39 protein-coding genes (2 of these 39 running past the window's edge) are annotated in these 57671 nt (G+C 71.3%); 29 read left to right on the top strand and 10 right to left on the bottom strand.

Annotation, left to right across the window (positions count from 1 at the left end):
- Window positions 1-4503, bottom strand: the 5' portion of a protein-coding gene (locus ACIQRL_RS37380; protein ID WP_401340130.1) for a LamG-like jellyroll fold domain-containing protein. It extends 1626 nt beyond the left edge of the window; the window shows 4503 of its 6129 coding nt (coding positions 1-4503); it begins with the start codon at window positions 4501-4503; its stop codon lies off the left edge, out of view.
- A gap of 598 nt (window positions 4504-5101) precedes the next feature.
- Between ACIQRL_RS37380 and ACIQRL_RS37375 the strand changes: the two genes are divergently transcribed.
- The 3 genes from ACIQRL_RS37375 to ACIQRL_RS37365 all read left to right on the top strand — a co-directional run bounded on the left by ACIQRL_RS37375 (window position 5102) and on the right by ACIQRL_RS37365 (window position 7993).
- On the top strand, window positions 5102-5263 hold the full coding sequence (locus ACIQRL_RS37375) for a hypothetical protein (protein WP_401340127.1): 162 nt from the start codon (window positions 5102-5104) through the stop codon (window positions 5261-5263).
- A 143-nt stretch (window positions 5264-5406) separates the two neighbouring features.
- A complete protein-coding gene (gene miaB / locus ACIQRL_RS37370) occupies window positions 5407-6930 on the top strand; it encodes a tRNA (N6-isopentenyl adenosine(37)-C2)-methylthiotransferase MiaB (RefSeq protein ID WP_401340125.1) in 1524 nt (507 codons plus the stop codon).
- Window positions 6931-7222: 292 nt separating this feature from the next.
- A complete protein-coding gene (locus ACIQRL_RS37365; RefSeq protein WP_401340123.1) occupies window positions 7223-7993 on the top strand; it encodes a class III extradiol dioxygenase subunit B-like domain-containing protein in 771 nt (256 codons plus the stop codon).
- A 178-nt stretch (window positions 7994-8171) separates the two neighbouring features.
- Here the strand turns inward: ACIQRL_RS37365 and ACIQRL_RS37360 are convergent, their stop codons facing one another.
- Window positions 8172-8432, bottom strand: coding sequence for an antitoxin (locus tag ACIQRL_RS37360; RefSeq protein ID WP_401340121.1), 261 nt, complete (start codon window positions 8430-8432; stop codon window positions 8172-8174).
- Between the two features lie 24 nt (window positions 8433-8456).
- Window positions 8457-8681 carry a gliding motility protein gene (locus ACIQRL_RS37355; RefSeq protein WP_401340118.1) on the bottom strand — a complete coding sequence of 75 codons (225 nt, stop codon included), beginning with the start codon at window positions 8679-8681 and terminating at the stop codon, window positions 8457-8459.
- 320 nt (window positions 8682-9001) lie between these two features.
- Here ACIQRL_RS37355 and miaA point away from each other — a divergent pair, with 320 nt between their 5' ends.
- The 6 genes from miaA to hflX all read left to right on the top strand — a co-directional run bounded on the left by miaA (window position 9002) and on the right by hflX (window position 18056).
- Entirely contained in the window at window positions 9002-9940 is a 939-nt protein-coding gene (miaA, locus tag ACIQRL_RS37350; protein WP_401340116.1) for a tRNA (adenosine(37)-N6)-dimethylallyltransferase MiaA, read from the top strand.
- Between the two features lie 107 nt (window positions 9941-10047).
- Window positions 10048-10587 (top strand): hypothetical protein, encoded by a 540-nt coding sequence (locus ACIQRL_RS37345; protein WP_401340219.1) that lies wholly within the window; start codon window positions 10048-10050, stop codon window positions 10585-10587.
- Between the two features lie 208 nt (window positions 10588-10795).
- Window positions 10796-11665: a diaminopimelate epimerase gene (gene dapF / locus ACIQRL_RS37340; protein ID WP_401340114.1), complete on the top strand. Its 870-nt coding sequence runs from the start codon at window positions 10796-10798 to the stop codon at window positions 11663-11665.
- Window positions 11666-11998: 333 nt separating this feature from the next.
- The gene (locus ACIQRL_RS37335) at window positions 11999-14194 is read left to right on the top strand and encodes a RelA/SpoT family protein (RefSeq protein WP_401340112.1); all 2196 of its coding nucleotides are present in this window, start codon (window positions 11999-12001) and stop codon (window positions 14192-14194) included.
- Window positions 14195-14795: 601 nt separating this feature from the next.
- Window positions 14796-16292: a M1 family metallopeptidase gene (locus ACIQRL_RS37330; RefSeq protein ID WP_401340110.1), complete on the top strand. Its 1497-nt coding sequence runs from the start codon at window positions 14796-14798 to the stop codon at window positions 16290-16292.
- 267 nt (window positions 16293-16559) lie between these two features.
- The gene (gene hflX / locus ACIQRL_RS37325) at window positions 16560-18056 is read left to right on the top strand and encodes a GTPase HflX (RefSeq protein WP_401340108.1); all 1497 of its coding nucleotides are present in this window, start codon (window positions 16560-16562) and stop codon (window positions 18054-18056) included.
- A gap of 139 nt (window positions 18057-18195) precedes the next feature.
- Here hflX and ACIQRL_RS37320 read toward each other — a convergent pair whose 3' ends face one another.
- Window positions 18196-19380, bottom strand: coding sequence for a trypsin-like serine peptidase (locus ACIQRL_RS37320; RefSeq protein ID WP_401340106.1), 1185 nt, complete (start codon window positions 19378-19380; stop codon window positions 18196-18198).
- Between the two features lie 273 nt (window positions 19381-19653).
- Complete coding sequence (locus tag ACIQRL_RS37315; protein ID WP_401340104.1) at window positions 19654-20883, bottom strand: trypsin-like serine peptidase; 1230 nt, start codon at window positions 20881-20883, stop codon at window positions 19654-19656.
- 355 nt (window positions 20884-21238) lie between these two features.
- Here ACIQRL_RS37315 and ACIQRL_RS37310 point away from each other — a divergent pair, with 355 nt between their 5' ends.
- From ACIQRL_RS37310 to ACIQRL_RS37290, 5 genes are all read left to right on the top strand, one after another.
- A complete protein-coding gene (locus ACIQRL_RS37310) occupies window positions 21239-22711 on the top strand; it encodes a diaminobutyrate--2-oxoglutarate transaminase family protein (protein WP_401340102.1) in 1473 nt (490 codons plus the stop codon).
- A gap of 175 nt (window positions 22712-22886) precedes the next feature.
- Complete coding sequence (locus ACIQRL_RS37305; RefSeq protein WP_401340100.1) at window positions 22887-24908, top strand: IucA/IucC family protein; 2022 nt, start codon at window positions 22887-22889, stop codon at window positions 24906-24908.
- Between the two features lie 39 nt (window positions 24909-24947).
- Complete coding sequence (locus ACIQRL_RS37300; protein WP_401340098.1) at window positions 24948-25775, top strand: GNAT family N-acetyltransferase; 828 nt, start codon at window positions 24948-24950, stop codon at window positions 25773-25775.
- Between the two features lie 57 nt (window positions 25776-25832).
- Window positions 25833-28121, top strand: coding sequence for an IucA/IucC family protein (locus tag ACIQRL_RS37295; RefSeq protein WP_401340095.1), 2289 nt, complete (start codon window positions 25833-25835; stop codon window positions 28119-28121).
- A gap of 88 nt (window positions 28122-28209) precedes the next feature.
- On the top strand, window positions 28210-30228 hold the full coding sequence (locus ACIQRL_RS37290) for an ATP-dependent DNA helicase (RefSeq protein WP_401340093.1): 2019 nt from the start codon (window positions 28210-28212) through the stop codon (window positions 30226-30228).
- A gap of 701 nt (window positions 30229-30929) precedes the next feature.
- Here ACIQRL_RS37290 and lexA read toward each other — a convergent pair.
- Entirely contained in the window at window positions 30930-31706 is a 777-nt protein-coding gene (lexA, locus tag ACIQRL_RS37285; protein ID WP_103549644.1) for a transcriptional repressor LexA, read from the bottom strand.
- A gap of 518 nt (window positions 31707-32224) precedes the next feature.
- Between lexA and nrdR the strand changes: the two genes are divergently transcribed.
- From nrdR to ACIQRL_RS37270, 3 genes are all read left to right on the top strand, one after another.
- Entirely contained in the window at window positions 32225-32779 is a 555-nt protein-coding gene (nrdR, locus tag ACIQRL_RS37280) for a transcriptional regulator NrdR (protein ID WP_401340091.1), read from the top strand.
- A gap of 162 nt (window positions 32780-32941) precedes the next feature.
- A complete protein-coding gene (locus ACIQRL_RS37275; RefSeq protein ID WP_401340089.1) occupies window positions 32942-35839 on the top strand; it encodes a vitamin B12-dependent ribonucleotide reductase in 2898 nt (965 codons plus the stop codon).
- A gap of 249 nt (window positions 35840-36088) precedes the next feature.
- A complete protein-coding gene (locus tag ACIQRL_RS37270) occupies window positions 36089-36766 on the top strand; it encodes a DUF6215 domain-containing protein (RefSeq protein ID WP_401340087.1) in 678 nt (225 codons plus the stop codon).
- Window positions 36767-36833: 67 nt separating this feature from the next.
- Here the strand turns inward: ACIQRL_RS37270 and ACIQRL_RS37265 are convergent, their stop codons facing one another.
- Window positions 36834-37367 (bottom strand): TerD family protein, encoded by a 534-nt coding sequence (locus ACIQRL_RS37265; RefSeq protein WP_401340086.1) that lies wholly within the window; start codon window positions 37365-37367, stop codon window positions 36834-36836.
- A gap of 154 nt (window positions 37368-37521) precedes the next feature.
- Between ACIQRL_RS37265 and ACIQRL_RS37260 the strand changes: the two genes are divergently transcribed.
- From ACIQRL_RS37260 to ACIQRL_RS37245, 4 genes are all read left to right on the top strand, one after another.
- Complete coding sequence (locus tag ACIQRL_RS37260) at window positions 37522-38127, top strand: YdbC family protein (RefSeq protein WP_401340083.1); 606 nt, start codon at window positions 37522-37524, stop codon at window positions 38125-38127.
- A 106-nt stretch (window positions 38128-38233) separates the two neighbouring features.
- The gene (locus ACIQRL_RS37255; protein WP_401340081.1) at window positions 38234-38893 is read left to right on the top strand and encodes a histidine phosphatase family protein; all 660 of its coding nucleotides are present in this window, start codon (window positions 38234-38236) and stop codon (window positions 38891-38893) included.
- Between the two features lie 12 nt (window positions 38894-38905).
- Window positions 38906-39835 (top strand): ADP-ribosylglycohydrolase family protein, encoded by a 930-nt coding sequence (locus ACIQRL_RS37250; protein ID WP_401340079.1) that lies wholly within the window; start codon window positions 38906-38908, stop codon window positions 39833-39835.
- A gap of 417 nt (window positions 39836-40252) precedes the next feature.
- Window positions 40253-42154, top strand: coding sequence for a DUF4153 domain-containing protein (locus ACIQRL_RS37245; protein ID WP_401340217.1), 1902 nt, complete (start codon window positions 40253-40255; stop codon window positions 42152-42154).
- A gap of 330 nt (window positions 42155-42484) precedes the next feature.
- Here ACIQRL_RS37245 and ACIQRL_RS37240 read toward each other — a convergent pair whose 3' ends face one another.
- Window positions 42485-44032 (bottom strand): MFS transporter, encoded by a 1548-nt coding sequence (locus tag ACIQRL_RS37240; protein WP_401340077.1) that lies wholly within the window; start codon window positions 44030-44032, stop codon window positions 42485-42487.
- Between the two features lie 188 nt (window positions 44033-44220).
- Here ACIQRL_RS37240 and ACIQRL_RS37235 point away from each other — a divergent pair, with 188 nt between their 5' ends.
- The 3 genes from ACIQRL_RS37235 (at window position 44221) to ACIQRL_RS37225 (ending at window position 46455) form a co-directional block, all read left to right on the top strand.
- The gene (locus tag ACIQRL_RS37235) at window positions 44221-44844 is read left to right on the top strand and encodes a TetR/AcrR family transcriptional regulator (protein WP_401340074.1); all 624 of its coding nucleotides are present in this window, start codon (window positions 44221-44223) and stop codon (window positions 44842-44844) included.
- Between the two features lie 214 nt (window positions 44845-45058).
- Window positions 45059-45760, top strand: a complete 702-nt coding sequence (locus tag ACIQRL_RS37230) for a ribonuclease HII (protein WP_401340073.1) — start codon at window positions 45059-45061, stop codon at window positions 45758-45760.
- A gap of 68 nt (window positions 45761-45828) precedes the next feature.
- Window positions 45829-46455: a hypothetical protein gene (locus tag ACIQRL_RS37225; RefSeq protein ID WP_401340072.1), complete on the top strand. Its 627-nt coding sequence runs from the start codon at window positions 45829-45831 to the stop codon at window positions 46453-46455.
- Window positions 46456-46997: 542 nt separating this feature from the next.
- Here ACIQRL_RS37225 and ACIQRL_RS37220 read toward each other — a convergent pair.
- Window positions 46998-47630, bottom strand: coding sequence for a hypothetical protein (locus ACIQRL_RS37220; RefSeq protein ID WP_401340070.1), 633 nt, complete (start codon window positions 47628-47630; stop codon window positions 46998-47000).
- A 222-nt stretch (window positions 47631-47852) separates the two neighbouring features.
- Window positions 47853-50057, bottom strand: coding sequence for a RecQ family ATP-dependent DNA helicase (locus ACIQRL_RS37215; protein ID WP_401340068.1), 2205 nt, complete (start codon window positions 50055-50057; stop codon window positions 47853-47855).
- 132 nt (window positions 50058-50189) lie between these two features.
- Between ACIQRL_RS37215 and ACIQRL_RS37210 the strand changes: the two genes are divergently transcribed.
- From ACIQRL_RS37210 to ACIQRL_RS37190, 5 genes are all read left to right on the top strand, one after another.
- Window positions 50190-51932 carry a DUF4192 domain-containing protein gene (locus ACIQRL_RS37210; RefSeq protein ID WP_401340066.1) on the top strand — a complete coding sequence of 581 codons (1743 nt, stop codon included), beginning with the start codon at window positions 50190-50192 and terminating at the stop codon, window positions 51930-51932.
- Window positions 51933-52315: 383 nt separating this feature from the next.
- The gene (locus ACIQRL_RS37205) at window positions 52316-54451 is read left to right on the top strand and encodes a glycogen debranching N-terminal domain-containing protein (protein ID WP_401340064.1); all 2136 of its coding nucleotides are present in this window, start codon (window positions 52316-52318) and stop codon (window positions 54449-54451) included.
- 128 nt (window positions 54452-54579) lie between these two features.
- Window positions 54580-55338 (top strand): NUDIX domain-containing protein, encoded by a 759-nt coding sequence (locus ACIQRL_RS37200; RefSeq protein ID WP_401340062.1) that lies wholly within the window; start codon window positions 54580-54582, stop codon window positions 55336-55338.
- Between the two features lie 124 nt (window positions 55339-55462).
- A complete protein-coding gene (locus ACIQRL_RS37195; protein WP_401340060.1) occupies window positions 55463-57223 on the top strand; it encodes an ATP-binding cassette domain-containing protein in 1761 nt (586 codons plus the stop codon).
- 162 nt (window positions 57224-57385) lie between these two features.
- Window positions 57386-57671, top strand: partial view of a FadR/GntR family transcriptional regulator gene (locus ACIQRL_RS37190; protein ID WP_401340057.1) — the 5' portion only. Its footprint extends 602 nt past the window's final position; only the first 286 of its 888 coding nucleotides appear in the window; its start codon is at window positions 57386-57388; the stop codon falls past the right edge of the window.

Genomic DNA, 57671 nt, shown 5'->3' with positions numbered 1-57671 from the left:
CGGGATGGTGGTGAGGTAGACGGTGATGTTGGAGTTCTGCGTGACCGGCTGCCCGTTGATGTAGGCCTGTCCGTCGTCGGTGTAGTACGAACTCAGCTGGCTGTTGAGCGAGGCCAGTCCGTTCTCGACGCCGGTGGCGCAGGTGTTGGCGTCACCCGTGCAGTTGAGCAGGTCGGTGGCGCCGGTCGAGACGAGAACGGTGCGCACGTTGCCCTGGGCCAGCACATTGCGGTCCAGCGGGTTCAGCGCGTTCGTGGGGGTGTCGCTGTTGGTGGGCTGCGGCAGCAGGTTGTTGTTCGGACCGCTGCTGTTGGTGCCGGCGTTCAGTACGCCGTATTCCACGGTGTTGTCGCCGTTGGGGTCGTCGACGACGGCGCCGGTGATGGCGTCGCTGAGGTGGTGCCGGCCGTCGCCGCTCGCGGTGTCCCCGTTGACGCTCTGGTCGCCGTAGAGGACCAGGGAGCCGGTGGGCGCGGTGGTGGGCGTGGTGACGTCGAGGCCGGCCAGGTAAGGCAGGCCGGTGTACGTGGTCTGCGTGTACTTGGTGGCAGCGGTGTCACCGGTGCGGTTGGCCGCGTCGCTCACCCATACGGGGGTCTGGGCCGCCGCGTGGCCGGCCATGGCCGTCATCGAGCCGTGCACCTGCAGGCTGACCAGCAGGGTCGACTGCTGCGGGACGGCGAGGGACACCGGGTCGCTGACGACGTCGCCTCCCGCCGGGACGGTGACGGAGGTGACGCCGTTGAAGGTCACCGCCGTCGGCGCCGAGGCTGCCGTGGCGCCGCCCGCGGTGCCGTCCTGCGGAGCCACGGAGGCCGCGTCGAAGGTCACGGGCGCGGTGCCCATCGCGTTGGACAGGTGGACGCGGACTCCGTTGCCGTCGTCGGTTCCGATGCTGACGTGTGCCGGGATGCGGAGGGTCTGCCCGTTGACGGTCGCGGTGCTGCCGCCGGACTGCTGCACCTTGGCGGTGTCCTGGACGGAGGACCAGGTGCCCACCCAGTGCTGGGCGCTCGTTCCGCTCCCGGTGACGGTCAGCGGGCGCACGCCGAGCCCGAGGATGTGCAGAGCGGGCTGGCCGGCCTGGACGCCGTTGGTGAACAGGGGCAGGGAGACGCTGCTGACGACCGAGCCGGGGCAGGCCAGCGGGACACTGATGGCGTAGATCTTCGGTCCGGGGCTGGGGCTGGTCTGGGTGTTGTTGCTGTGGTTCTGGTGGACCAGGGTCAACGACGCGGCCGAGGCCGGGCCGCTGAGCCAGTCGGGCACCGTGTCCAGTTGGTACGACTGGTCGGCGGGATCTCCATTGGGGTCGAGGCAGTTGTTCTTGGCGTAGGTGATGGAGCCGGTGGCGCCCTTGGCCGGGCCGCCGGTGGCGAAGCCCAGGAAGACCACCGCGTCACCGGTGTTCATCACCCCGCTGCCCGGCACGGTGACGGTCTGGCCGGAGGCCAGCATGTTGTCGTAGGTGCCGGTGCCGAACTTGGGCAGGGTGACGGTCGCGCCGTCGACGGTCACCGTCTTGCCGCTCTGCCATCCCGAAGTACCCGTCAGGTCGGCGGAGTTGATGCTGTTGCCGGAGCCGTCGGCGTCGGCCGCGCTGGTCGTGGTGGTGAAGGTGCTGGTGGCGGTGTTGTTCAGACAGCCGCTCGTGGCGTTGACCGTGCAGGTCAGGGCCGGCGCCAGCCGCAGCACGTCGACGCCCGCCTGGTAGCCCGTCGAGCCGGGGTTCTTGCCGGTCAGGGTGAGGGTCAGGGTGTGCACGCCCTGTTTGAGGTTGAGCAGTTGACCGCTCGCGTCCTTGGGGATGCCCAGGTTGACGAACTGGGTGGTGACGTACGAGTAGTAGGAGTCGTACCCGTTGAGCAGGGTGGCCTGGGTGGGCTTGCCGTCGTCCAGGACGAGGCGGTAGATGCCGTAGTCCTTGGCCTTGGTCAGGTTGACCCCGAAGCTCCAGGGGCCGTCCTTCGGGATGTCGAAACCGAAGGTCGCGCTGTCGCCGCTGACCACCTTCGACGTGGTGCTCTTGTTCGAGAGCATGGCCTGGTAGCCGTCGGCGAACTCGTAGCCGTTGCCCGCGGCCTGGGTGATCAGCTGGCCGCCCTTGGTGGTGGTCGTCGCCTTGGGCACGACGGTCGTCGTGTTGTCGGCGTTGGTCGCCGTCCAGCCGCTGACCATCTTGTCGCCGTAGGCGTACGTCGGCGTGCTGGTGCCGGCGTAGAAGGCGTAGGACGTCTGGGTGACGGAGGTCGAACCGGCCTGGTCCACGGCCTTGGCGTACAGGGTGTGCGGCCCCGCCGTGCCGGGCGCGAAGGCGGGGGAGGCGCTGCCGTTGACGACCGAGGTGCCGGTGCCGGGACCGTTGTCGGAGGTGACGTAGTACGCCTTGCCCGGCGCGATCTTCGTCGTGGTGGTCCAGTGGGTGACGCTGCTGCTGTAGACCGTGTTGCCGAGTGTGGCGTCCAGCGCGAACAGGTATCCGGTGATGTTGTTGGTGTGGTTGTTGCTGAGTGTGTAGGTGCCCTTGTCGCCGAAGGCGGAACCGATCTGCTTGGCCGGGAACTGACTCGACGTCACGGTCGGGGCGGGTGGCGCGCTGGTGTCGACCGTGAAGGTCTGCGTCTTGGTCCAGACGCCCGAGCCGGTGCCGGCCCAGTACCCTGCGGCGTTCTGCGCGGTGGCCTTCCAGGTGTAGGTGCCGTCCGGCAGGCTCGGAGTGGTCCAGTCACTGCCGTTGGTGTTGTACCGGGCGTGCTTCTTGGAGTCCGTGGAGGGTCCGAATCCCTGGCCCACCTGGGTGCCCGAGGAGTTGTACACGTGGTAGTCGACGCGCACCAGTTCGCTCCCGCCGGCCAGGTCCGGGTCGACCGCGCGCGCCGAGAGGGTCGGGGTGTGCGTGGTGGTCATGGTCTTGCCCATGCTCAGGAGGGACGGCTTGATGGCGGGGGTGCCGCTGCCGTTCTTGAGCTTCGGCCGATAGCTGTAGGTGACCGACATGGTCGCGCCGCCGCCGTAGGCGAGCTGCTTCCACTGCTGGGCGTCGTTCATGTCGGGCGACTGGACCATCAGCGTCATGCTGCCCCAGCCGCCGGCCGCGGCGCTCACTGCCCGGGACGTCACGTCGAACTCGAGCGAGGGCGGGCTGACCCAGGAGTTGGCGCCGTCCGTGACAGGACAGGTGCCGGCCTCGTGGCTCTTGGGGTTGGTGCCGAGCGCCCCGGTGCGGCCACCGGGCTCGTGACCCCAGTACAGCGACGAGGAACTCCAGCCCGCGGGGCGCTCGGTGCCGTAGACGGCGGCCGGGGTGTCCGCACACGAGGCGGCGGAGAGCTGCTTCACGTACAGCGAGGCGTGAGAGACCACCGCGCCTTTGATGCCGCTGGTGTTGATCTGGTAGTAGGTGCGCGCCCGCTCACCGTTGCCCGGGGTGTTGTTGTCCCAGCCCTCGCGGGCGTTCGTGGAGCCCGAGTTGGACGTCGAGTTGTAGACGTTCCAGCCGTTGTCGGAGATCCGCGCCCAGTCGAGCTGGGAGGGCCGACCGCTCCACTCCGGGTCCACGTACACCGGGTACGCGGTGGTCTTGGCGGACAGCAATTTCTTGTCCAGGCCCAGCAGTTGCCTGCCCGGCTGGAGGGTGACGCGGACCCGCGAGCGGTGTTTGCCGACCTTGGCCGCCGCCTGGTGCTCGGCCCCCGCCGAGGAGGCGGACGCGACGCGGGCCACGGCCTTGTCGGCGGGCTGCCGGCCGGCGCTGTCCCACATCAGCGCGGTGTCGCTGTGGAACACCGTTCTGCCGGTACGCCGGTCGGCCGCCTGCGCTCCGCCGTCGCGGGTGGGGGCCAGTTTCAGCCCCGCCGACCTGGTGTTCAGGGCGAGACTGTCCAGGCGCGGATCGGCCGCTGCCTTGGGGGACTTGATGACGAGGATCGAGGAGTAGCCGGAGGCGTCCGCGGTCAACTGGAGGTCGACCTGCGGCAGCACCTCGGGGTAGGTCGCGGTGTCACCGGATATGACGGGACTGGGCAGTCTGCCGGGCCAGGAGAAGCCCAGCCTGTCGCTGCCGTCGCGGAGCGTGACCAGCGCGCCGGAGCCGCCGCCGGAGAAGGCGACGTCGGTGACGGCGGCCCTGGGTGCCCAGGTGCCGTCCGCCCGCCGCACCAGTTTGGTGTCGATCGGCACCCACTTGCCGTGCTGCCGGGTGCGCTGCGGCATGGACGAGTCCGTGCGGGTGAAGGTGCCGTTCGGGTTGGCCACCACTATGGTTCCGGTGTCGGTCAGCTGGTCCACGGTGACCGGCTTGCCGGTGGCCTTCGCCCGTGCGGACGCCGACTCGGTCGCGTTGAGCCGCCTGGCCGCGGAGTGCGGGTGCCGGTCGTGGCGGGATGCCGTGTGAGGTAATCCGGTCGGCGTCGCGTGGGCGGGCACCGTCGCCGACAGTGAGGCGGCGGCCAGGACTGCGACGACCCCAGCGGCGACGGGTCTCGCCGCGGGACGTCTGGACATGGGCATGCGTGTGCGAAAGGCGGACATGCGGTCTGGGATCCTTCGCTTGTCTTTCGCGGTCCCCCGTGGGCCCGCGCCGATGTGCATTCTGAGGTCCGGGATCAAGAGGGGTCCATCGTCAATTGACCGTATACAGAACGAAGTTGGTCCGTTTTTGCTCGATTGGCGCAGGGTTGAGCCTCAACCCGGCCCGCTTCTTGGGCATTTCGCTGGGAAGTCTTTACCTGTGACCCCTCTGTGGAGTCCTGGCGTGATCGTCACGGGGGAAGGCGGTCTGTGTGTGTCCCTCTTTGACGTGCACTCAGACGCCCGCAGTGCGACCTGAGTGCTCCTGATGCGGGGAGGGACCGCCCACCACGGCGAGCACAAAGCTGCCCGCCGTTCATGGCCGCGGCCGCACGGTGCGGACATGAAGGACACCGTGGTGTCCTCGGTCTGGCCGGAGCGGCCCATGGAGCCGAGACCGGGCCGGGCATGGGCTTCGCCATCGGCGGCCCCATCGGCATGGGTGCCGGCGGCATGGGGGGAGGCATCAGCGGCAGCGGTGAGTCCATCGTCGGCGGATCAAAGATCTTTTCCGAGGGGAGCGGTTGAGCCGATGACGACCACGCCACCATCCGACGGCCCTGTGGCGGTCCAGTTGCTCGCGATCATCAACGATTTCTTCCCCGAGCTGCGGCGGACGGCTCTCGACGAGGTGCTCGGAATCCTCGGAGCCCGTGCGCCGCACCTGATTCCCGAGGGGATGCGGGAGGGCTGACCAGCCTGATCGCGACGGTCCGCCGGATCCTTCCGGCGGGGCCGTCGCCTGCCGGTCTCGCCCACCAGCCCCCGATCCTCGGCCGGGCCCTGTTCCGGGGAGCGCGCGGTCGGGGGCCTCTGGGGAGCGCCTACCCTTGAGGCATGACCATCAGCAGCGACCGGAGCCCCGCAGTGGACGTAGCAGCACCCAAGACCTACGAAGTCCGTACCTACGGGTGCCAGATGAACGTCCACGACTCGGAGCGATTGTCCGGGCTGCTCGAAGAGGCCGGTTACGTGCGGGCGCCCGAGGGCGTGGACGGGGACGCGGACGTCGTCGTCTTCAACACCTGCGCCGTACGTGAGAACGCCGACAACAAGCTCTACGGCAACCTCGGCCGCCTCGCCCCGATGAAGACGAAGCGCCCCGGCATGCAGATCGCCGTCGGCGGCTGCCTCGCGCAGAAGGACCGCGACACCATCGTGAAGCGGGCGCCCTGGGTGGACGTCGTCTTCGGCACGCACAACATCGGCAAGCTGCCGGTCCTCCTGGAGCGCGCCCGCATCCAGGAGGAGGCGCAGATCGAGATCGCCGAGTCCCTGGAGGCCTTCCCCTCCACGCTGCCGACCCGCCGCGAGAGCGCGTACGCGGCCTGGGTGTCGATCTCCGTCGGCTGCAACAACACCTGCACCTTCTGCATCGTCCCGGCGCTGCGCGGCAAGGAGAAGGACCGCAGGACCGGCGACATCCTGGCCGAGATCGAGGCCCTGGTCGGCGAGGGCGTCTCCGAGATCACCCTTCTCGGCCAGAACGTCAACGCGTACGGCAGCGACATCGGCGACCGCGAGGCCTTCAGCAAGCTGCTGCGCGCCTGCGGGCGGATCGAGGGCCTGGAGCGCGTCCGCTTCACCTCGCCGCACCCGCGCGACTTCACCGACGACGTGATCGCGGCCATGGCCGAGACGCCGAACGTGATGCCGCAGCTGCACATGCCGATGCAGTCCGGCTCGGACACCGTCCTGAAGGCGATGCGCCGTTCGTACCGCCAGGAGCGCTTCCTCGGGATCATCGAGAAGGTCCGCGCCTCCATCCCGGACGCGGCGATCACCACCGACATCATCGTGGGCTTCCCCGGCGAGACGGAGGAGGACTTCGAGCAGACCCTCCACGCGGTCCGCGAGGCCCGTTTCGCGGCGGCGTTCACGTTCCAGTACTCCAAGCGCCCCGGCACCCCGGCGGCCACCATGGAGGGGCAGATCCCCAAGGAGGTCGTCCAGGCGCGCTACGAGCGTCTCGTCGCCCTCCAGGAGGAGATCTCCTGGGGCGAGAACAAGAAGCAGGTCGGCCGGGTCCTGGAGCTGATGGTCGCCGAGGGCGAGGGCCGCAAGGACGGAGCCACCCACCGCCTCTCGGGCCGCGCCCCCGACAACCGTCTGGTCCACTTCACGAAGCCGGACGAAGAGGTCCGCCCCGGCGACGTGGTCACGGTCGAGATCACGTACGCCGCCCCGCACCACCTGCTCGCCGAGGGCACCGTCCGGGACGTGCGCCGCACGCGCGCGGGGGACGCCTGGGAGAAGCGCAACGCCGTCGAGGCCGCCAAGCCGGCGGGCGTCATGCTGGGCCTGCCGAAGATCGGCGCCCCCGAGCCGTTGCCGGTCACCACGGGCAGCGGCTGCGACTGACGGACGGCGCGGGGCGTCTTACCGAGCGCTGGCCGGGCGTCCGCACCGGGTGCCTGCGAGGCGTCGGACGTCTGCCGGACGCGGGACACCGGCGGCGGGAGGACAGTGGCGCGCCGAGTGCTGTGGAACGCCGGACGCCGCAGGTCCGTGGGTGTCGGACGTCGTCGGGGCGGGCGCCCACGGGATGCCCGTCGCCCGGCGCGGCGGGCGGTGGCGTGTTCGCGCCCGCACGTCCACGGACACGGAGCGGTGCCGGGGCGGATCGCCGGTGCGCGGCGTTACGCTGCGGCTCATGCTTGTAGCCGCCGCAGTCTGCCCCTGCCCTCCGCTGCTGGTCCCCGACGTCGCCGCCGGCGCGGCACCCGAACTGGACGCCGCGCGCGCGGCCTGCACGGACGCGCTGGGCGTGCTCGCCGCCTCGCGTCCCGATCTGCTCGTGGTCGTCGGCCCGGCCGAGGAGAGCGGTCGTGGACCGCATCCGGAGGGGACCCGCGGCTCCTTCAGTGACTTCGGGGTCGCCCTCGACGTGTGCCTCGGCCGTCCGGACGCGGCGCGACGGAACCCCGGCGGGGCGAGCGCGAGCGCCGAGGCGGGCGGCACGGGCCCCAGCGCCCCGGAGCGCGAGCTGCCGCCCTCCCTCGCCGTCGCCGCCTGGCTGCTGGAACGCACCGGCTGGTCCGACGCCCCGGTGGAGGGGCTCGGCGTGGGCGAACCCCTGGAGGCCGAGCGGTGCGTCCGGGCCGGGGAGCAGATCGGCGGGCGGGCCGGGCGGGTGGCCGTGCTGGTGATGGGCGACGCCAGCGCCTGCAGGACCGTCAAGGCGCCGGGCTATCTCGACGAGCGCGCGACGGACTTCGACGCGGAGGTCGCACGGGCGCTCGGGGCGGCGGACGTCGCGGCCCTCAAAGCGCTGGACACGTCACTGGCGTACGAGCTGAAGGCCGCCGGGCGCGCGCCCTGGCAGGTCCTCGCGGGCGCGGCCGAGGGCGCGGGACTCGGCGGTGCCCTGCTCTACGACGACGCTCCGTACGGGGTGGGATACCTGGTGGCGGCCTGGTCGTAGGAACCGGGAACAGGTCAGTCGGGTACCGGCCTGCCCGAGCGTTCCGTCCTGTCTCGCCCGGCGAGCGTTCCGCCATGGCGGCCCGGCGAGGGGCGGCCGTACGGGCCCGGCCCGGACGCGGCGGACGGCCGGAAGCAGCCTGAGCGCTTCGCGGCCGTCCGCCGATCTTCCGGCCCGTTCACGACGCCCGAGGCGGGGGCGGCGCGTCCGGCGGGCCCGCTGCGCCGCCGTCCTTGTGCGCGAGGCGGTCCATGGCGTCCTTGGCCTTGCCCGTGCCCGTCTGGATCTTGTCGCTGTACTTGTGCTTGGTCTTCTCGTCGACCACCTTCGCGGCCTGGTCGAGACCGTGGGCGACCTTGTGCCCGTGCTGTTGCGCGAGCCCGGAGACCTTTTCCTCGGCGGGCTCCAGCTTGGCTTTCAGATTGTCCATCAGACCCATGGTTCACCTTCCCTCGCGGGACAGTTACGTGCGGGAGCCCTTGCCGGCCTCGTTGTCGGCGGCCTGTTCGGCGGTCTGCTGCTTGGGGATGTCGACGTCCTCGGCACCGGAGGCCCCGGCGGTCCCCGCCGTCGCCCCGCCGTCGTCCTCGGAGTCGTTCTCGGACGAACCGCTGGTCTCGGACGGGGCCTTCGTTTCGGACGAGCCCTTCCCCTCCGACGAACCCTTCGTCTCAACGGCCGACTCCACCGCCGCCTCCGTCTCCGTGGCGACCGGTTCCGTGGCGACCGGTTCCGTGGCGACCGGTTCCGTGGCGGCCCGCGCCCCGGCGGTCGGCGCCTTCTCCGTAGCCCTTGACCTCCGGAGAAGCCGTTCAAAAACGCCCATATCCGCTCCATACGTTACTCGTGAGGGCGAAATTCCGCGTTGCCCGGTGCGTCCCATTGCGTTGTCCGGGTCACCGGTTCTCGAAACCGGCGGCTGGAACCTCGCAAGAGGGAACGAACCCGGGCCCCCGGCGTCACGTAGCTCGTTGGAGGTGAGGCCCCGGGGTTTGCGAGACTGGGACCGTGAGCAGCGCACCCCCCGCCCCCCGTGTCATCGCCGTCGTCGGACCGACCGCGGCAGGAAAGTCCGATCTGGGCGTTTTCCTCGCCAGGCACCTCGGAGGCGAGGTGGTCAACGCCGACTCCATGCAGTTGTACCGAGGGATGGACATCGGCACCGCCAAGCTGACGCCCGACGAGCGCGGCGGCGTCCCGCACCACCTCCTGGACGTCTGGGAGGTGACGGTCACCGCCAGCGTCGCCGAGTACCAGCGGCTCGCCCGCGCCCGTATCGACGCGCTGCTCGCCGAGGGGCGCTGGCCGATCCTGGTGGGCGGCTCCGGACTGTACGTCCGCGGGGCCGTCGACAAGATGGAGTTCCCCGGCACCGACCCCGAGGTGCGCGCCCGCCTGGAGGAGGAGCTGACGCTTCGCGGCTCCGGAGCCCTGCACGCGCGGCTCGCCATGGCCGACCCCGGGGCCGCGCAGGCGATCCTGCCCAGCAACGGCCGCCGTATCGTCCGCGCCCTCGAAGTCATCGAGATCACCGGCAAGCCCTTCACCGCCAACCTGCCCGGGCACGACTCCGTGTACGACACCCTCCAGATCGGTGTCGACGTGGCGCGCCCGGAGCTCGACGAGCGCATCGCGCGCCGGGTCGACCGGATGTGGGAGGCCGGGCTCGTGGACGAAGTCCGCACCCTGGAGGTGCACGGCCTGCGCGCGGGGCGCACGGCGTCCCGTGCGCTCGGATACCAGCAGGTCCTCGCGGCGCTCGCCGGGGAGTGCACGGAGGACGAGGCCCGCGCCGAAACCGTTCGCGCCACCAAGCGCTTCGCGCGCCGTCAGGATTCATGGTTCCGGCGCGACCCCAGGGTGCATTGGCTCAGTGGGGCTGCGGCGGATCTCACAGAACTCCCGGAACTCGCACTGGCGTTGCTCGAACGACCGGTCACAGCCTGATCACGTCATGGCATCGGGACGCTCCGGCCGTCATCCGGGCCTCCGGCGCCGTGCCATCATCAAGCTTCGATCGACCAGTGAAGTCCGAGTTGGGAGGGCGCGTGGCGATGGAGGCCGGCCCTCGCGACACTGCACGAGGCACTGAGTACGGTGCTGATCCGGACGGAGTTCGTCTGAGCATCGATCCGGACGCCGATCCCGGCGTCGAGCCGGAGCTGGGCGGAGGGCGGCTGAGCTCCGACGGCCCCGAGGACACCCCCGGCGGGGTGATCGCCGACGGCCCCGAGCCCGGCGCGATGTCCCCGGAGCCCGAGGTCGAGGTCGAGCTGCGCCCACAGCGTCTGCTGCGCATCTGGCAGCTCGCGCCCATCGTGGCGCTGGCCACGACGGGCTCCCTGATGTTCGCCTTCCCGCTCGCCTTCGAGTTCGGTGACGGCGGTGCCGTGGTCGCCATGCTCGGGCTGCTGATCTGCCTGTGCGCCGCGGGCTGGGGCATGATGGCCGCCCGCCGGGTCGGCTACGCGCTGCCCGGCCTCCCGCCGCGCGGCTCCGGTCGACGCGCCGACTGGCGGGTGGTGATCGCGTACGTCGTGATCGTCGCCGCGGTGGCCGTACTCGCCGTGGGCCGCGTCGCCCGACTGCGCTGAGGCCGCGGGCCCGGTCCACCAGGACACGGGCCCGATCCGGGCCCCTGCCGCAGCGCCTCGGTCCGGCGTCGACGCGAAGGTCCAGCCAAGCCGGGTCCCACGCGGACGCGAGTGACCTGCCGACCCGAGTCCGGGGCGCACCTGAGTGTCCTCCCGGTCCCCGCCCCGTGCCGACCGGACTGTCGTACCGACGCCGTACGATCGAGGAATGAGCACGCGGATCGCCTTCCTCAAGGGGCACGGGACCGAGAACGACTTCGTGATCATCCCGGACCCGGAGAACGTCATCGACCTGCCTCCCGCCGCCGTCGCCGCCCTGTGCGACCGCCGCGCGGGGATCGGCGGCGACGGTCTGCTGCACGTCGTGCGGTCGGCCGAGCACCCCGAGGCCAAGCACATGGCGGCCGAGGCGGAGTGGTTCATGGACTACCGCAACGGCGACGGCTCGGTCGCCGAGATGTGCGGCAACGGAGTGCGTGTGTTCGCGCACTACCTCCACCGCGCCGGATATGTGGCCGAAGGTGACACCGCGGTCGCCACGCGCGGAGGCGTGAAGCCCGTGCACATCGCCAAGGACGGAGACGTCACCGTCGGCATGGGCAAGGCCCTGCTCCCCGAAGGAGCCGTCACGGTGAGCGTCGGCGAGCGGAGCTGGCCCGCGCGCAACGTGAACATGGGCAACCCGCACGCCGTCGCCTTCGTGGACGACCTCGCGCACGCCGGCAGCCTGTTCAGCCCGCCGCCGTTCACCCCGGCGTCGGTGTATCCGGACGGGGTCAACGTCGAGTTCGTGGTCGACCGGGGGCCACGCCATGTCGCCCTGCGGGTCCATGAGCGCGGCTCCGGCGAGACCCGCTCCTGCGGCACGGGCGCGTGTGCCGTGGCCGTCGCCGCGGCCCGCCGTGACAACGCCGACCCCGCCGTGACCGGTTCACCGGCGACGTACACCGTCGACGTGCCCGGCGGTCGTCTGGTGATCACTGAGCGCGCGGACGGCGAGATCGAGATGACGGGCCCCGCGGTCATCGTCGCCGAGGGCGAGATCGACGCCGACTGGCTGGACGCCACGCTGCGCTGACCCACGCCACCGGGGACCGGCGCGTGGTCGACGCCGCCGCACGGACGCGGGGCCGCCCGCACCGGTTCGATGCCGTGCGGCGGCGCTGGTGGCGCTGGCGGCACTCGTCGGACGTCGTACGTCCATGCCGTCTCTTCCGAGAGTTCGAAACCGTAAACCCAAAAACCTTCGCTCGAATGGGTGATCCGTTTCACGCTCGGCGAGAGGCGGTCAACCGGGCGTGGTGGGGTCGGTAGCATCAAGCACCGGCCCGGACGGGGGATCGACACCATCCCCTGAGCCGAGTACGCCATGGGGCACCCGTCCGCCGGTCTTACGCAGCCGGAGGTGCCCATGAGTGCGGAGGCGACGAATCCCGCGACGCCAGGCCCTGCAACGCCCACCCCCCAGCGCTCGGCCGCGCTGGAGCCGGGCCTGCCCCCGGCGCACCGCAAGAAGCCGCGGCCCCGGATCGACCTGCGCCGGCTGGGGCGGGCCGCACTGCTCGGGCCCGCGACCCGCGACCGGCTGCCGGACGCGATCGGGCATGTGGCCGAGGCGCACCGCGCCCACCATCCCGACGCCAAGCTGGAGCCCCTGCGCCGGGCCTACGTGCTCGCGGAGTCCTCGCACCGGGGACAGATGCGCAAGAGCGGCGAGCCGTACATCACGCACCCGCTCGCCGTGACCCTGATCCTGGCCGAACTTGGCGCCGAGACAACGACGTTGACCGCCTCCCTGCTCCACGACACCGTCGAGGACACGGAAGTGACGCTCGATCAGGTGCGTGCGGAGTTCGGCGACGAGGTCTGCTATCTGGTCGACGGCGTCACCAAGTTGGAGAAGGTCGACTACGGCGCCGCCGCCGAACCGGAGACCTTCCGGAAGATGCTCGTGGCGACGGGCAACGACGTCCGGGTGATGTCGATCAAACTCGCGGACCGGCTGCACAACATGCGGACCCTCGGTGTCATGCGCCCCGAGAAGCAGGCGCGCATCGCGAAAGTGACCCGGGACGTGCTGATCCCGCTCGCCGAGCGCCTCGGCGTGCAGGCGCTCAAGACCGAACTGGAAGACCTCGTCTTCGCGATCCTGCACCCCGAGGAGTACGCGCACACCCGGGAGCTCATCTCCGAGAACGCGAACCGCGACGGCGACCCCCTCGCGGAGATCTCGGAGGAGGTACGCGTGGTCCTGCGCGACGCCGGGATCCAGGCCGAAGTCCTCATAAGGCCACGGCACTTCGTTTCCGTGCACCGGGTGTCGCGCAAGCGCGGCCCGATGCGCGGCGCCGACTTCGGACGTCTCCTGGTGCTCGTGAACGAGGACGCCGACTGCTACGGCGTCCTCGGCGAACTGCACACCTGTCTCACCCCGGTGGTGTCGGAGTTCAAGGACTTCATCGCCGTTCCCAAGTTCAACCTGTACCAGTCGCTGCACACGGCCGTCACTCGTGGAGACGGCCAGGTCGCCGAAGTCCTCATCCGTACGCACCAGATGCACAAGGTCGCCGAGGCCGGCGTCATCGCGCTCGGCAATCCGTACGCGCCGCCATCGGAGGAACAGCCCGACGGCGGCGCCGAACGCCCCTTCGACGGCGAACGCGCGGACCCCACCCGCCCCGGCTGGCTCTCCCGGCTGCTCGACTGGCAGCAGGGCGCCCCGGACCCGGACACGTTCTGGTCGACGCTCCGCGAAGACCTCGCCCAGGACCGCGAGATCACCGTCTTCCGCGCCGACGGAGGCTCGTTGGGGCTTCCGGAGGGCGCCAGTTGCGTCGACGCGGCCTACGCACAGTACGGCGAGGACGCGCACGCCTGCATCGGCGCCCGCGTCAACGGCCGTCTGGCGACGCTGAGTACGGTCCTGAAGGACGGGGACACCGTTCAGCTCCTCATGGGTCAGGACCCCGCCTCCGAGCCGTCCAGGGAGTGGCTGGAGCACGCGCACACGGCCGCCGCGCGGATCGCCATCCAGCGCTGGATGGCCACGCACCCCGCGCCCTGTGCCGAGGAGGCGTCAAGAACCTCCGCCACGGGCCCCAGGCCGCCCGCCGAGGCTCCGGCGCGTCCCGCCGAGACACAGGTCGCCCGCCCCGCCAGCGCCGTCGCCGACCCGCCCGGCGCGTCCGTCCGCATGGCCGGCTGCTGTACGCCCGTACCGCCCGACGAGGTGACCGGCTTCGCCGTCCGCGGGGGAGTGGTCACCGTGCACCGCGTGGAGTGCGCCGGAGCGGCGCGCATGAAGAGCGCGGGGCGCCCGGAGGTCGGGGTGCGCTGGGGGGACACCACCGAGTGCCGCGTCACCCTGGTCGCCGAGTCGTTCGGACGCCCGCATCTGCTCGCCGACCTGACCGAAGCCATCGCGGCGGAGGGCGTCGCCATCGTCTCCGCGACGGTCGAACCGCCGAGCCAGCAGCGGGTGCGTCACACCTACACGCTCCAACTCCCGGACGCGGCCCGCCTCCAGGGCCTCATGCGCGCCATGCGCAACGTGCCCGGCGTGTACGACGTGAGCCGCGCCCAGCATCCGGCGACGGCAGCCCAGTAGACACGGTCCAGCCCGGCCCGGAACGCGGCCGATCACAGCCCGGTGGACGCCCCGACCCAAGCGTCCCGCCGGACCGGCCCGACCCAAACCTGCTGGACCGGGGCCGGAGCGCCGCCGGACACGGGCACGGCAGTCAGCAGGCGCCGGTCGAGCGCGGCCCGGAGGGCAGTCGGACGCAGCTCGTTGGACTGGCCCGAACCAAACCTGCTGGACCGGGACCGGAGCCCTGCCGGACACGGGCACGGCAGCCAGCAGGCGCCGGGCGAGCGCGGCCCGGACGGCAGTCGGACGCAGCTCGTTGGACTGGCCCGAACCAAACCTGGACCGGGGCCGGAGCGCCGCCGGACGCGGGCACGGCAGTCAGCAGGCGCTGGGCGAGCGCGGCGGACGGCGGTCGAGCACAGCCCGCTGGACCGGCTGACCCAAGCCTCGCTGGACCGGGACCCGAGCCCCGCCGGACACAGGCGACGGCAGGCCGGTGGGACCGGGCGTCCGACGTCGTCTGTCGCGCTGGCCCCAACGAGTCTCCGGACCGACCCGTTCGGGTGGGCCGGGCGCGAGTCGGCAGCGCGGGACCGGCGAGCGCTGGTAGCGGTGGTCCATGCCGCTCAACCCCACCCCCACGCCCGCACGCCCGAGGAGCCGCCGCGTCACGGCGGCCCTGCTCGCCTCGGCCGTCTCCGTCTGCCTGATCGCCGCGAGCGCCCCCGACCCGGCCGTGCCCCTGGGGGTCGGTGACCGCCTCTTCCCCACCCTCGGCAACCCCGGGTACGACGTCGAGTCGTACGACCTCGACTTCACCTACACCGGCAGCAACGACAAGCCGCTCACGGCCGTCACCACGATCGACGCCCTCACCACCGCCCCGCTCGACCGGGTCAACCTCGACTTCGCGCACGGAACGGTGCGATCGGTCGAGGTCGACGGAGCCCCGGCCGACTTCGTGAAGGCGGGCGACGACCTGGTGGTGACTCCGGCCGAGCCGCTGCCCGCGGGGAGTCCGCTGCACATCACCGTGCGGCACACCAGCGATCCGGTCAGCGCGAAGGGCCAGGACGGCGGCTGGGTACGGACCGAGGACGGGCTCGCTATGGCCGACCAGGCCGATGCCGCGCACCTGGTCTTCCCGTGCAACGACCACCCCTCCGACAAGGCGATGTTCACCGTTCACGTCACGGCCCCCGCCGCGTACACGGTCGTCGCCAACGGTCTGCCCGAGGGCGTCCACCGGACTCGCCGGGCCACGACCTGGACGTATCGGACCGAGCACCCCATGGCCACGGAGCTGACCCAGGTGTCCATCGGCCGCTCCGCCGTACTGCACCGGGAGGGGCCGCACGGACTGCCCGTACGGGATGTGATCCCCAGGGGCGACCGCGCGGCGCTCGAACCGTGGCTCCGCAAGACCCCCGCCCAGATCGCCTGGATGGAGAGCAAGGTCGGGCGGTACCCCTTCGAGACCTACGGGCTGCTGATGGCCCAGGCGCAGACGGGCTTCGAGCTGGAGACACAGACGCTGTCGCTCTTCGAGAAGGAGCTCTTCACCGAACCCGCCTACCCGAAGTGGTACGTCGACTCGATCATGGTGCACGAGTTGTCGCACCAGTGGTTCGGCGACAGTGTCAGTCCCCGTACCTGGTCCGACGTATGGCTCAACGAAGGACACGCCACCTGGTACGAGGAGCTGTACGCCGAGGAGAAGGCGAACAAGCCCATGGAGAAGCGGATGAAGGCGGCCTACCGGCTGTCCGACTCCTGGCGCGCCACCGGCGGGCCGCCCGCGAGGCCCAAGGGTCCCCAGCCCGGCCACAAGATCAGTATCTTCCGCCCGAACGTCTACGACGGCGCGGCCCTGGCCCTGTACGCGCTGCGCCAGGAGATCGGACGCCCGGCCTTCGAGCGCCTGGAGCGCACATGGGTGGGCGTCAACCGCGACGGTGTGGCCTCGACGGCCGACTTCGTGGACCTCGCCTCCGCCGTCGCCGCGCGCGATCTGAGCGGGTTCTTCAAGGCGTGGCTGTACGACGCGAAGACACCGCCGATGCCGGGGCACCCGGACTGGAAGAGCGACGCCCCGAAGGCACGCAAGGGCGCGTGAGGGATCGGCCCCCGCGGGCCCCTGGACGAAGGGGACCGGGCACGCGGCGGCACCCGCGGGAGCGACGCCCGCGGGTGCCCGGCCGGCCCCGATAAGTCGCGTGACCGGACGGGCCGCGCCGTGCGACCATCACCGAGCCGGCGGCACGGCCCCCTTCGGAGGGTTGGCCCGGCCGGAACCGGGAATCTCCCGGTGGCCTCGGGCGTTGTTCCCTTTGACGGACGACTCTCGTCGGCCCGCGGCTCTCCCCACCTACGTAAGGATCCAATGACCTCCTCTTCTTCCCCTTCCCAGGACGCGCAGACCCCCGCGCAGAACTACCCCGAAGGTCTTCGGGCCGATGCCCTGATGGAAGAGGACGTCGCCTGGAGCCACGAGATCGACGGAGACCGGGACGGCGAGCAGTACGAACGTTCCGAGCGCGCGGCGCTGCGGCGTGTGGCGGGCCTCTCCACCGAACTCGAGGACGTCACCGAGGTCGAGTACCGACAGCTCCGCCTGGAGCGCGTCGTCCTCGTCGGTGTCTGGACCTCGGGCACCATCCGGGACGCCGACAACTCGCTGGCCGAGCTGGCCGCGCTCGCGGAGACCGCGGGAGCGCTCGTGCTCGACGGCGTGGTCCAGCGCCGTGACAAGCCCGACGCGGCCACGTACATCGGTTCCGGCAAGGCCAACGAGCTCCGGGACATCGTGATCGAGACCGGCGCCGACACCGTGATCTGTGACGGTGAGCTGAGCCCGGGCCAGCTGATCCACCTCGAGGACGTCGTCAAGGTCAAGGTCATCGACCGTACGGCCCTGATCCTCGACATCTTCGCCCAGCACGCCAAGTCCCGAGAGGGCAAGGCGCAGGTCGCGCTCGCGCAGATGCAGTACATGCTGCCGAGGCTGCGCGGCTGGGGTCAGTCGCTGTCCCGTCAGATGGGCGGCGGCAAGGGCGGCGGCCTCGCCACCCGTGGTCCCGGTGAGACCAAGATCGAGACGGACCGGCGCCGTATCCGCGAGAAGATGGCGAAGATGCGCCGGGAGATCGCGGAGATGAAGACCGGCCGCGAGATCAAGCGCCAGGAGCGCCGCCGCAACAAGGTGCCCTCGGTCGCCATCGCCGGTTACACCAACGCCGGCAAGTCGTCCCTGCTCAACCGCCTCACGGGCGCGGGCGTCCTGGTCGAGAACGCGCTGTTCGCGACCCTCGACCCGACCGTGCGCCGGGCCGAGACCCCGAGCGGCCGGCTGTACACGCTGGTCGACACGGTCGGCTTCGTACGCCATCTGCCGCACCACCTGGTCGAGGCGTTCCGCTCCACCATGGAGGAGGTCGGTGACTCCGACCTGATCCTGCACGTGGTGGACGGCTCGCACCCGGCCCCCGAGGAGCAGCTCGCCGCGGTGCGCGAGGTCATCCGTGACGTCGGCGCGACCAAGGTGCCCGAGATCGTCGTGATCAACAAGGCGGACGCGGCGGACCCGCTGGTTCTCCAGCGGCTGATGCGGATGGAGACCCGCTCCATCGCGGTCTCCGCGCGTACGGGCCAGGGCATGGACGAACTGCTCGCGCTGATCGACAACGAGCTGCCGCGTCCCTCGGTCGAGATCGAGGCGCTCGTGCCGTACACGCACGGCAAGCTGGTCGCCCGCGCCCACACCGAGGGCGAGGTGCTCTCCGAGGAGCACACCGGGGAGGGCACGCTGCTCAAGCTGCGGGTCCACGAGGAGCTGGCGGCGGACCTCGCACCGTACGTCCCGGCGCCCGCGCTCCGGTAAACACCCCGGTAAGCACCCCGGTCGGCGGTTCGCCGCGCGATCGCCCCGACGCACGAAGGCCCGCCCCTGCCGAGGGGCGGGCCTTCGCCGTTGGACATGCGTGCCCACGAGCGGGCGCCGACCGTACGTTCGTGGGTGCCTACCGGCCGTCGTACTCCTTGCTCATCCGCTCGTAGAGGGCCTGGGCGCCCCTGCCGAGCTGCGGTCCCGCCAGCCAGGTGTGGCCCGCCGGGCCGATCGAGGTGTTCGAGACGAGCTCGGTCCTGCCGCCGACGACGCGGAACCAGCCGCCGCCGGACGAACCGCCGGTCATGGTGCAGCCGATGCGGTACATCGAGGGCAGGGCCGGGTTCAGCGAGAGGCGGCCCGGCTGGTCGACGCACTTGAACATGCTGAGTCCGTCGTACGGCGGCGCGGCCGGGTAGCCCCAGGCGCCCATCGTCCCGGCCTCCTGGGCCGAGGGCGCGGAGAAGTCCACGTCCAGCGCGTTGCCGACGGTCTCCTCCAGCGACTTGGCGCCGTGCTCCGGCTTCACATGCAGCACGGCGTAGTCGTACGGGGCGCCCGCGCCGCCCGTCTCGTCGCCGCCGGAGATCCACTGGTCGGAGGTCGACGCCCAGTCCGCCCACCACTGGCCGTACGGCGCGATCTCCGAGGCCGAGGCGCCACCGAGCTGCCCCGCGGACCTGCCCTGGTCGTTGTAGGACGGCACGAAGGCGATGTTGCGGTACCAGCCGCCGTTCCTGCCGGCGTGCACGCAGTGGCCCGCGGTCCACACGAGGTTGGACCTGCCGGGGTGGTTCACGTCTTTGACGACCGTGCCCGAGCAGACCATCGAGCCCTCGGGGGAGTCGAAGAAGACCTTCCCGACCGGCGCCGCGTGGTCGTGGTACGGGGTCTTCTCGGCCTGGGCCTCGACGGGAGCCGGTTCCGGGTCGCTGACGCCCTGCTCGGCCGCCGCGTCCTGCGCGGAGATCGTCTTGGCCGGGTCCTTGGCGGACTTCATCCGCTCGGGCTTCCACAGCCCGTCGATCACGGGGTTGACGAAGTCCTTGGCCTCACTGAGCCACTTGTCCTTGTCCCAGTTCTTCCAGGCGCCGTGCTTCCACTGGTCGACATCGATGCCGTGCTCTTTGAGCCTGTTCTTGATGTCGTCCGGGATCTTGATCGTGTCGTCGCCGCTCGCCGACCCCTGTGCCGCGGAGGCGGTGGACCCGCCGCTCGCCCGGCCGCCGCCGGAATCGCACGCGGTCGCGGTGAGCGCCAGGGCGGCCAAGAGGCCGGTGGCGGCGAGGACCGTACGACGCCGTCCTGAAGAACGCATGGTGGTGTACCCCCCGGTCGAAGCTCTGTCGCTGTGCTGGTCGGACCTGTCGCTCGTGCCGGTCGGGCGTGGAGCGGCTCTCCGAGGAGACCGCCCGAACGCGACACGCCACGGCGCCCGCCCTGTCGAGGACGGATCTCCCGCCCTGTCGAGGACGGATCTCCCGACCGATCGAGGACGGACGGCGGTGGGCCGGTGGCCGTTCCCGTGCCCCGTTCCACCGCCGTCCGCCCGAACCCTGTTACGTCGCTTACGTCGCCTACGTCGTGCGCGTCACCGCCCGGCGAACTTCGCGCTCACCGAGTCGTACACGCCCTTGGCCACGTCCCCCAGCCGCGGACCCGCCAGCCAGCCGAACTTGACCGGGCCGATCGAGGTGTTGGACACCAGCGCCGGCTTGCCGTCCGAGCCCGTGGCCACCCAGCCGCCGCCCGAGGAGCCGCCGGTCATCGTGCAGCCGATGCGGTACATCGTCGGGTCGGCCTGCGCGACCGACAGCCGTCCCGGCTTGTCCGTGCACTGGTACAGCTTCTGGCCGTCGAACGGCGCCGCGGCCGGGTAACCGGTCGCCGTGATGCTGGACACCTTGGGCACGGCCGGAGCGTTGAAGTTCACCGGCAGCGCCGAACCCACCGTCTCCTCAAGGGACTTGCCACCGCTGCCCTTCTCCGGCGTCACGTGCAGCACCGCGTAGTCGTACGAGGCACCCTGGCCGCCGGTGGAACCGCCCCGCTCGATCCACTGGTCCGAGGTCTGCGCCCAGTCGCTCCACCAGACGCCGTACGGAGCGACCTCCTGGCGCGGGGCGTTCTGCATCTGCGCCGCCGTCCTACCGGAGTCGTTGTACGAGGGCACGAAGGCGATGTTGCGGTACCAGCCGCCCTTCTTGCCGGCATGCACGCAGTGGCCCGCGGTCCACACCAGGTTCGACTTGCCCGGGTGCGCCGGGTCCTCGACCACCGTCGCCGAGCAGACCATCGTGCCCTCGGGGGAGTCGAAGAACACCTTGCCCGCCTCGGGCACATGGGCGTGGTAGGAGGTCTGCACGGCCCGCGCCGTCACCGGGGCCGGTTCCGGGTCGGTGACGCCCTGGTCACCCGTCAGATCGGCGTCGTCGACGCCCTTGTTCTTGTCCGGGTCGTCGGCACCGCGCATCCGGGCCGGGTCCCACAGGCCCTTGATGATCGGGTTGATGAAGTCGTCGGCCTGGCGCAGCCATTCGCGCTTGTCCCAGTTCTTCCAGGCGCCGTGCTTCCACTGGTCGACATCGATGCCGTGCTCTTTGAGCTTGTTCTTGATGTCGTCCGGGATCTGGATCTTTCCGTCACCGTCCTGGGACGCGGAGACGCTCGGCACGCTGCTCGCCGTGTCACTGCCCGAGCCGCAGGCGGTGGCCGTCAGCATGAGGGCCGCGGCGAGGCCGACGGCGGCCAGGAAAGGGGACGTTCTGCGGCGCGCGCTCCTGCCTCGACGGGCGGCGAAGGGCGGGCGTATGGATCGCATGGAGTAACTCCCCCTGAGCGTATGGGACTGTGCGGTGCGTCTGCGGGTGCCTGAGCGGTTCGTCCGGTACGACCGAACGGCATCAAAGACTATGCGGTCGCTGTGCGGGACGTCCGACGGAACGGCAACGGTTCAGCTACGGGGGGGCGCGCCCGCCGGACCTGCTGTCCTGACGGAACGTCATCAAGGGCCCACCCGTTCGACCCCGGCGAGGAACGCGGTGATGAACCGGCAAGGAACCTCGAATTCACCCGCTTCCCAACGCGTGTGACGTCGTTGGTACGTACGGGGGGCCTGCCGCCTGCGTTCGGACCCCCTGACAACTCGCCTCTGGACAGCGGGAGGACCTGAAGTCGTGGCCGTGACCGAGTCAGCGGTGGTGCCGGTGGGGGCGCCAGGGGAACCGGAAGGGGCGCGGGATGCCGGCGCCGGAGCGAGCGAGCGGGCGCGCACGGCGCACGAGGGAATTCTGCGGCGCCAGTCGGCGCGCGAATCGGCGGCACGAACCTACGCGCGCGCCCTTCCGATCGTTCCGGTGCGAGCCCGCGGCCTGACGATCGAGGGCGCCGACGGGCGCCGCTATCTCGACTGCCTCTCCGGAGCGGGGACCCTGGCCCTCGGGCACAACCATCCCGTTGTCCTGGAGGCGATCAGAAAGGTCCTCGACTCGGGGGCGCCCCTGCACGTCCTGGATCTCGCGACACCGGTCAAGGACGCCTTCACCACCGAACTGTTCCGTACGCTCCCCCCGCGGTTCGCCGAGCGCGCGCGGATCCAGTTCTGCGGACCGGCCGGGACGGACGCCGTGGAGGCCGCGTTCAAGCTGGTGCGCGCGGCCACCGGCCGCACCGGCATGCTCGCGTTCACCGGCGCCTACCACGGGATGACGGCGGGCGCCCTCGAAGCCTCCGGCGGCGCGACCGACGTACGCGTCGCGCGCCTGCCCTACCCGCAGGACTACCGCTGCCCCTTCGGCATCGGCGGCGAGCGAGGCGCCGAACTCGCCGCGCGCTGGACGGAGTCCCTCCTCGACGACACCAAGTCGGGCGTACCGGTCCCCGCCGGGATGATCTTCGAACCCGTGCAGGGCGAGGGCGGGGTCATTCCCGCTCCGGACACCTGGACGAGGCGGATGCGTGAGATCACGGCGGCCCGGTCCATCCCGCTGATCGCGGACGAGGTCCAGACGGGCGTGGGCCGGACGGGGACGTTCTGGGCGGTCGAACACAGCGGGATCACCCCGGACGTCATGGTCCTGTCCAAGGCCATCGGCGGCAGCCTGCCGCTGGCCGTCGTCGTCTACCGCGACGACCTCGACGTCTGGCAGCCCGGCGCCCACGCCGGCACCTTCCGCGGCAACCAACTGGCCATGGCCGCGGGCACCGCCACCCTGGCGTACGTACGTGAGCACGGCCTCGCCGAACGCGCGGCCACCGTCGGGGCCCGCATGCTGGATCAACTCCGGGGTCTCGCGGCGGAGTTCCCCTGTGTCGGTGACGTACGCGGCCGCGGTCTGATGATCGGCCTCGAACTCGTCGCCCCCGAGGGGCCGCCGCAGCCCACCCCCGACGGCCCCACCCCCGAGGGCCCCCGCCCCGCCGCCCCGGAACTCGCGGCCGCCGTCCAGCGGGAGTGCCTGCGACGGGGCCTGATCGTGGAACTCGGGGGCCGCCGTTCGAGCGTCGTGCGTCTCCTTCCTCCGCTGACGATCAGCGACGAACAGACGTCCGCCGTGCTCGACCGGCTGGCGGACGCGGTGAGAGCGGTGGCACAGGGGGACCGGCGGCTCGGGCGGGACGGGGCACGGGGTGCCGACGGTCCGCGATGACGGTCCGACGGCCTCGACCTGGTGCCACCTCTGCCGTCCAGGCCGGTTTTCCTTCCGCCGTCCCCACCGCCGACTCCTCGACGGCGGCCCACCCAGGAACGCCAAGAGCCCAACGAGCCCCGGTTCCGCCCCGGTTCGTCGTCGTACGAGCCCGAACGACCCGCAAGGAATTCTCGTGAACGCCACCCCCGCACCCGACAGCCCTCCCTCCCCGTACGAGCGAGCGGCCGTCGGCACACCGGTCCCGCACCTGCCCGGATCGGAGTCCGTTCCCCGGCAGATGGAAGCGGCCAGGGCGCCCGAACGGCCGCGCGGGGCCACCGTCGACCCGCTCGATCTGCTCGACCTGCTGGACCACCCCGACCCGAGGACGGCGGCGCAGGCGGCGGCGGTCGAGAACCTGCTGCGCTGCTGGGTACGGGAGAACAACCTGCCCGCCCCCGACGACGGCACCCTTCGCGTCCCCCTTCCGGCCAGCGCCGCGACCCTGCTCGTTCCCGTCCGCCACTGGTCCCCCTCCGGCTGGCACCGCTTCGGCCTCCCCCGCCTCGCCGACGCCCCCGGCCGGGCGCCGGCCGTCGACGCGGTGACGGTGGCGGCCCTCTTCGCACGGCAGACGGTCGTCGCCGCACCGGCCGTGGACACGAGCCACCCGGCGACCGCCGACCAGGGGGCGGGAGCGGCACCGGGCGACCCCGATCCCCGGAACGCGGACAACCCGGCCGGTGAGAGTGCCGACCTGGTCGGCCGCGTCGCCGACTCGGTCCGGCGCACGGCGGTGTTCATCAGGGACCGCAGGGAGCACCCCGCCGACACGGCCGACCTCTTCCTCGCCGCCGAGCAGGCACTGCTCCTCGGCCACCCGCTGCACCCGACACCGAAGGGACGCGACGGTCTCTCCGACGCGGAAGGCAGCCTCTACTCACCGGAGTTGCGCGGCTCCTTCCCCCTGCACTGGATGGCGGTCGCCCCCTCGGTGCTGGCGTCCGACTCGGCCTGGACGGAGCGCGGCCGTCCCGTGACGGCGGAGCAGCTGACCGTCCGGCTGGCCGGGCCGGGCCCGGCCCTCCCCGACGGGTACGCCGCCGTACTGCCGCTGCACCCCTGGCAGATGCGCGAAGTCCGGCATCGCCCGGAGACAGCGGCCCTGCTGGACGCCGGGCTCCTCCAGGACCTCGGTCCCCGGGGCGCCCCCTGGCACCCCACCTCCTCCGTCCGCACGGTCTACCGCTCCGGCGCTCCCGCGATGCTGAAGCTGTCGCTGGGCCTGCGCATCACCAACTCCCGTCGTGAGAACCTCCGCAAGGAGCTCCACCGCGGCGTGGAGGTGCACCGACTGCTGCGCGGCGGCCTGTTCGAGCAGTGGCAGGCCGTCCACCCGGGCTTCGACATCGTCCGCGACCCGTCCTGGCTCGCCGTCGACGGCCAGGACGGCAACCCGCTCCCCGGGCTGGACGTGATGATCCGCCACAATCCGTTCGGGCCGACGGACGACATCGGCTGCGTCGCGGGCCTGGTCTCGCCCCGTCCGTACGCCCGTCTCGGCACGCACAACCCGGCGGAGCGCGGCCCCTTCATGCGGTCCCGGCTCACCGAGACCGTCACCGGGCTCGCCGCCCGCACCGGCCGCCCGCGCGGCGCCGTCGCCACGGAGTGGTTCCTGCGCTATCTCGAACAGGTCGTACGCCCCGTGCTCTGGCTGGACAGCGAGGCGGGCATCGCTCTGGAGGCGCACCAGCAGAACACCCTGCTCCTGCTGGACGCGGAAGGCTGGCCCGCGGGCGGCCGCTACCGGGACAACCAGGGCTACTACTTCCGTGAGTCCCGGCGGGCGGAACTGGACGCCCGGCTGCCCGGCATCGGGGCGCACAGCGACACCTTCGTCCCCGACGAGGTCACCGACGAACGCTTCGCCTACTACCTCGCCATCAACAACGTGCTCGGGCTCATCGGCGCGTTCGGCTCCCAACGCCTCGCCGACGAAAGGCTGTTGATCGCCGCGTTCCGGCGCTTCCTCGCCGGCGTCGCCACGGGCCCGGCCCGGCTGCGCTCGCCGCTCCCCGCCCTGCTGCTCGACTCACCCGTCCTGCGCTGCAAGGCCAACCTGCTCACCCGGCTGCACGGCCTCGACGAACTCGTCGGCCCCGTCGACACCCAGTCCGTCTACGTCACCATCGCCAACCCCCTTCATTCCTGAGGAACATGACCCACCCCGTCTCCCGAGAGGAGCGTCGCCGTGCCTCCCACCGATGCGAGCACCGACGCCGGTAGCGCCCGCGCCACCCGACCCGCCCCCGGATCCGGCCCCGGATCCCGCGTGGACACCGGCTCGGAACCCGGCGCCGGCACGGACTGCGAGGACACGCTCGACCTGCGCATCCCCGACGAACTCCTCGCACTCTTCGCCGGGGACACCGAATCCCGGCACGGGAACGCGGCCGCAACACCAGACGGGACTTCGGACTGGACTTCGGACGGCACTTCGGACGGGGACGACCTGCTCGACCGTGTCGGCGGCTGGGGTCCGGCCAGGACACCCGCAGGCGTCCTCCACCTCGTCCCCGTGTGCCCGAAGCGGGACCTCCCGCTCCTCCACCGCTGGATGAACGACCCCGCCGTCGCGGCGTTCTGGGAACTGGCGGGACCCGAGTCCGTGGTCGAGGAACATCTGCTCCGGCAGTTCGACGGCGACGGACGCAGCGTTCCGTGCCTCGGGGCGCTGGACGGCACCCCGATGAGCTACTGGGAGATCTATCGCGCGGATCTCGACCCTTTGGCGCGCCACTACCCGGCCCGACCCCACGACACCGGAATCCACCTGCTCATCGGCGGTGTCGCCGACCGGGGACGAGGACTCGGCTCGACCCTGCTCAGAGCCGTCGCCGATCACGTACTGGACAAACGTCCCTCGTGCGCCCGTGTCGTCGCGGAACCCGATCTTCGCAACACCCCCTCCGTGTCCGCGTTCCTGAGCGCCGGTTTCCGGTTCGCCGCCGAGGTCGATCTGCCCGACAAGCGGGCGGCCCTCATGATCCGGGACCGGGCCCTGCGCGATCTGTTGTAGAGCCGTCACTCTTGGTTCACTGCTCGCACCGATCCGGTTCCCTGCCGAGGAGTCTCCGTGTCGCATCCCTCCGCCACCCCGGCCGCCCGTGAGACGCCCACCCTGTACGACCCGCCCGAACTGCGCGCAGACCGCTGGGAGCGGGCCGGCCGCCGTCTGCTCGCGAAGATGATCGGCGAGTTCGCGTACGAAGGGATCATCGAGCCGGAGCCGGAGCCGGAGCCGGAGCCGGAGCCGGAGCCGGAGCCGGAACCCCAGACGCGGCCGGACCTGGCGTCCGCCGCGAAAGCGGCTCCTGCCGGCGCGACGGGCGCGACGGGCGCCACGAGCACCACCGTGACCACGGGCGCCCCGGGCGCGGCGGATGTCACGGTCGGCGTCGGGACCACAGGGACCACGGGGGGCACCGGTGCCACCGGTGTCACAAGCGCCGCGGGGGCCACCGGGGCCACGGGCGCCCCGGGCAGGACAGATGTCACGGTCGGCGTCGGGACCACAGCGGCCACGGGGGTCACGAGCATCACGGGTGTCACGGGGGTCACGAGCATCAAGGGTGTCGCGGGTGTCACGAGCACCACGGGCGCCACCGAGACCACGAGCATCACCGGTGTCACCGGGACCATGGGTGTCACGGGCCTCGCTCGTGTCACGGGAGCCACCGGCGGTACCGGGGCCACGGGTGCCGCAGACGCCCCGTATGTCGTCCGTCTCGACGCGGGCGGCGGTCTGTCGTTCCGCGCACGCCGTACCGCGTACGGAAGTTGGCGGGTGGACCCCGACTCCCTCACGCTCACGGAGAGCGGGGCGGAACTCCGGCCGTTCAGTGACCCCGTCGGCTTCCTCACGCGCGCCCGCGGCACGCTGGGGCTCGACGGGGCGACGCTCGGGCACGGCATCCGAGAACTCGGCACGACGCTCGCCGCGGACGCCCGCCTCGACCACGAAGCCCTCACGGCCGCCGAACTGGCCGACCTGGGATACGCGGAACTGGAGGGCCACCAGACCGGCCACCCATGGCTCGTGCTGAACAAGGGCCGCCTCGGCTTCTCCGCACGGGACGCCGGGCACTGGGCACCGGAGGCCCGCAGAGCGACGCCCCTTCCGTGGATCGCCGTGCACGCCGGACTCGCCACCTACCGCGGTACCGGCGGCCTGGACACCGCCGACCGCTTGTACGCGCACGAACTCGCCCCGGCCACGCGGGAGTCGTTCGACGCGGTGCTCCGCGCGCGCGGTCTCGCCCCGGAGGCGTACCTCTACCTGCCCGTGCACCCCTGGCAGTGGGACGAGGTCGTCCTGCCCCTCTTCGCCGCACAGATCGCCACGGACGCGATCGTGCCGCTGCACTCGGACGGGGATCTGCGACTGGCCCAGCAGTCCGTCCGTACCTTCCTCAACGTCTCCCGCCCGGACCGGCACACCGTGAAGCTGCCGCTGTCCGTCCTCAACACCCTGGTGTGGCGCGGCCTTCCGACCCGGCGGACGCTCGCCGCGCCCGCCGTCACCACCTGGATGCACGCCCTGCGCGCCGCCGACCCGTTCCTGCGGGACACCTGCGGGGTGATCCTGCTCGGCGAGGTCGCCTCGGTGACCGTCGGGCATCCGGTGTACGACTCCCTCCCCGAGGTGCCCTACCAGTACAGGGAACTGCTCGGGGCGATCTGGCGTGAGCCGCTCTCCCGCCACCTGGCCCCCGGCGAACGCGCCCGCACCCTGGCGGCACTGCTGCACACCGACCGGGAGGGCCGTTCCTTCTCCGCCCAGCTGGTCGCCCGCTCCGGACTCGCGCCGAGATCCTGGCTGCGCCGGCTCTTCGCCGTGCTCCTGCCACCGCTGCTGCACTTTCTGTACCGGTACGGCACTGTGTTCAACCCACATGGCGAGAACGTGATCGTTGTCTTCGACGACCATGACGTGCCGGTGCGGCTCGCCATGAAGGACTTCGTGGACGACATCAACGTGAGTGCGGAGCCCCTGCCCGAGCACGCCTCCATGCCGGACGAGGTACGGCGGGTCCTGCTGGCCGAGCCGCCGGCCTTCCTGATCCAGTTCATCCACTCCGCGCTCTTCGTAGGAGTGTTCCGCTACCTCGCGCCGCTCTGCGAGGAGCAACTGGGCGTTCCCGAAGATGAATTCTGGTCCCTCGTACGAGGGGAGATCATCCGCCACCAGACCCGATTTCCCGAGCTCAAGGACCGCCACGAGATGTTCGACCTGCTCACTCCCCGTATCGAGCGGCTGTGCCTGAACCGCAACCGGCTGCATATGGACGGCTACCGCGACCGTCCGGCGCGCCCGCACGCGGTCGTCCACGGCACCGTCCCGAACCCCCTCCACCAGCCGTGATCCCCCGGCCCGCGCCCGGCTTGATCATGTCTTCGGTTCCGGCCTTGATCGCTCGGTTGTCAGTGGCGCCCCGTAGGCTGGCATCGCTATGACAAAGCCCTCACTCCCCGAACTCCTGCATGCTGCCGTCACCGCCGTGGGCGGTACGGAGCGCCCCGGCCAGGTGACGATGGCCGAAGCCGTCGCCGGTGCCATCGACGACAGTTCCCACCTGCTGGTGCAGGCGGGCACCGGTACCGGAAAGTCGCTCGGTTACCTGGTGCCCGCCCTCGCGCACGGGGAGCGGGTCGTCGTGGCGACCGCCACCCTGGCGCTCCAGCGCCAGCTCGTGGAGCGGGACCTGCCGCGCACGGTCGACGCGCTGCACCCGCTGCTGCGCCGCCGCCCCGAATTCGCGATGCTGAAGGGCCGGTCGAACTACCTGTGCCTGCACCGCCTGCACGAGGGCGTGCCTCAGGACGAGGAAGAGGGCCTCTTCGACCAGTTCGAGGCGGCCGCGCCGACCAGCAAGCTGGGGCAGCACCTGCTGCGGCTGCGCGACTGGTCGGACGGGACCGAGACCGGTGACCGCGACGACCTCACGCCCGGTGTCTCCGACCGGGCCTGGGGCCAGGTGTCCGTGTCGTCCCGGGAGTGTCTCGGCGCCACCAAATGCGCCTACGGAGCGGAGTGCTTCGCCGAGATGGCCCGCGAGCGGGCCAAGCTCGCCGAGGTCGTCGTCACCAATCACGCGCTGCTCGCGATCGACGCCATCGAGGGCGCGCCGGTCCTTCCGCCGCACGAGGTGCTGATCGTCGACGAGGCGCACGAGCTGGTCTCCAGGGTCACCGGAGTCGCCACCGGCGAGCTCACGCCCGGGCAGGTCAACCGCGCGGTGCGACGCGCCGCGAAGCTCGCCAACGAGAAGGCCGCCGACCAGCTCCAGACCGCCGCCGAGGGCTTCGAGCGCCTGATGGAGCTGGCTCTGCCGGGACGCCTGGAGGAGATCCCGGAGGACCTCGGGTACGCGCTGATGGCGCTGCGTGACGCCGCCCGCACGGTGATCACGGCCATCGGCTCCACCCGCGACAAGTCCGTCCAGGACGAGGACGCCGTACGCAAGCAGGCGCTGGCGTCCGTCGAGGCCGTGCACGCCGTGGCGGAGCGCATCGCCAACGGCTCCGAATGGGACGTCGTCTGGTACGAACGTCACGACCGCTTCGGAGCCTCACTCCGGGTCGCTCCGATGAACGTGTCCGGTCTCCTCAGGGAGAAGCTCTTCGCCGACCGCTCCGTCGTCCTGACGTCGGCCACCCTCAAGCTCGGCGGCGACTTCAACGGCGTGGGAGCGTCGATGGGGCTCGCCCCGGAAGGCACGGAGGGCGAGGACCTTCCCCAGTGGAAGGGCATCGACGTCGGCTCGCCCTTCGACTACCCCAGGCAGGGCATTCTCTACGTCGCCAAGCATCTGTCGCGCCCCGCGCGGGACGCCGACCGCGGTGACATGCTCGACGAGCTCACCGAGCTGATCCAGGCCGCCGGCGGTCGCACCCTCGGCCTGTTCTCCTCGATGCGCGCGGCCCAGCTCGCGGCAGAGGAGTTGCGGACCCGCATCCCCGAGTTCCCGATCCTTCTCCAGGGCGAGGAGACCCTCGGCGAGCTGATCAAGAACTTCGCGGCCGACCCGAAGACCTGCCTCTTCGGCACGCTCTCGCTCTGGCAGGGCGTGGACGTGCCGGGCCCCAGCTGTCAGCTCGTCGTCATGGACAAGATCCCGTTCCCGCGTCCGGACGACCCGCTGATGAGCGCCCGCCAGAAGGCGGTCGAGGACAACGGGGGCAACGGCTTCATGGCCGTCGCCGCCACGCACGCCGCACTCCTCATGGCCCAGGGCGCCGGCCGTCTCGTACGAGCCTCGGGCGACCGGGGCGTGGTCGCCGTACTCGACCAGCGTCTGGCCACGGCTCGCTACGGCAGCTATCTGAAGGCCTCGCTCCCCGACTTCTGGTCCACCACGGACCCCCACCAGGTCCGCAGATCCCTCGCCGCGATCGACGAGAAGGCGAGGGCGATCGAGGAGACGTCAGCGCAGACAGCCGAGCCCGCGAATGACCCGGAGGACACGTAGCACCAAGGTCCGGCCCGCGCCCTGAACCTGACACACGAGCCACACAAAGCCCCAGCCCCGCGCTCACGAGTCACGTGAAGCCTTGGGCCTCCTGCCCGGGAGTCCCAAGGAGCGTGAACCCCGTGCCCACGACCCGCGCGAAGCCTTGAGCCCCATACCCGGAAGCCGCGCGAAGCCTTGAGTCCCATACCCGGAAGCCGCGCGAAGCCTTGAGCCCTATACCCGGAAGCCGCGTGAGGCCCTGGGCCTCGTGCTCGGAAGCCGCACGGAGCCCCAGCCCCATGCCCACCGGCCGCGCGAAACCTTGAGCCCCATGCCCGGAAGCCGCACGGAGCCCGAGCTCCATGCCCACGATCCGCATGGAGCCCTGGGCCTCGCGCTCAGAAGCCGCATGAAGCCCCAGCCCCATGCCCACGAGCCGCATGAAGCCCCGCAGCCCCATGCCCATGAGCCGCATGAAGTCCTGGGGGCTTCGTGCCCGGAAGCCGCACCGAGCCCGAGCCCCATGCCCACCAGCCGCGTGGAGCCCCTGGCTCCGTGCCTATGCGGCAGCGGCGTATGGAACACCGGCACCCCACGATCGAAGGACCAGTGGAGCCCGGTGAAGGCCCCCGGCCAGATAACGCACAGGACCCCGGAACCGGCGCAGTTGGTTCCGGGGCCCGGTCAGGGGCGGGGGCGGGAGTCCGCCCATCGCGGTGTCACACCCGGCGCAGTACGGCGACGACCTTCCCGAGGATGGTCGCCTCGTCGCCGGGAATCGGCTGGTAGGCCGAGTTGTGCGGCAGCAGCCACACGTGCCCGTCCTCGCGCTTGAAGCGCTTCACCGTGGCCTCGCCGTCCAGCATCGCGGCGACGATGTCGCCGTTCTCGGCGACCGGCTGGCGGCGGACCGTCACCCAGTCCCCGTCACAGATGGCGGCCTCGATCATCGAGTCACCGACGACCTTCAGGACGAACAGCTCTCCGTCGCCGACCAGCTGGCGTGGGAGAGGGAAAACGTCCTCGACCGATTCCTCGGCGAGGATCGGGCCACCGGCGGCGATGCGGCCGACGAGCGGTACATAGGACGCGGCCGGCTTTCCGGCGGTGTCCGTCGGCTGCACCGAGGACTGGTCGGATCCCCGCACCTCGTACGCGCGCGGGCGGTGCGGGTCTCGCCGCAGGAAGCCCTTGCGCTCCAGTGCCATCAACTGATGCGCGACCGAGGAGGTGCTGGAAAGGCCGACGGCCTGCCCGATCTCCCGCATCGACGGCGGGTAGCCGCGCCGCTGCACGGAGTCCCGGATCACCTCGATCACCCGGCGTTGCCGGTCCGTCAGTCCCGAGCTGTCGGCCCGGATGCCTGGAGGTCGGCCAGGCAGGGAGCGCTTGGGCCCCTCATGATTCGCGGCTTCGTTCATCACATGCACCGGCTCGAGTCGGCCCTGGGAGCGGTCCTGGGCGGTGATGGTGGCGCTGTCTGCGGTGGTGGTCACGTCGGCCCCTCTCGATGGTCTCCCTGCTGGACAACGGTAGTTGCTTTCGAAAGGTTGCGCCAAACACACGTTCGAGTGAAAAAACGCGAATTGCCTGACGTGAGCATGTGTCTGGGTGTATGGCTGGCGACGCGCCTGGCGGACAAAAGGGCTTATTGCTGTACCCTTCAGCGCCGGAGGCGGCGGTCGTGCCGACTGACCTGGGCCGCCGCCCAGTCTGCCATCCGATGGCCGACCGGCCGGGAACCGGCCCCCTTCCGTGCGCCGACCACGCTATCCCCGTGTGTCCGGGATGGGTATGCCTGTGCGGCACGTGCCCTTACGTGTACGACACGCGCGTCGTGGGTGATTTCACGGGCCGATCCCCACATCTAGTGGTTGGATTTCGGTGGCATCCCAGAAGTTGTGGTCCCCCGGGTCTTCGGACCCCCGGGTATCGCCTATGCTTGAGGCTGCTTCGAGGGGCCGGTGAGGTCCCACGAGGTCCCTGAGTCGCGCTGTGAAGGAGGGTTGGAGCCGTGCACTGCCCCTTCTGCAGGCACCCGGACAGCCGCGTCGTCGACAGTCGTACGACCGACGACGGCACGTCGATCCGCAGGCGCCGCCAGTGCCCCGACTGCTCCCGTCGTTTCACGACCGTGGAGACGTGCTCGCTGATGGTGGTGAAGCGCTCCGGTGTGACCGAGCCCTTCAGCCGGATCAAGGTCATCAACGGCGTGCGCAAGGCCTGCCAGGGGCGGCCCGTCACCGAGGACGCGCTCGCCCAGCTCGGCCAGCGGGTCGAAGAGGCCGTGCGAGCCACCGGAAGCGCCGAACTGACCACCCACGACGTGGGGCTGGCCATACTCGGACCCTTGCAGGAACTCGACCTCGTGGCCTACATGAGGTTCGCGTCCGTGTACCGGGCCTTCGACTCGCTCGACGACTTCGAAGCCGCCATCGCGGAACTCAGGCAGGTGGATCAGCGCCCCGCCGTCGTCGACGACGACGACCCGGACGTGGTGCCCCAAAAGACCGACCGCGGGCGCGGCGGAACCGTCGAGGTTCCGGTGCCCGCCACCGCCGCCGACTGACCGCGGGGCGGCCCCTGAGGGGCGTCCGGCCCCGCCCGCGGGCGGCGACCACAGACCTGCTGCGTCAGGCCGTACCAACGGCACCCGCGGCATCAGACACAGACGGTGCCACGGGAAGTTCGTGGCACTTCAGCGCGTTTTAGCTGTTACTGGGAGGCGGCAATGACAGAGACGGCGAGCGGTCCGGCACGAGGTTCCCGCGCAAAGAGCGGAACCAAGGCCAGCAAGGGACTGCGCATCGAGCGCATTCACACCACCCCCGGCGTGCACCCGTACGACGAGGTGGAGTGGGAGCGCCGTGACGTCGTCATGACCAACTGGCGCGACGGCTCGGTCAACTTCGAGCAGCGTGGCGTCGAGTTCCCCGGCTTCTGGTCGGTGAACGCGGTCAACATCGTCACCAGCAAGTACTTCCGCGGTGCCGTGGGCACCCCGCAGCGCGAGGTGAGCCTCAAGCAGCTCATCGACCGCATCGTGAAGACGTACCGGAAGGCCGGCGAGGACTTCAAGTACTTCTCCTCGCCCGCCGACGCCGAGATCTTCGAGCACGAGCTGGCGTACGCCCTCGTGCACCAGATCTTCAGCTTCAACAGCCCGGTCTGGTTCAACGTCGGGACCCCGCAGCCCCAGCAGGTGTCCGCCTGCTTCATCCTGGCCGTCGACGACTCCATGGAGTCGATCCTCGACTGGTACAAGGAAGAGGGCATGATCTTCAAGGGCGGCTCCGGCGCCGGCCTGAACCTCTCCCGCATCCGCTCCTCCAAGGAGCTCCTCTCCTCGGGCGGCAACGCCTCGGGTCCCGTCTCCTTCATGCGCGGTGCCGACGCCTCCGCAGGAACGATCAAGTCGGGCGGCGCCACCCGCCGCGCGGCCAAGATGGTCATCCTCGACGTCGACCACCCCGACATCGAGGACTTCATCGAGACCAAGGTCAAGGAGGAGGAGAAGATCCGCGCCCTCCGTGACGCGGGCTTCGACATGGACCTGGGCGGCGACGACATCACGTCCGTCCAGTACCAGAACGCCAACAACTCGGTCCGCGTGAACGACACGTTCATGAAGGCCGTCGAGTCGGGCGGCTCGTTCGGTCTCACCTCGCGCATGACCGGCGAGGTCATCGAGGAGGTCGACGCCAAGTCGCTCTTCCGCAAGATGGCCGAGGCCGCCTGGGCCTGCGCCGACCCGGGCATCCAGTACGACGACACGATCAATCAGTGGCACACGTGCCCGGAGTCCGGCCGTATCAACGGCTCGAACCCGTGCAGCGAGTACATGCACCTGGACAACACGTCCTGCAACCTCGCCTCGCTGAACCTGATGAAGTTCCTCAAGGACGACGGCAAGGGCCGCCAGTCCTTCGAGATCGAGCGCTTCGCCAAGGTCGTCGAGCTGGTCATCACCGCGATGGACATCTCCATCTGCTTCGCGGACTTCCCGACCCAGAAGATCGGCGAGAACACCCGCGCCTTCCGTCAGCTCGGTATCGGCTACGCCAACCTCGGCGCCCTGCTGATGGCGACCGGCCACGCGTACGACTCCGACGGCGGCCGCGCCCTCGCCGGCGCCATCACCTCCCTGATGACGGGTACGTCGTACAAGCGTTCCGCCGAGCTCGCCGCGGTCGTGGGCCCGTACGACGGCTACGCCCGCAACGCGCAGCCCCACCAGCGCGTCATGCGGCAGCACGCCGACGCCAACACCACGGCCGTCCGTGTCGACGACCTGGACACCCCGATCTGGGCCGCCGCCACGGAGGCCTGGCAGGACGTGGTCCGCCTCGGCGAGAAGAACGGATTCCGCAACGCGCAGGCCTCCGTCATCGCCCCCACCGGCACCATCGGTCTCGCGATGTCCTGCGACACCACCGGTCTCGAGCCCGACCTCGCGCTGGTCAAGTTCAAGAAGCTGGTCGGCGGCGGCTCGATGCAGATCGTCAACGGCACCGTGCCGCAGGCCCTGCGCCGCCTGGGTTACCAGGAGGAGCAGATCGAGGCGGTCGTCGCCCACATCGCCGAGAACGGCAATGTCGTCGACGCCCCGGGCCTCAAGCACGAGCACTACGAGGTCTTCGACTGCGCCATGGGCGAGCGCTCCATCTCCGCGATGGGCCACGTCCGCATGATGGCCGCGATCCAGCCGTGGATCTCCGGCGCGCTCTCCAAGACGGTCAACCTGCCGGAGACGGCGACCGTCGAGGACGTCGAAGAGGTCTACTTCGAGGCGTGGAAGATGGGCGTCAAGGCGCTCGCGATCTACCGCGACAACTGCAAGGTCGGCCAGCCCCTCTCCGCCAAGACCAAGGAGAAGGAGAAGGCGGAGGTCACGGCGAAGGCCGAGGACACCATCCGTACCGCGGTCGAGAAGGTCGTCGAGTACCGCCCGGTCCGCAAGCGTCTGCCCAAGGGCCGTCCCGGCATCACCACCTCCTTCACGGTGGGCGGCGCCGAGGGCTACATGACTGCCAACTCCTACCCGGACGACGGTCTCGGCGAGGTCTTCCTGAAGATGTCGAAGCAGGGTTCCACCCTCGCGGGCATGATGGACGCCTTCTCGATCGCCGTCTCGGTCGGTCTGCAGTACGGCGTACCCCTGGAGACGTACGTCTCGAAGTTCACCAACATGCGCTTCGAGCCGGCCGGCATGACGGACGACCCGGACGTGCGGATGGCGCAGTCGATCGTCGACTACATCTTCCGCCGCCTGGCGCTGGACTTCCTGCCCTTCGAGACGCGCTCCGCGCTCGGCATCCACTCCGCCGAGGAGCGCCAGCGGCACCTGGAGACGGGCTCCTACGAACCCTCCGACGACGAGGTCGACGTCGAGGGCCTGGCCCAGTCCGCGCCCCTCGCGCAGGAGCTGAAGGCCGTCGCCGCTCCCAAGGCCGAGGTCGTCGCGGCCGAGCCCGCCCCGAGGCAGGTCCACACCAGCGCCGAGCTGGTGGAGATGCAGCTGGGCATCCAGGCCGACGCCCCGCTCTGCTTCTCCTGCGGCACGAAGATGCAGCGGGCCGGGTCCTGCTACATCTGCGAGGGTTGCGGTTCGACGAGCGGTTGCAGCTGACGCCGAGCGCCTGTCGGGCGTGAAATAGCTGGTCAGGGCGGTGGAGTCGTAGTCGGCTCCACCGCCCTCGGCGTGGGGCGGCCCCGGGCCGTCGTGCCCGGAGGAGGGCCCGTCGTGCGGGGCGTCACCCGGGGGTGCGCGTCCGGCGGTGCGACGGTCCGGGCATCGGCGGAATTCGGGTGTCCCACGAAACGATCAACGGCTAGTCTCCCTCAGCGCGCAAGGAGCGCGATGGGGAGGGCGGGGGACATGGCCGACGAGATGGCCGGATCGAAGAAGGGCCTGGGCGCGGGGGTCCAGGCGGTCGCGGCGGTGGTGCTGGTCGCGGGCGTCACAGGAGGCATATGGGGACTGTCGCGGGTACTTCCGCAGAACAACGCCGATGAACCGGCCACCTGCTCCAAGGGACAGAACACCCGGCCGGCGAAGCGTGTCTCCGGGGCCCAGCTGTGCCGGGCGCTGAACCGCGCGGACCTGCCGGCCCTCCTCGGGACGCCCGACGAGCACGCGCAGACGGCCGACGGCAACGACAGTGTGATCACCCTCGACGGTGGCACCAAGATCGCCACCCCCGAAGCGACCGTCATCCTGAAGACCTACTCCGTGAAGCTGTCGGCCTCCGACGACCAGTTCTCCGTCGCCCAGGATCTCGCCCTGCTGCCGTCGGCCGAACCGAGGCAGATCCTGGGCCACCCCGCGGTCCTCTCCTCGGACCGGACGATCGCCTTCACCTTCGGTTCCGGCAAGGCCGAGACCGGCCCCGGCGGTATCGCCCGCAGTCTGCTGGTCGCCAGGGACGCGAAGGACGGCGGCGGTTCGTTCGAGATCGCCATCTGGCGTCAGGACGACGTCACGCCCGATGACGCGGCGCTCTTCCGCGTCGCCGAGACGGTGCTGCCGACCATCCCGGGCTGGAAGAACGGCTGAGCGCACACCGACGGGACCCACGGCCGGAGGGCGGCGCGGCTCCGGAACGAGGACGCCGCGCTGTGCCTCACGCCTCCTGCGGGCTGCCCATGACCCTCGCGAAAGTCGCGGGGTCGGTGTCGAAGCCGTGGATGGCCGCCTGGAACGTCCACTCCCCGGAGTGGTCGCGAACGAACTCCCCGATGGTCGCGGCCGTCGCGCCCAGCACGTCGCCGAAGTCGCCCTCCGTCAGGACGGTGTACCCCTCACGCAGGCGGAAGCCGGGGTTGAGGACACCGACGAAGGTCCTCGCTTCGGTGCGCTGCTGGATGAGGACACCGACGACCACGCGCGCGTAACGGCTGTCCAGGCGGTCGAGCTCCAGGGTCATCACCTCGTCCCAGCCGAAGCCCTTGCCGTCCTTGCTGTCGCGGTTCAGATAGATGGTGCCGTCCGGCGAACGGCTGCCGAAGTACACGACATAGGCCGGATTTCCCTGCGGCGCGGACGCCAGATACGTCGCCGCGATGATGTCGAGATCGGTCGCGGGCTCGCCTACCGGACTGGGATCCCACTTGATCGCCAACTCGACCTTGCGGATACCCTTGTTGAGACCGTTCACCGGATGTCCCCTCCCCGTGCCCCGACAGTCGCCGGACCAACTCCTCTGAGAGTAGGGCCGGTTGTCCATCGTGCCACGCGCGCCGGGGCACTCGCCCGGATCCACAGGCCCGGAGCGTGACCGGCGCCACGTTCCGGGGCCTTACGATGGCGCGGTGCTGGTCAAGTGGATTCGCTGCACCGTGGTCGATCGCCGCGGTTTCGAGCGGGGGCAGCGAAAGTGGGCGGGGCTTCTGGGGGAGCCGGGATTCCGGGGACAGGGCGGAGGATGGAGTGTCGGGCGGTCCGGCGTCGCGCACATCTTCTCCTTCTGGGAGAGCCGTGCCTTCTACGACTCCTTCATGGCCCGGTCCCATGACCGGCTCGCCGCCGCGCAGTCGGGCACGTTCAAGGACTCCCAGGTCAAGCTGTTCGACTACCGCTTCGACGTGAAGACCGGCTTCGAGCCGCGTTTCACGGACTCCGATGTGGTCCGGGTCGCGCACTGCCGTGTCCACGAGGACCGCGCCGAGCACTTCGCGCTCATGCAGGAGAAGGTCTGGAACCCCGCGATGGCCGGTTCCCCCGGCATGGTGCGGGGTATGTTCGGGGAGGCGCCCGGCAGCGAGTTCATGGTCCTGTCCATGTGGCAGTCGGCCGCCGAGCACGGCAAGTACCGTGCCGAGCGGGTGGAGAGGCTGGCGCTGCGCGCCCAGATCGAGGCCGACATAGCCGCCCTCGCGGGCGACATCGTGCAGCTCGAACCGGGCTGGATCGTCTGACGGCACCCCTCCGCCGGGCATCACGATCTGCGGGAACGGTGTGACCTGTGCCGTATGCGGCCCGTACGACTGCTCGAACAGTGCCGACACGATCTAGGGTCTTGGCATGGCACGACCACGGCGCATCGTCCTTGTCCGGCACGGCGAGTCGGTGGGCAATGCCGATGACACCGTGTACGAACGCGAGCCCGACCACGCTCTGGCGCTCACCGAGACGGGGTGGCAGCAGGCGGAGAACACCGGCAAACGGCTGCGCGAGATCTTCGGCGGGGAGCAGGTAAGCGTTTACGTCTCCCCGTACCGCCGCACCCACGAGACGCTCCGCGCCTTTCACCTGGACCCCGGGCTCGTCCGGGTGCGCGAGGAGCCGCGCCTGCGGGAGCAGGACTGGGGCAACTGGCAGGACTGTGACGACGTACGTCTGCAGAAGGCGTACCGCGACGCGTACGGGCACTTCTTCTACCGGTTCGCGCAAGGCGAGTCCGGTGCCGATGTGTACGACCGGGTCGGTGGCTTCCTGGAGAGCCTGTACCGCAGCTTCGAGGCCCCCGACCATCCGCCGAACGTGCTCCTGGTGACCCATGGCCTGGCCATGCGGCTGTTCTGCATGCGCTGGTTCCACTGGACGGTCGCCGAGTTCGAGTCGCTCTCCAACCCTGGGAACGGAGAGATGAGGATGCTCGTTCTGGGGGAGGACGGCAGATACACCCTCGACCGTCCCTTCGAGCAGTGGCGTGATCCGGAATCGTACGGAGCCACCGGATAGAGTGGCAGGGCGATGATCGCTGACTCCTCTCCCGACGGGCGCTTCGAGCGCGCCCTCGCCAGCCTGCGCGGACTCGCGGTGGGGGACGCGCTGGGCTCACAGTTCTTCGTGCCCGCGAACTATCCGCTGCTGAAGCGCCGAGAGCTGCCGCCGCGACCCTGGCAGTGGACCGACGACACCGAGATGACCTGCTCCGTAGTCGCGGTTCTGGCCACCCACCACCGCATCGACCAGGACGAACTGGCCCGCTCCTTCGCCGAGCACCACGACTTCGACCGGGGGTACGGCCCGGCGGTCAACCGGCTGCTGCGGCTGGTCCGGGAGGGCGGCGACTGGCGGGAGCTTGCGGCGGCCCTCTTCAAAGGCCAGGGCTCCTGGGGCAACGGCGCCGCGATGCGGATCGCCCCCCTGGGCGCCTGGTACGCCGACGATCCGGAGCAGGCGACCCACCAGGCGGAGATCTCCGCCTATCCCACGCACCAGCACCGTGAGGCCGTGGTCGGTGCCATGGCCGTCGCCGCGGCCGCCGCACTGGCCGCCGATCCGGCGGGCCCGCCGAGCGCCGAGGCCCTGCTCGACGGCGTGATCGCGCTCGTACCGCGCAGCGCGGTGGGCGCCGGGCTGCGGCGCGCCCGGGACATGCTCGACTACGGAGACGCCGGGACCGTGGCCGCCGTGCTGGGCTGCGGACGGCGTACGTCGGCTCACGACACCGTCCCCTTCGCCCTCTGGTCGGCCGCCCGTGCCCTCGGTGACTACGAAGAGGGCTTCTGGGTCACCGCCCAGGTCGGCGGCGACGTGGACACGACCTGCTCCATCGTGGGCGGTGTGGTCGCCTCCGGGAAGGCCGGAGCGCCCCCCGGGGCATGGCTGGAAGCCACGGAGGCGCTGCCGGGCTGGCTGCCGGGGCTCGCGTCCGGGCGCCCGGACGGCGACGCGTAGGGCGGACGTCAGGGGGTTCCCGGGCCGTTGCAGCCGCGGTCGGCACGTGGGCGCGGCCCCGGGCGAGGTGGTGGAGGCTCGGGCCGAGCCCGTAGAGGCCTCGGAGCGCCCCGGGAGGCAGTTGCCTCGGCTCGGCCTCGGGGGCCCGGTGCCCGGCCCGTGTCACAGGCTTGCTACAGCCGTGCGGCCCCGTTCTTGGCGGCCGTGCCCGTGGATACCCTGTGCGCCACGCCCGCCCGTTGATCATGGCGGGCGTGTGCCGACGAGACGCCGGTCGGCAGCCTTCCCGCCGCGGTGGCGCGACGTGGGCTGCCCGGCGACCGGCTGGGAGGGGATCCCTTGTCCGACATACCGTCCACGCCCGAGCCCGGAGACGAGGCCTCGGCGCCGCTGAAGAGTCCCAAGGCGAGCACGGAGATTCCGGACGCCGAGTCTCGGCTACCGGAGGCATCGGAGCCGGAGGACTCCGGAGTTCCGGCCGCGCCGGAGACCACGGAGCGACCGAACCCCGAACCCGGCACCACGGTGAAGGCGGCCGCACCGGGGGGTGGCGAGGCCGAGCCCGTGGCGCAGGCGACGCGGGGGCGTGACGGAGGTGTTAAGCCCGGGGCTCGGGCAGCCGGAGGGGCCGGCGGGGATGTGAAGCCTGGGGTGCATGTGGCCGGAGGGGCCGGCGGGGATGGGAAGCCCGGGGTGCGGGCGGCCGGAGCGGCCGGCGGGGATGGGAAGCCCCAGGCGCCGGCTGCCGGAACGGCCGACGGAGGCCTCAAGCCGCAGGTGCAGGCCGCTCGGCCGATCCACGGAAGCACCGGCCCGGCACGCCCGTCACCCGCCCCCGGTGCCTGGTCGGCCGGCCTCCCGTTCACGCCGCCCGCCCCGGTCCGTACGCCCACGCTGTGGGCCGTGCTCGCGACCGGGGTGCTGAGCATGCTGCTCCTCGACGGCGGTCTGGCGATCAACCTCCTGCTGGTCGCCCTCCCCGCCGCGCTCGCCGCGTACTTCTCGGGCCGGGCCGCGGGACGCTCCACGCGCGCGTGGAGCCTGGTCTGGGGCATAGGCGGTATCGGCCTGCTGGCGGTGCCCGCTCTGCGCGACGCGGACTGGCCTTCGCTCCTCGCCGTCGTGACGGCGATCGCGCTCGGTTCGCTCGCGCTGAACGGCGGACGCACCTGGCCCGCGGTTCTGCTGGGCCCCATCGGCGTGTTCAACTCCTTGGTCACTGGCCCCGCCTGGGGCTGGCGCGGGCTGCGGGAACGATTCGGCGGTGCCCGTCGCAGTGTGGGTGTCGGGCTGCGCGCGTTCGTGGTGAGCGCGGTCCTGCTGCTGGTCTTCGGGGGGTTGTTCGCCGGGGCCGACTCCGCCTTCGCCAACCTGCTCGGCGATCTGGTACCGGACACCTCGGTCGCCGGTGGACCGTGGCGCGTGGTGCTGCTGCTGTTCGGCCTGGTCGGAGCGCTGGCCGTGGCCCACACGGCGGCCGCGCCGGTGCGGTGGGACCGGGTCGCGGTGCCCGCAGGACGCCCGCGCAACCGCGTCGAGTGGGCCCTGCCGCTGATCGTGCTCACCGCGCTCTTCGCGGCCTTCAACGCCGTCCAGCTCGCCGTTCTCTTCGGCGGCTACGACGCCGTACTGAAGAAGACCGGCCAGACGTACTCCGAGTACGCCCGCCAGGGCTTCTGGCAGTTGCTGCTCGTCACGCTGCTGACCCTGCTCGTCGTGGTGTTCGCGCTGCGCTGGGCGCCCCGGGACGGCGCGAGCGACCGCAAGCTGGTGCGGGGTGTGCTGGGAACTCTCTGCGCCCTGGCGCTCGTTGTCGTGGCGTCCGCTGTGCGACGTATGGACATGTATGTGGAGGCTTATGGGCTGACGCGGCTGAGAGTGTCGGTGCTGGCCGGTGAGCTGTGGCTGGGCCTGGTCATCGTGCTCATCATGGCGGCCGGTGTGTGGGGAGCCCGCTGGCTGCCCCGCGCCGTCGCGGCCAGTGCGGCGGCGGGTGTGCTCGCGTTCGGGCTGATGTCGCCCGACAGCCTGATCGCCGAGCGCAACGTCCAGCGGTACGAGGACACGGGCAAGTTCGACCTTCTGTACGCCCGCGACCTGTCGGCCGACGCCGTACCCGCCCTCGACAAGCTCAAGGAGCCGATGCGTTCCTGCGTGCTGAAGTCGATCGCCGACGACCTGGGCAAGGACGACGCCCCTTGGTACGCGACCAGTTGGGGCGAGGTCCGAGCCCGGGACATCCTCCGCGACCGCCCGCCGACCGCGTCCACCGACTGGAGCGTGTGCAGCAAGTTGGTGGACGTCCTCACCTACCGATGAGCGGCTTCCCGTCGGCGTGTTCCGGGGCGAGGCGTCCGGCGCGCGCGGCATGTTCGCTGACCGGCTGACCGGCTGACCGGCTGACCGGCTGACCGGCTGACCGGCTGACCCGGCAGACCGGCTGACCGGGCTCGCGCCCGCGCCCGCCGTCGGGTGCCGGTGCGCCGGTCTGCCGGGAGGTGCCGCGAACCGGAGGGGCTACGTGCCAAGGCCCCTGTGCTGCCTCGGCAGGGTGCCGGCCCCGGCCGCGCAACGCGGACGGCCGACCGGACCGTGGTGGTGGGCCGGGGATCCCCCGGATCCCCGGCCCGGCTCTCCGCGGTTCCGTCCTCAGCCGGCGGCGGCCCCCGCCGTGCCGGACAGGGCTTCCAGATCGCTCTTGCGGACCCTGATCACCAGCGTCGCGGTGATCAGGGCGAGCAGTGCCATCGCCGCGGCCGGCACGAAGGCGGTCGAGATGCCGTGGGCGAGCACGTCATGGCCCCAAGGGGCAGGTAGCTGATGGGTCTTGGCGAACTGCGCCTTCTGCTCGGCCGAGCCGTCCGCCAGGAACTTCGGCATCTGCGTCTTCGCCTCGTCGCGGGCGGCCGAACCGAAGACCGTGGTGAGGATGGACAGACCGAGCGAACCACCCACCTGCTGGGTGACGTTGAGCAGACCCGAGGCCGCGCCCGCCTCGTGCTGGGCGACACCGGAGACCGCGGTCACCGTCAGTGTCACGAAGTTCAGGCCCATGCCGAAGCCGAACAGCAGCATCGGGCCGAGGACTCCGCCCGCGTACGAGTCGTCCGGGCTGATGAAGGTCAGCCAGCCGAGTCCGAGGGCGACGAGTGTCGAGCCGGTGACCATGAACGGCTTGGGGCCGAGCACCGGCAGGAACCGCTGCGAAAGACCCGCGCCGACCGCGATGGCGACCGTCACCGGAAGGAAGGCGACACCGGCCGAGATCGGGCTGTACCCCAGCACGTTCTGCACGAAGAGCACGATGTAGAAGAACATCCCGAACATCGCGGCGGCGAGGCTCAGCATGATCAGATACGTGCCCGAACGGTTGCGGTCGGCGAACATCCGCAACGGGGTGATGGGCTCCTTCGCCCGCGTCTCGACGAGGCCGAAGGCCAGCAACAGGGCCACGGCCGCGCCGAACGACCCGATCGTGAGGCTGTCCCGCCAGCCGTTCTCCGCGGCGCGGATGAAGCCGTACACCAGCGACGCCATGCCGGCCGTCGAAGTGAGCGCCCCCACGACGTCGAAGCGTCCTGGGTGGCGTCGGGACTCGTTGATGTACATCGGCGCGAGGACGGCGATCAGGATGCCGATGGGTACGTTGACGAACAGGACCCACCGCCAGTCGAGCCACTCCGTGAGCATGCCTCCGGCGAGCAGACCGATGGCTCCACCGCCCGCCGAGACCGTCGCGAAGACGGCGAACGCCCGGTTCCGCTCGGGGCCTTCGGGGAACGTGGTCGTGATCAGGGCCAGAGATGTCGGCGAGGCGATCGCGCCACCGACGCCCTGCAGGGCGCGCGCCGCCAGCAACTGCCAGGGTTCCTGGGCGAGTCCGCCGAGCAGCGAGGCGAACGTGAACAGCAGGATGCCGGTCATGAAGACCCGGCGCCGGCCGAGGATGTCACCGGCCCGCGCGCCGAGAAGCAGCAGGCCGCCGAAGGTGAGGGTGTACGAACTGACCACCCAGGTCAGGTCCGTCGTACTGAAGTCGAGGGCGTCTTGAATGTGCGGGAGCGCGATGTTCACAATCGTCGCGTCGAGTACCACCATGAGTTGGCAGGCCGCGATGACGGTGAGCGCGATGCCGGGATGCCCGTCCCGGCGTGCCGCACCTGGTTTGGTGTCCTGAATCAACTGAGAGGTCGTCACTGTGCTTCCCCCACAAGTGCGTTAGTGAACGCTCGCGTTCACTTTCGCGTCAACGGTAGTGAGTCCCCGTCAGTGAACGCAAGCGTTCACTGAAGTCGCTGCCCGACATCGTCAACCCGATGGACCGATTCGCACGAAAAGCCCGAACCTCCCCGAATTCCGCTCCCCTGTACGACGGAGACACTCTGATGGTTACTTCGCGTTGGACGGCCGCCCCCGCTCAGGCGCCCTCCTCGCGCCGGCGCGGTGCCGTGCTCGAGCGCGCGATCCTGGAAGCCGCGCTGGAACAGCTCGGCGCGGTCGGCTGGAACGGCCTCACGATGGAGGGCGTGGCCGCGCGCGCCCAGACCGGCAAGGCCGCGGTCTACCGCCGCTGGCCGTCCAAGGAGGACCTGGTCGCGGACGCGCTCCAGGCCGGACTGCCGGACCTGACGGAGGCTCCCGACCTCGGCGGCGTCCGGGAGGACCTCCTGGAGGTGTGCCGACGTGTACGCGCGGCGATGTTCTCGCCGCCGGGGATCGCGCTTCGCTCAGTGCTTCACGAATGCGATGTGACGCAGGCCGAGCGCTTCAGTCAGGTGATCATCGGCGGGGTCGTCGAACCTACCCTGCGTCTGCTCCGCGAGGTCGTCCACCGCGGTATCGCGCGAGGAGAGGTGCGCCCCGACGCCTCGAACTCGTATGTCTTCGACGCCGTGCCGGCGATGATGATGTATCGCTCCAAGATGTGCGCGAGCGAATGGAGCGATCTGGATCTCCAGGAGATGATCGACCAGATGATGGTCCCGCTGCTGCGGGCACGGGTCGGCTGAGCGGCGGGTGCTGGTCGGCTGAGCGGTCTGTGTCGGTCGGTTGAACGGCGTGCGCGGGGCGCCTGGTCGGCGTGTGCGGGTCCGGTTGAGCGGCGTGCGCGGGGCGGCTGGCCGGCGTGTGCGGGCCGGCTGGCCATGCTCCGGGACGGGTTCCCCGGTGGCTCGGGGACCTGGGTGTCGCGAGGGGCTCCGGGCGGCGTAGTCTGAGGACGCCATGCCGTACGAACCCCCCACCCACACCGTCGAGCGCTCCCTCCGCGCCACGACCGGAGCGAAGGTCATTGCCGGTGTCGACGAGGTGGGGCGCGGTGCCTGGGCCGGCCCCGTCACCGTCTGTGCCGCCGTCACCGGACTGCGCCGCCCCCCCGAAGGTCTCACCGATTCCAAGCTCCTGACAGTCAAGCGCCGGACAGTGCTCGCCGTGGAGTTGGAGAAATGGGTGACGGCGTACGCCCTCGGGCACGCCTCCCCGGAGGAGATCGACCAACTGGGGATGACGGCCGCCCTGCGCCTCGCGGCCGTACGCGCCCTGGAGGCCTTGCCGGTCCGCCCCGACGCGGTCATCCTCGACGGTAAGCACGACTATCTCGGAGCTCCCTGGCAGGTCCGCACGGTGATCAAGGGCGATCAGTCCTGTGTCTCCGTCGCGGCGGCCTCGGTGATCGCCAAGGTTCAGCGCGACAAAATGATGGCCGAACTGGGCATCGACCATGCAGACTTCGGCTTTGCGGCCAACGCCGGGTACCCGTCGCCGGTCCACAAAGCCGCGCTGGAGGAACGGGGACCCACCCCGTACCACCGGTTGTCGTGGGCGTATCTTGATGCGCTGCCCCAGTGGCGGCACCTCAAGAAGGCCCGCAGCTGGGCGGACGGAAGCGTTCCGGAGATCGAGGGCCAACTCGGCTTCGATTTCTGACGATTCCGTTCGCACTCATGTGCCACCCGCCGAGACGGGTCGCACCGGCGTTTGATAGATATCAGCTCATGCCTCTCCTTCCCGAGGAGCCTCAGATTCACGAGAGTGCCCAGGGTCCCCGCGTCACTCCGGCCAGTGGCCGCACCGCGCCGACCCCCCGCCCCGTACCCGGTCCCCGTCCCGCGGCTCCGCCGCGTCCCGGCCGTCCGGGTCCTGTCCGGCCGATGCCGGCCCAACGCACCCCGCGCGAGCCGGTCGTGGCCACGCCGGGGCCGTCCGCCAAGGCGGCCGCACCCGCTGCCGTCACCCCGCAGATCCAGCTCGTCCCGGCCTCGGCCGACGGCGCGCTGGACGCGGCCGAAGAAGCCGTCGACCTGCTGCTGGAGTCGGGCCGCGCCCCGGGTGAGGTGCTGGTGATCACCACCGGCGACCCGCACCCGTGGGCCGCGCACGAACTCTCCTTCGGCGAGGCCGCGTACTGGGCGCAGCACGACGCCGGCGACGACGTCTTCTACGCCGACGCCACTGCCGTGCGCCGGGCCGCTTCCCGTCCCGTGGTCGTGGTCGCGGTCAACGGTGGTTCCGGCGAGGCTGCCGCCACCGCCCTGCCTTTGGCCCTCGGCCGGGCCGGTGCCCTGCTGATCGTCTGCGGCGACCCGCAGCAGATCAACTCGGTCCTGGCCGCGGGCGTCTGAGCGCGTTCCGGACCCGGTCCGGAACGCGCCCGGCTGGACGCTGAGGGTGCCGCCACGGCGGCACCTGCACGGCGGTCGATTCGGCGTACCCTGCAACGCGTCCACGCCCGCGGGGATCCTGCAACACGTCCATGTCCGCGGGACGCTGCCTGCCACTCGTTCGTGTGGCGCGAGGTGCCCTGACGGGCGCCCGCCCGGTGCCTGCGGATTTGCCTGCCCCTGGCGGGTCTCACGGCGCGGCGGCCGACGATTTCCGCGTCCGCTTTCCGTGCCCGGATTTCATGCCCGCATTCCGTGCCCGCCGCCCGGTGCGGCATGAGCACTGGGCGCATCGCCTGGCGCACGCGCAGCCGCGCGGCGTTCGCCCGTCGGCCGGCATGTTCCTTCCCCTGACCGAGGACCCGGGTGCGCCCCGCACGCGGGCCGCACGTCAGTGGCGTACCTGAGCACGGGCACGGGGGTGCGACCCTGGAGCGGGCCGTCGGCGGTGTGCGGCCCGCCTTCCCCCGGGGCGGGCCGATACCGCGCGGCTCGCCCGTGGGTCAGCGAGCGGCCGCCCGGCGCATGACCTCCGACGCGACGCCTCCCGTGCGGGGCAGTGGCGGCTGCACCTCGCCCACGAAGAACTCCGGCGGTGAATCCGAGTTGGGGCGGCGTCCGCCTCGGCCCTCGCCGAGTACCTGCCAGCCGTCACGCGTCAGGGTGATGTACGCCCCGCACCGCAGTCCGTGGAGCGTGCAGGCGTCCCGCAGTCCCCACATCCAGGCCCCGTCCTCCTCCGTCCAGCGCGCGTCGCCGTCCCGGCAGTACAGCAGCACGGCCGTGCGCGCGGGAGACCGGCGCCGCAGGTCGTGCGGAATGACCCGGCGCAGCTGAGCGAGCAGCGCGTTGCGGAACATCCAGCCGTCGGCCGGTGCCGAACGCCGTGTGAAGGAGGCGCTCGCCATCAGCCGCTCGTCCTGGTCGAGGACCGCGACGACCGCCGTCGAGGGTCTGGGCCGATGCCGGGCGTGGAGGCCACTCACGACCTCACGGGGATCGCGCAGAAGCGGAATCCCGGCCGAGGCCCATTCGGCGGGTTCCAGCATGCGGGTCAGTGGATTGGCGGAAGCGGCGGACAGGTCGGGAGACGTCGACATGGATGCCGCCGAGGACGGAGCGAATCCGAAGGTCACGGTCCTCCCTTCGGCTACGTGCCCATACAGCGGGCGGGGTCGGACTTGGGGGAATGGCACGCCGCAGCAGAGCCCTACCGGACCACGGGCAAACCGTGCGGGGAGCGGACCTCAATTCTTCCTGTCGAACTGGAATGCGGCAACGAGCAATTGAGGTCACCGACCGTTTTCAGGCAGTTAGTGTCTTATATACCTGCCCGGTGTTTCGAATGGCGACACGCGTCACGCCTGTACGGCGAGGACCAGCGGCAACACTGCCTGGGCACCCGCTCTGCGAAGCATCCGCGATGTCACCGCCAGCGTCCAGCCCGTCTCCGTGGCATCGTCCACCAACAGCACCGGACCACCGGCTTCTCGCAAGGCTTCGGCCAGGCTCGGAGGCACGGTCAGGGCCCCGTCCAGAGCCTTCAGCCGCTGGGCGCTGTTGCTCCGCGAGATCTGTGCCGCCTCGCCGACATACTCCACGGATCCCAGCAGCGGCAGTCGGCCGATCTCCGCGATCCGTGCACCGAGCGACTGGATCAGCTGCGGCCGTGAGCGCGAGGCGATGGTCACCACTCCGATCGGGCGGGGCTGCGCGTCGGGCTGTCCGGAGGCCCAGCCGCCGGGGCCCTTCGCCCAGTCGGCCAGGACCCCGACCACGGCCTTCGCGACATCGTCCGGAACGGGCCCGTCCGGGGCCTGCGGGGCGAGCATCGGCCGCAGCCGGTTGCCCCAGCCGATGTCCGAGAGCCGTCCCAGGGCACGCCCCGGAGCAGCCTGTTCGCCGGCCGGGATACGTCCCTTCAGCTCGACGCCGATCGCCGCCAGCCCGGTCGGCCACATCTTGCGGGGCTCGACATCGACGCCCGCGCGGCCGAGCTCGCCGTTCGCCGCGTCCAGCGCGGCGGAGGACACGGCGGTCCGGAACCGGCCGCCGGCGCAGTTGTCGCAGCGCCCGCAGGGTGCGGCTTCCTCGTCGTCCAGCTGCCGCCGGAGGAACTCCATTCGGCAGCCGGTCGTCGATACGTAGTCCCGCATCGCCTGCTGCTCCGTCGCCCGCTGCTTGGCCACCCAGGCGTAGCGCTCGGTGTCGTAGGTCCAGGGCGAGCCCGTGGAGATCCAGCCGCCCTTGACCCGGTGCACGGCTCCGTCGACGTCGAGCACCTTGAGCATGGTCTCGAGACGGGACCTGCGCAGCTCCACCAGTGGTTCGAGCGCGGGCAGGGACAGCGGGCGCTCGGCCCGGGCCAGCACGTCCAGAGTGCGTCGCACCTGCTCCTCCGGGGGGAAGGCGATCGAGGCGAAGTACTCCCAGATCGCCTGGTCCTCCTTGCCCGGCAGGAGCAGCACCTCCGCGTGCTCCACACCGCGGCCCGCGCGTCCCACCTGCTGGTAGTAGGCGATCGGGGAGGAGGGGGAGCCCAGGTGCACCACGAAGCCCAGGTCGGGCTTGTCGAATCCCATGCCCAGCGCCGATGTGGCGATCAGCGCCTTGACTCGGTTGGCGAGCAGGTCTTCCTCGGCCTGCTGGCGGTCCGCGTTCTCCGTCTTCCCGGTGTACGACGCCACGGTGTACCCGCCCTGGCGCAGGAAGGCGGTGACCTCCTCTGCTGCGGCCACGGTCAGCGTGTAGATGATGCCGGAGCCCGGCAGGTCGTTCAGATGCTCGGCCAGCCAGGCCATCCGGTGAGCGGCGTCCGGCAGCCGCAGCACGCCGAGGCTCAGGCTCTCCCGGTCCAGCGGACCGCGCAGGACCAGCGCGTCGGTGCTCACTCCGGTGCCGAGTTGCTCGGCGACATCGGCCGTCACGCGCGCGTTGGCCGTCGCGGTCGTGGCCAGCACCGGGGTGTCGGGCGGGAGGTCGGCGAGCATGGTGCGCAGGCGGCGGTAGTCCGGCCGGAAGTCGTGGCCCCAGTCGGAGATGCAGTGCGCCTCGTCGACCACCAGGAGGCCGGTGGCCGCGGCCAGCTTGGGCAGCACCTGGTCGCGGAAGTCGGGATTGTTCAGCCGCTCCGGACTCACCAGGAGGACGTCGACCTCGCTCGCCGCCACCTCCGCCTGGATGGTCTCCCATTCCTCCGTATTGGATGAGTTGATCGTCCGCGCGCGGATTCCGGCGCGGGCGGCCGCCTCGACCTGGTTGCGCATCAGCGCGAGAAGCGGCGAGACGATCACCGTGGGCCCGGCGCCCAGCTCCCGCAGCAGCGCGGTCGCGACGAAGTACACCGCGGACTTGCCCCAGCCGGTGCGCTGCACGACGAGCGCTCTGCGCTTGTCGGCCACCAGTGCCTCGATGGCGCGCCACTGGTCCTCGCGCAGCCGCGCCTCGCCCGCCCGGGCACCGACCAGGCGGGCCAGGACGGCATCGGCCGCGGCACGGAGGTCTTCGCGGGCGGCGTGGTGTGCGTTGTCGGTGACTGCTGGTCGCGGGTCTTCGTTGGTCATGGCTCCATGCAACCCGATGGGTCTGACATAGCGCGAACGAACCGTCGAGCTGTGGACAACTTCTGTCGTGGTCATGGTGATGGTTATCCACAGGTCCAACCGGAATCTCGCGATCCGCGGGATGGTCACCGCATGACGAATCACGACGAAGCGACCGGCACATCCGGCGACGAGAACATCAGCGCGATCCGCGGACGCGGCTGGAACCCGGACCGCGACCGGTCCGGCGGGCAGGACGGTCAGCGCGGCGGGCGCGGGCCGGGCGGTCACGGCGACGGGGCCGGCGACCGGTGGGACGATCGGGGCGGCCGGTCCGAGCGCGAGGGCCGGGACCGGCCGGGCGGCCAGGCGGACCCGGAGATCCCCGGCGGACCGGCCATTCCCGGCGGGCTGCACCACGGGGGCGACGTGGGCCGTAGCCGCGACGACCACCACGCGGGCCTCGCCGGGCTCCCGGGCGGGGAGCATCAGGTGACGCTCCGTACCCCGGCGGAGCTGGCCGACGCGCTGCCCTACCTCCTCGGATACCGCCCCGAGGACAGCATCGTGCTGGTCGCCCTGCACGACCGGGAGCGGCGAGGCCGCTTCGGCGGCCGGGCCCGTCTCGGCATCCCCGCCCACGCCGAGGACTGGCCGTCCGTCTCCGACCAGCTGGCACAAGGGCTGGTGAAAGGGAGCGAGCGCCGAGGCGCCCGCCCCGAGAGCATGGTGGCCTACCTCTGCCAGGAACCGGGAAGCGGCGAATCGGGGCGGGAGGTCATGGAACGCCTGCGCCCGCTCGCGCAACTGCTGCGGACGGCCTGCGGACGCCTCGACGTTCCGGTGATCGAGGCTCTCTGTATCTCCGACGGCCGCTTCTGGTCGTACACCTGCCCGGGACAGGGGTGCTGCCCGGCCGAAGGCACGTCGATGGGGCTGCCGGGGACGTCCGTCCTCGCCGCCGCCGCGACGTACGCGGGACTTCAGGTGCGCGGAACCCTGAAGGATCTGACAGCCAGGCTCCTTCCCTGGGAGTCCACCGCCGCGCTGGGCCAGGAAGTGGCCCTCGACACGGCCAGCATGGCCCTCGTACCGAGGATCCTGGAGGAGGACAGCCGCGCGGAGGTGGCCGAGGAGGCCCTGGCGCTGGCCCGGCGGATCAGGGACCGGCTCGCAGCCGTTTCCCCTGTGTCCGGTACGCGTCCGTCCGACCTGCGCGACGACGGACTCCTGGAGAACGACGAGGCCGCCACACTGATCCTCGGCCTCCAGGACCGCACGACCCGAGACCGTGCCGCCCAGTGGATGGAGGGCGACGAGGCCGCCCCGGCGCTGCGTCTGTGGCGAGCGCTTGCCCGCCGCTGTGTCGGTCCCTACCGCGAGCACGCCGCGGCACCCCTCACCCTCGCGGGATGGGTCGCCTGGTCCATGGGTGACGAACTGGAGGCACGGGAGGCGCTGGCCATGGCGCTCGGCGCCGATTCCGACTACCTGTTCGCCCGTCTTCTCCACCAGGCGTGCAATGAGGGCCTGGATCCTGAAGCCGTCCGACGCTGCCTGCGCGCGGAGCGGGCAGGGCGTGGTCCGGCGGACGCGGAGCAGCCGACGGATTCCGGCACCTCGCCCTCGACGGCCGACCCGAAGCGCACCGGTGACGCTCCGGACACCCCACCCTCGACGCCCGCCAACCGGCGCCGCCGTCGGCCCCGTCCGGCCGTGCAAACGGGAGGCCGGCCGGCCCGACGCGGCCCCGGTGCCACGCGTCCCCAAGGGTGTCGTCCGGCAGGCGACGCCTCGCCTGCGGGTGACCGCCCGGGGCGAGCGGCGGACAGGGCGGACGGCCGGCTGCGCGCGCGGGGCGAAGGCGGTCGGCGGGGTGCGGGGGAGGACGGGTGAGCGGCCGGGGCACGGCACGACTCGACGGGTCCGGGACGGGGACCGGCCGGGCCACCAGGCCGAAGCCGGACGGAATTCCCGAGACCCCCAGGGTCGGCCGCGTCCGGATTCCCCGACGGGCGGCCGGTGCGTTTCCCGGTGCTCCCGTCACCCTCTGTGCGGTCGGCCCCCGTGCGACGGGTGTCCGGGGGACGGGCGGTCCGTCCCACCGCCATTCGGTCGGCTTCCCAGGGCAAAGGCGTGACCCCGGACAGGGCTGCCCCGTTCACCTGAGTGGCGGAATCCGTGGCCGGAATACGCCGTCGAAAATCCCGCGACCCTGCGGAGCCCCCACCAGGAGCCGAGCGCGCTCCAGCCGCACCGAGCGCGGAGGAAGCCACCCCATGCCCATGCCCCATCCGTCCTCGGCCCCCGGCGGCGGCCGCTCTTCCGGGCGCGATTCCGCCCAGCCGGTCGGACGCGGGGGCGCCCAGGCGCCCTCACGAACGGGCCACGACGGCGGTGCGCCCTCCGTCCCGGGAGGGCGTGGTCCCAGCGTTCGCCGGACGTCCCTCCCCGTGCCGGGCCGATCGGCGGACCTGCCGCCCGTCCATACCACCCTGATCTGTGTCGCTCTTCCAGGACTGGTGATCTCCACGGAGGAGGGACAGCTGACCGGCCGTGGGCTGGAGGGCTTCTACATGGCGGGTCGGCGGATACTGTCCCGCTGCCAGGTCCGGGTCGCGGGCCGGGAACCGCTCGCGATGCAGGCCCGGATGCTCGCGGCCGACCGGGTCCGCTTCGTGGGTACCCTGCGCGCTTCCCGCGACGCCGGCCCGGATCCGGACGTGGTCGTCGAGAGAACACGCCACGCGGACGGCACCGAGCTGATCACCCTGCGCAGCTCGGCCCCCCGGGCTTTGCGTCTGCCCGTCGAGGTCGCCCTCGGGACGGATCTCGCGGAACTGGGCGATGTCGCCTCGGGCCGAGCCCGGCCCGAGCTGCCGGCCAGTGTCCACGCCGCCGGACTGCGCTGGTCCTGCCCCGTGGGATACGTGACCGTCACCGCAGACCCGCCGCCCAACGACGCCCTGGCCTCGGCGGGACTGCTGCGCTGGGAACTCGAACTGCCGCCGGGCGGCACCCTCACCGTGGAACTGCGCGTCCGGCCGGACGGCCAGGAGCCGATCCGAGCCGTGGGCCGCGCCGCGGCGAGCCTCTTCGCGGAGGCCCGGGTGCTGAGCGACGAGCCCAGGGCCGAAGCGCTCCTGCGCACCAGCGTCGACGACCTTCGGTCCCTGCTGCTGCGCGACCCCCGGCATCCCGCCGACACGCACCTCGCGGCGGGTGCCCCCTGGCGCTGCGGGCTGGCACCGGCCGAGGCACTGGCAGCGGCCCGGATGACCCTGCCGCTCGGCACGCGCCTCGCCGCGGGCACGCTGCGGACCCTCGCCCGCACCCAGCTCGCCGGTCCCGGACCGCGCTCCGGACTGATTCCGGGATCCCTCCGGGACAGCGGGCCGCACCTACCGCCGGGCTGCGCGGCGACCGAGGCGACCCTGCTCTTCCCCGTGCTCCTCGCGGAGGCCCGGCGCTGGGGACTGGCCGAGCGGGAGGTCGAGGAACTGCTTCCCGCGGCCGAGCGGTGCCTGGAGTGGCTGCGCACCACGGTCGGCGACGGCACCTATGTGGCCGACCCGCAGCCGGGTGGACCGTTCCGCTGCGAGACGCAGGCACACGCGCATCGCGCGGCGCTGCTCGGCGCCGACCTGCTCGACGCCCACGGCCGGACGGGTGGCACGGGCCTGCGCCAGTGGGCCCAGGGGTTGCGGACGGCCTTCCCTGACGACTTCTGGGTGGAGGACCCGGCCGGTGGCCGACCGGCCGCCGCCCGCACCCCGGACGGGCGCCTGGTGCCCCAGCTCGCTTCGAGCACGGCCCATCTCCTCGACACCGGTCTACTGGGCTCCGGAGAGCTGGCCCCCGGGCTGCTCGACAAGGCGCGCACCGAACAGCTCGCGCGGCTGCTCGGCGGCCCGGCCATGGACTCCGGCTGGGGATTGCGCAGCCTCGGGGCGACGGAGGCGGCGTACAACCCCTTCGGCCATCGCAGCGGGGCCGTGCGCGTCCAGGAGACGGCCGTCGCCGTCACGGGGCTGGCCGCCGCGGGCTACGAGACGGAGGCCGGCGCACTGCTGCATGGCGTACTGGCGGCGGCCGATGCCTTCGGCGACCGGCTGCCCGAGATGTACGCGGGGGAGCAGCGCACACGGGGGAGCGCCCCGCTTCCCCATCCGGCGGCCTCCAGGCCCGCGGCCACCTCCGCGGCCGCAGGGGTGCTGCTGCTCACCTCCCTGGCCGGTATCCGCCCCGATGCGCCCGCCGGGACGGTGACCCTGCGCCCGTTCCGGGCCGCGCCCCTGGGCGAGATCGCGCTGACGGGCCTGCGGATCTCGGGCGCCCCCTTCTCCGTACGCGTCAGCAGACTCGGTCTCGCCATGGTCGAGGAGGCGGGCGATGGACTGCAGCTGGGGATGTGACGCAGCGGGACCCGTCCCGGACAGAGGACGCCCGGCGGCGCGGTGTCGCACCGGACGGAAGTCGATCAACCATGGACGGGGCTCCCGAAGGAGGTGTTTATCGTCAGGCAGACGACTATGATCGCGGCATGCCCTACGACCCGTCAGCCTTTCCGCCCTTCGCCGTGACCGTGGACCTGGTCGTGCTGACCGTGCGCCGCCATGCCCTGTGCGCGTTGGCGGTACGGCGGGGCGAGCAGCCCTTCCAGGGGCGATGGGCACTGCCCGGCGGCTTCGTACGGACCGACGAGGATCTCGCCCAGGCCGCGGCACGCGAGCTCGTCGAGGAGACGGGCCTGTGCGCCCACGACCCCTCCGTGCCGGCACAGGACAACGGCGCGCACCTGGAGCAGCTCGCGACCTACGGTGACCCCAAGCGCGACCCCCGGATGCGCGTGGTCAGCGTCGCGCATCTAGCCCTCGCCCCCGACCTGCCCGCGCCCCGGGCGGGCGGCGACGCGAACAGCGCACGCTGGGCACCGGTCGAGGAACTGCTGCAACACGGCGGGTACGGACGCGACGGGGAACAGGCGGCACCCCTCGCCTTCGACCACGCACAGATCCTCTCGGACGGCGTGGAGCGCGCCCGGTCCAAGATCGAGTATTCGTCGCTGGCGACCGCCTTCTGCCCGACCGAGTTCACCGTGGGCGAGCTGCGCCGCGTCTACGAGGCCGTATGGGGCGTGGTGCTCGACCCGCGCAACTTCCACCGCAAAGTGACCGGCACGCCGGGCTTCCTGGTGCCCACCGGTGGCACGACCACGCGCCAGGGCGGTCGCCCAGCCCAGCTGTTCCGCGCGGGCGGCGCCACGCTGCTCAACCCGCCGATGCTGCGCCCCGAGGTCTGAGGGGGGCGGCGAACACGGGTTTTGGGCCCCGGCACCCCGCCGAGTTCGCGAGCGCCGCGAGGCCGGGACGAGGCGAGCCGCATGGTGCCCGGAAAATCGGAAATGTCGCGCTATCTTGCTGTGAGTGATCCAGGCCATCGGACTGACCAGCAACACCCGCAAGGCGCGTCCGCCCGCCGTTGACGACGTGTCCTTCGAGGCGTGCGCGGGCCACGTGACAGCGCTCCTCGGAGCCCCCGGCGCGGGCAAGACGGCGGCGCTGAAGCTCATGCTCGAACTCCAACAGGGCCGTGGAATCACCTACTTCCGAGGCCGGCCGCTCCATCGGATCCCTCATCCCTCGCGCGAAGTCGGTGTGCTCATGGGCGAGGTGCCGGGCCATCCCGCACGCACGGTTCGCGGCCAGCTCCGCATGCTGTGCGCCGCCGCCGGCGTATCCGTGCGCCGCGCGGACGAAATCCTCGAAGTGGTCGGGCTCGTCAGCCTCCGTGACGAGCGCCTGGGCACACTCTCCCGCGGTATGGACCGCCGGCTCGGACTGGCCTGCGCGCTCCTGTCCGACCCGCACACCCTCGTGCTCGACGACCCCGCTGACGGCCTGTCCGTCAGAGAGGGCCGCTGGCTGCACGGGATTCTGCGCGCACACGCGGCACAGGGCGGCACGGTGCTGTTCACCACGGACGACCCCAAGGAGGCCGCGCGCACCGCCGACCGGGTCGTCACCCTGGAACAGGGCCGCCTGGTCGCCGACCAGGAGGCCGCGGACTTCGCCCGCACCCGGCTCCGGCCCCGGGTCGCCGTCCGCAGCCCGCACGCCGCCCGGCTCGGCTCCCTCCTGACCAAGGAAGCCCGCACCGGGCAGCGCTCCGTCGAAGTCGTGCGCGAGGAGGGCAATCGGCTCTCGGTGTACGGCAGCACCTGCGCCGACGTCGGCGAGACGGCCTTCCGGCACGGCATCCTCGTACACCAACTCGCCGACGAGACAGGCGACATGGGGCCCACGTCGGCCACGTCCGAGGAGGAGACGGGGCGCCCGGCCGATGAGCCGCTCCCCTCCGGGACACCGGCCGCGGACGACCCGTCCGCCCTGCCGCCGCCCATCGCCGTACGCCAGGCCCGGAGCCCGCTGCGCCCCCTGCGCTACGAACTGCGCAGAGCCGCCGGCGTCGGAACCGGTTACGTCACCTCGGCCGCCGTTCTCGTCACCTCGGTCGTGCTGTCCGTCCTGCTGGCCAGAATCGGTCACACGCCTCAGCCGCGTCTGCTGGCCGCGTGGCCGCGGGAAGTTCCGCTGCCGCCCGCCGCACTCGGCGCCGGGCTGCTGGGCGCCGTCGCCTTCGGCGAGGAGTTCCGCCACCCCGCCCTGGCCGCGGACCGCGGCACGGTCCCGCGTCGGCTGGGACTGCTGACCGCCAAGCTCCTCGTCTCCTCGGCCACCGCGCTGATGCTGGCGTTCCTCACCGTGGGATGCGACCTCGAAGTGCTCTACCTCGTCTACGGACGGGAGCTCACCGGAGTTCCCTCGGACTGGCTTTCACTGAGCGCGAGTTGGTTCGGCCTCGTGGTGGGCTGCGCGTGGGCCGGTGTGCTGGCGGCCGGCATCTTCCGTTCCACCGCCGCCGGGCTCGCGGCGGTGCTCGCCGTGCCGGTCGTCGTCGTACCGCTCGTACAAAAGGCCTTGCAGGGGCCGTCTGTACGGTCGGCGGCCGGGTTCCCGGAGCGGCTTCGGGAACTGGTTCTCATGCAGTGGCCGTTCGGCGGGGAGCGCTACCTGGCCGCGGGTGTACGGGTGCTCGCCCAACCGGTCGGCGGCGCGCTGATGTTGTCGCTGACCGCTCTGCTCTGCGCATATCTGCTCACGACCCTGCGGAGCCGGGTCCGATGACGACCGTCCGCGCCCTTCCGTTGCCCCTGTGCGCACAACTCCCCGAAGAACGCCCATTTCTTTCCGATAAGGCGTCAATTGCGACGGGGTGAGCGATCACCCTTTCGTGTGCTTTTCACCAAAGACCTCAAGGGAGTTGGAGTCGACGCCGACAAAAGACCCGTGAGTACCCTTGCGCAGACCATGATGACCGCCGCCCGTTCCTCAGATTCCGGCCTGGCCGGACCGGGCGAACTCGACCGTTACCCGTATACCGACGCTTCCGGTGTCGACCGCGTTGGCCCCCCGGTGTGGGAGAGCGCCGAGCCGGAGCTCGGCCGTGTCGGCCGACGTTCCACCGGCAGCCGCGGACGAGGGCTGCACGGCCAACTCGTCCAGCAACTGGGCCAGATGATCGTCTCCGGAGACCTCGGCGCGGACCGTCCGCTCGTGCCCGAGGAGATCGGCC

The organism is Streptomyces sp. NPDC091209 (genome assembly GCF_044757755.1).
Classification (GTDB): domain Bacteria; phylum Actinomycetota; class Actinomycetes; order Streptomycetales; family Streptomycetaceae; genus Streptomyces.
Note: the sequence above shows the minus strand (reverse complement) of the source record. Positions and strands in the feature narration are given on the sequence as shown.

Excerpts from the sequence above, each read along its gene's own strand:
- ACIQRL_RS37375 (WP_401340127.1), top strand. The coding sequence starts at position 5,102 with ATGACGACCACGCCACCATCCGACGGCCCTGTGGCGGTCCAGTTGCTC.
- miaB (WP_401340125.1), top strand. The coding sequence starts at position 5,407 with ATGACCATCAGCAGCGACCGGAGCCCCGCAGTGGACGTAGCAGCACCC.
- ACIQRL_RS37365 (WP_401340123.1), top strand. The coding sequence starts at position 7,223 with ATGCTTGTAGCCGCCGCAGTCTGCCCCTGCCCTCCGCTGCTGGTCCCC.
- ACIQRL_RS37360 (WP_401340121.1), bottom strand. The coding sequence starts at position 8,432 with ATGGGTCTGATGGACAATCTGAAAGCCAAGCTGGAGCCCGCCGAGGAA.
- ACIQRL_RS37345 (WP_401340219.1), top strand. The coding sequence starts at position 10,048 with ATGGAGGCCGGCCCTCGCGACACTGCACGAGGCACTGAGTACGGTGCT.
- dapF (WP_401340114.1), top strand. The coding sequence starts at position 10,796 with ATGAGCACGCGGATCGCCTTCCTCAAGGGGCACGGGACCGAGAACGAC.
- ACIQRL_RS37335 (WP_401340112.1), top strand. The coding sequence starts at position 11,999 with ATGAGTGCGGAGGCGACGAATCCCGCGACGCCAGGCCCTGCAACGCCC.
- ACIQRL_RS37330 (WP_401340110.1), top strand. The coding sequence starts at position 14,796 with ATGCCGCTCAACCCCACCCCCACGCCCGCACGCCCGAGGAGCCGCCGC.
- hflX (WP_401340108.1), top strand. The coding sequence starts at position 16,560 with ATGACCTCCTCTTCTTCCCCTTCCCAGGACGCGCAGACCCCCGCGCAG.
- ACIQRL_RS37320 (WP_401340106.1), bottom strand. The coding sequence starts at position 19,380 with ATGCGTTCTTCAGGACGGCGTCGTACGGTCCTCGCCGCCACCGGCCTC.
- ACIQRL_RS37315 (WP_401340104.1), bottom strand. The coding sequence starts at position 20,883 with ATGCGATCCATACGCCCGCCCTTCGCCGCCCGTCGAGGCAGGAGCGCG.
- ACIQRL_RS37290 (WP_401340093.1), top strand. The coding sequence starts at position 28,210 with ATGACAAAGCCCTCACTCCCCGAACTCCTGCATGCTGCCGTCACCGCC.
- ACIQRL_RS37275 (WP_401340089.1), top strand. The coding sequence starts at position 32,942 with ATGACAGAGACGGCGAGCGGTCCGGCACGAGGTTCCCGCGCAAAGAGC.
- ACIQRL_RS37270 (WP_401340087.1), top strand. The coding sequence starts at position 36,089 with ATGGCCGACGAGATGGCCGGATCGAAGAAGGGCCTGGGCGCGGGGGTC.
- ACIQRL_RS37255 (WP_401340081.1), top strand. The coding sequence starts at position 38,234 with ATGGCACGACCACGGCGCATCGTCCTTGTCCGGCACGGCGAGTCGGTG.
- ACIQRL_RS37250 (WP_401340079.1), top strand. The coding sequence starts at position 38,906 with ATGATCGCTGACTCCTCTCCCGACGGGCGCTTCGAGCGCGCCCTCGCC.
- ACIQRL_RS37235 (WP_401340074.1), top strand. The coding sequence starts at position 44,221 with ATGGTTACTTCGCGTTGGACGGCCGCCCCCGCTCAGGCGCCCTCCTCG.
- ACIQRL_RS37230 (WP_401340073.1), top strand. The coding sequence starts at position 45,059 with ATGCCGTACGAACCCCCCACCCACACCGTCGAGCGCTCCCTCCGCGCC.
- ACIQRL_RS37225 (WP_401340072.1), top strand. The coding sequence starts at position 45,829 with ATGCCTCTCCTTCCCGAGGAGCCTCAGATTCACGAGAGTGCCCAGGGT.
- ACIQRL_RS37215 (WP_401340068.1), bottom strand. The coding sequence starts at position 50,057 with ATGACCAACGAAGACCCGCGACCAGCAGTCACCGACAACGCACACCAC.
- ACIQRL_RS37210 (WP_401340066.1), top strand. The coding sequence starts at position 50,190 with ATGACGAATCACGACGAAGCGACCGGCACATCCGGCGACGAGAACATC.
- ACIQRL_RS37205 (WP_401340064.1), top strand. The coding sequence starts at position 52,316 with ATGCCCATGCCCCATCCGTCCTCGGCCCCCGGCGGCGGCCGCTCTTCC.
- ACIQRL_RS37200 (WP_401340062.1), top strand. The coding sequence starts at position 54,580 with ATGCCCTACGACCCGTCAGCCTTTCCGCCCTTCGCCGTGACCGTGGAC.